The sequence below is a fragment of the Cystobacter fuscus genome, from assembly GCF_002305875.1.
Taxonomy (GTDB): Bacteria; Myxococcota; Myxococcia; order Myxococcales; family Myxococcaceae; genus Cystobacter; species Cystobacter fuscus_A.
The window spans coordinates 12,301,615-12,349,744 of record NZ_CP022098.1 but is presented as its reverse complement, the minus strand read 5'-3'; the positions used below and the strand labels follow the sequence as shown (position 1 = coordinate 12,349,744).

44 protein-coding genes (1 of these 44 cut by a window edge) are annotated in these 48,130 nt (G+C 70.0%); 24 read left to right on the top strand and 20 right to left on the bottom strand.

Translation table 11 applies throughout. From position 1 onward, the window contains the following. Positions 1 to 273: 273 nt before the first annotated feature. From rpmH to CYFUS_RS50175, 9 genes are all read left to right on the top strand, one after another. A complete protein-coding gene (gene rpmH, locus CYFUS_RS50210) occupies positions 274 to 426 on the top strand; it encodes a 50S ribosomal protein L34 (protein WP_002621386.1) in 153 nt (50 codons plus the stop codon). Between the two features lie 13 nt (positions 427 to 439). Beyond that, the gene (rnpA, locus tag CYFUS_RS50205; RefSeq protein WP_095991712.1) at positions 440 to 844 is read left to right on the top strand and encodes a ribonuclease P protein component; all 405 of its coding nucleotides are present in this window, start codon (positions 440 to 442) and stop codon (positions 842 to 844) included. Then, entirely contained in the window at positions 841 to 1,059 is a 219-nt protein-coding gene (gene yidD / locus CYFUS_RS50200) for a membrane protein insertion efficiency factor YidD (RefSeq protein ID WP_095991711.1), read from the top strand. The genes rnpA and yidD overlap by 4 nt, the downstream gene beginning before the upstream one ends. A gap of 13 nt (positions 1,060 to 1,072) precedes the next feature. Then, positions 1,073 to 2,884, top strand: a complete 1,812-nt coding sequence (yidC, locus tag CYFUS_RS50195) for a membrane protein insertase YidC (protein ID WP_095991710.1) — start codon at positions 1,073 to 1,075, stop codon at positions 2,882 to 2,884. Then, complete coding sequence (locus CYFUS_RS50190; protein WP_232537275.1) at positions 2,881 to 3,474, top strand: hypothetical protein; 594 nt, start codon at positions 2,881 to 2,883, stop codon at positions 3,472 to 3,474. The genes yidC and CYFUS_RS50190 overlap by 4 nt, the downstream gene beginning before the upstream one ends. Beyond that, complete coding sequence (locus tag CYFUS_RS53710; RefSeq protein ID WP_232537274.1) at positions 3,471 to 3,650, top strand: hypothetical protein; 180 nt, start codon at positions 3,471 to 3,473, stop codon at positions 3,648 to 3,650. Before CYFUS_RS50190 ends, CYFUS_RS53710 begins: the two co-directional genes overlap by 4 nt. A 37-nt stretch (positions 3,651 to 3,687) precedes the next feature. After that, positions 3,688 to 3,918, top strand: coding sequence for a hypothetical protein (locus tag CYFUS_RS50185; protein WP_002621381.1), 231 nt, complete (start codon positions 3,688 to 3,690; stop codon positions 3,916 to 3,918). 36 nt (positions 3,919 to 3,954) lie between these two features. Then, complete coding sequence (locus CYFUS_RS50180) at positions 3,955 to 5,298, top strand: tRNA modification GTPase (protein WP_095991709.1); 1,344 nt, start codon at positions 3,955 to 3,957, stop codon at positions 5,296 to 5,298. 95 nt (positions 5,299 to 5,393) lie between these two features. Beyond that, complete coding sequence (locus tag CYFUS_RS50175) at positions 5,394 to 5,984, top strand: Uma2 family endonuclease (RefSeq protein ID WP_198317007.1); 591 nt, start codon at positions 5,394 to 5,396, stop codon at positions 5,982 to 5,984. Between the two features lie 63 nt (positions 5,985 to 6,047). Here the strand turns inward: CYFUS_RS50175 and sppA are convergent, their stop codons facing one another. Beyond that, the gene (sppA, locus tag CYFUS_RS50170; protein ID WP_095991707.1) at positions 6,048 to 7,838 is read right to left on the bottom strand and encodes a signal peptide peptidase SppA; all 1,791 of its coding nucleotides are present in this window, start codon (positions 7,836 to 7,838) and stop codon (positions 6,048 to 6,050) included. A gap of 220 nt (positions 7,839 to 8,058) precedes the next feature. Here sppA and CYFUS_RS50165 point away from each other — a divergent pair, with 220 nt between their 5' ends. Beyond that, complete coding sequence (locus CYFUS_RS50165) at positions 8,059 to 8,970, top strand: alpha/beta fold hydrolase (RefSeq protein WP_095991706.1); 912 nt, start codon at positions 8,059 to 8,061, stop codon at positions 8,968 to 8,970. A gap of 30 nt (positions 8,971 to 9,000) precedes the next feature. Here the strand turns inward: CYFUS_RS50165 and CYFUS_RS50160 are convergent, their stop codons facing one another. The 5 genes from CYFUS_RS50160 to CYFUS_RS50140 all read right to left on the bottom strand — a co-directional run bounded on the left by CYFUS_RS50160 (position 9,001) and on the right by CYFUS_RS50140 (position 15,091). Next, positions 9,001 to 9,627, bottom strand: a complete 627-nt coding sequence (locus tag CYFUS_RS50160) for a pentapeptide repeat-containing protein (protein WP_095991705.1) — start codon at positions 9,625 to 9,627, stop codon at positions 9,001 to 9,003. Between the two features lie 12 nt (positions 9,628 to 9,639). Next, entirely contained in the window at positions 9,640 to 11,253 is a 1,614-nt protein-coding gene (locus CYFUS_RS53705; RefSeq protein ID WP_332468333.1) for a hypothetical protein, read from the bottom strand. Between the two features lie 144 nt (positions 11,254 to 11,397). After that, positions 11,398 to 12,303 (bottom strand): DUF2381 family protein, encoded by a 906-nt coding sequence (locus tag CYFUS_RS50150; protein ID WP_232537905.1) that lies wholly within the window; start codon positions 12,301 to 12,303, stop codon positions 11,398 to 11,400. Between the two features lie 130 nt (positions 12,304 to 12,433). Next, the gene (locus tag CYFUS_RS50145) at positions 12,434 to 14,521 is read right to left on the bottom strand and encodes a serine/threonine protein kinase (RefSeq protein ID WP_095991703.1); all 2,088 of its coding nucleotides are present in this window, start codon (positions 14,519 to 14,521) and stop codon (positions 12,434 to 12,436) included. A gap of 84 nt (positions 14,522 to 14,605) precedes the next feature. Beyond that, positions 14,606 to 15,091, bottom strand: coding sequence for a hypothetical protein (locus CYFUS_RS50140; protein WP_095992700.1), 486 nt, complete (start codon positions 15,089 to 15,091; stop codon positions 14,606 to 14,608). An 861-nt stretch (positions 15,092 to 15,952) separates the two neighbouring features. Here CYFUS_RS50140 and CYFUS_RS50135 point away from each other — a divergent pair. Then, positions 15,953 to 18,739 (top strand): M16 family metallopeptidase, encoded by a 2,787-nt coding sequence (locus CYFUS_RS50135; RefSeq protein ID WP_095991702.1) that lies wholly within the window; start codon positions 15,953 to 15,955, stop codon positions 18,737 to 18,739. Between the two features lie 187 nt (positions 18,740 to 18,926). On the opposite strand, the gene CYFUS_RS50130 is transcribed toward CYFUS_RS50135, so the two are convergent. Then, positions 18,927 to 19,367, bottom strand: a complete 441-nt coding sequence (locus CYFUS_RS50130) for a hypothetical protein (protein WP_095991701.1) — start codon at positions 19,365 to 19,367, stop codon at positions 18,927 to 18,929. Between the two features lie 247 nt (positions 19,368 to 19,614). Continuing rightward, a complete protein-coding gene (locus tag CYFUS_RS50125; protein ID WP_095991700.1) occupies positions 19,615 to 20,004 on the bottom strand; it encodes a hypothetical protein in 390 nt (129 codons plus the stop codon). A gap of 222 nt (positions 20,005 to 20,226) precedes the next feature. Between CYFUS_RS50125 and mnmG the strand changes: the two genes are divergently transcribed. Further along, positions 20,227 to 22,080, top strand: a complete 1,854-nt coding sequence (mnmG, locus tag CYFUS_RS50120) for a tRNA uridine-5-carboxymethylaminomethyl(34) synthesis enzyme MnmG (RefSeq protein WP_095991699.1) — start codon at positions 20,227 to 20,229, stop codon at positions 22,078 to 22,080. Positions 22,081 to 22,190: 110 nt separating this feature from the next. Continuing rightward, entirely contained in the window at positions 22,191 to 22,856 is a 666-nt protein-coding gene (gene rsmG, locus CYFUS_RS54280) for a 16S rRNA (guanine(527)-N(7))-methyltransferase RsmG (RefSeq protein WP_095991698.1), read from the top strand. Positions 22,857 to 22,947: 91 nt separating this feature from the next. Here rsmG and CYFUS_RS50110 read toward each other — a convergent pair whose 3' ends face one another. Continuing rightward, the gene (locus CYFUS_RS50110) at positions 22,948 to 23,421 is read right to left on the bottom strand and encodes an SMI1/KNR4 family protein (protein ID WP_095992699.1); all 474 of its coding nucleotides are present in this window, start codon (positions 23,419 to 23,421) and stop codon (positions 22,948 to 22,950) included. Between the two features lie 2 nt (positions 23,422 to 23,423). Beyond that, entirely contained in the window at positions 23,424 to 24,089 is a 666-nt protein-coding gene (locus tag CYFUS_RS50105; RefSeq protein WP_095991697.1) for a hypothetical protein, read from the bottom strand. A 1,432-nt stretch (positions 24,090 to 25,521) separates the two neighbouring features. Here CYFUS_RS50105 and CYFUS_RS50100 point away from each other — a divergent pair. From CYFUS_RS50100 to CYFUS_RS50085, 4 genes are all read left to right on the top strand, one after another. Further along, complete coding sequence (locus CYFUS_RS50100; RefSeq protein WP_095991696.1) at positions 25,522 to 26,313, top strand: ParA family protein; 792 nt, start codon at positions 25,522 to 25,524, stop codon at positions 26,311 to 26,313. A 227-nt stretch (positions 26,314 to 26,540) separates the two neighbouring features. After that, positions 26,541 to 27,464, top strand: a complete 924-nt coding sequence (locus CYFUS_RS50095; protein WP_095991695.1) for a ParB/RepB/Spo0J family partition protein — start codon at positions 26,541 to 26,543, stop codon at positions 27,462 to 27,464. Between the two features lie 3 nt (positions 27,465 to 27,467). Beyond that, a complete protein-coding gene (gene bacM / locus CYFUS_RS50090; protein WP_095991694.1) occupies positions 27,468 to 27,929 on the top strand; it encodes a bactofilin BacM in 462 nt (153 codons plus the stop codon). A 14-nt stretch (positions 27,930 to 27,943) separates the two neighbouring features. Further along, the gene (locus tag CYFUS_RS50085) at positions 27,944 to 28,498 is read left to right on the top strand and encodes a hypothetical protein (RefSeq protein WP_095992698.1); all 555 of its coding nucleotides are present in this window, start codon (positions 27,944 to 27,946) and stop codon (positions 28,496 to 28,498) included. Between the two features lie 307 nt (positions 28,499 to 28,805). Here CYFUS_RS50085 and egtD read toward each other — a convergent pair whose 3' ends face one another. The 5 genes from egtD to CYFUS_RS50055 form a co-directional block, all read right to left on the bottom strand. Further along, positions 28,806 to 29,822: an L-histidine N(alpha)-methyltransferase gene (gene egtD, locus CYFUS_RS50080; RefSeq protein ID WP_095991693.1), complete on the bottom strand. Its 1,017-nt coding sequence runs from the start codon at positions 29,820 to 29,822 to the stop codon at positions 28,806 to 28,808. A 5-nt stretch (positions 29,823 to 29,827) separates the two neighbouring features. Then, entirely contained in the window at positions 29,828 to 31,156 is a 1,329-nt protein-coding gene (gene egtB / locus CYFUS_RS50075; RefSeq protein WP_198316421.1) for an ergothioneine biosynthesis protein EgtB, read from the bottom strand. Between the two features lie 305 nt (positions 31,157 to 31,461). After that, positions 31,462 to 32,613 carry a site-2 protease family protein gene (locus tag CYFUS_RS50065; protein ID WP_095991691.1) on the bottom strand — a complete coding sequence of 384 codons (1,152 nt, stop codon included), beginning with the start codon at positions 32,611 to 32,613 and terminating at the stop codon, positions 31,462 to 31,464. Between the two features lie 123 nt (positions 32,614 to 32,736). Beyond that, positions 32,737 to 33,168 carry a CBS domain-containing protein gene (locus tag CYFUS_RS50060; protein ID WP_095991690.1) on the bottom strand — a complete coding sequence of 144 codons (432 nt, stop codon included), beginning with the start codon at positions 33,166 to 33,168 and terminating at the stop codon, positions 32,737 to 32,739. Positions 33,169 to 33,300: 132 nt separating this feature from the next. Beyond that, a complete protein-coding gene (locus tag CYFUS_RS50055) occupies positions 33,301 to 33,711 on the bottom strand; it encodes a hypothetical protein (RefSeq protein WP_157759130.1) in 411 nt (136 codons plus the stop codon). Between the two features lie 174 nt (positions 33,712 to 33,885). On the opposite strand from CYFUS_RS50055, the gene CYFUS_RS50050 reads away from it, so the two are divergent. Further along, positions 33,886 to 35,040, top strand: coding sequence for an MFS transporter (locus CYFUS_RS50050; protein ID WP_232537273.1), 1,155 nt, complete (start codon positions 33,886 to 33,888; stop codon positions 35,038 to 35,040). Positions 35,041 to 35,062: 22 nt separating this feature from the next. Here the strand turns inward: CYFUS_RS50050 and CYFUS_RS50045 are convergent, their stop codons facing one another. Both CYFUS_RS50045 and CYFUS_RS50040 read right to left on the bottom strand, forming a co-directional pair. Continuing rightward, positions 35,063 to 35,632, bottom strand: coding sequence for a hypothetical protein (locus CYFUS_RS50045; RefSeq protein WP_095991687.1), 570 nt, complete (start codon positions 35,630 to 35,632; stop codon positions 35,063 to 35,065). A 3-nt stretch (positions 35,633 to 35,635) separates the two neighbouring features. Further along, entirely contained in the window at positions 35,636 to 36,115 is a 480-nt protein-coding gene (locus tag CYFUS_RS50040) for a hypothetical protein (RefSeq protein WP_095991686.1), read from the bottom strand. A gap of 282 nt (positions 36,116 to 36,397) precedes the next feature. On the opposite strand from CYFUS_RS50040, the gene CYFUS_RS50035 reads away from it, so the two are divergent. The 3 genes from CYFUS_RS50035 to CYFUS_RS50025 all read left to right on the top strand — a co-directional run bounded on the left by CYFUS_RS50035 (position 36,398) and on the right by CYFUS_RS50025 (position 39,835). After that, on the top strand, positions 36,398 to 36,793 hold the full coding sequence (locus tag CYFUS_RS50035) for a hypothetical protein (RefSeq protein ID WP_232537272.1): 396 nt from the start codon (positions 36,398 to 36,400) through the stop codon (positions 36,791 to 36,793). A gap of 477 nt (positions 36,794 to 37,270) precedes the next feature. Then, entirely contained in the window at positions 37,271 to 38,887 is a 1,617-nt protein-coding gene (locus CYFUS_RS50030) for an NADP-dependent glyceraldehyde-3-phosphate dehydrogenase (RefSeq protein ID WP_095991685.1), read from the top strand. 144 nt (positions 38,888 to 39,031) lie between these two features. Next, positions 39,032 to 39,835 (top strand): hypothetical protein, encoded by an 804-nt coding sequence (locus CYFUS_RS50025; protein WP_095991684.1) that lies wholly within the window; start codon positions 39,032 to 39,034, stop codon positions 39,833 to 39,835. Positions 39,836 to 39,853: 18 nt separating this feature from the next. On the opposite strand, the gene CYFUS_RS50020 is transcribed toward CYFUS_RS50025, so the two are convergent. The 3 genes from CYFUS_RS50020 to CYFUS_RS50010 are packed head-to-tail and all read right to left on the bottom strand — an operon-like array spanning position 39,854 to position 44,414. Further along, positions 39,854 to 41,755, bottom strand: coding sequence for a GAF domain-containing sensor histidine kinase (locus CYFUS_RS50020; RefSeq protein ID WP_095991683.1), 1,902 nt, complete (start codon positions 41,753 to 41,755; stop codon positions 39,854 to 39,856). Between the two features lie 35 nt (positions 41,756 to 41,790). Continuing rightward, the gene (locus tag CYFUS_RS50015; RefSeq protein WP_095991682.1) at positions 41,791 to 43,995 is read right to left on the bottom strand and encodes an ATPase domain-containing protein; all 2,205 of its coding nucleotides are present in this window, start codon (positions 43,993 to 43,995) and stop codon (positions 41,791 to 41,793) included. Further along, on the bottom strand, positions 43,992 to 44,414 hold the full coding sequence (locus CYFUS_RS50010) for a hypothetical protein (RefSeq protein ID WP_095991681.1): 423 nt from the start codon (positions 44,412 to 44,414) through the stop codon (positions 43,992 to 43,994). Before CYFUS_RS50010 ends, CYFUS_RS50015 begins: the two co-directional genes overlap by 4 nt. A 155-nt stretch (positions 44,415 to 44,569) precedes the next feature. On the opposite strand from CYFUS_RS50010, the gene CYFUS_RS50005 reads away from it, so the two are divergent. From CYFUS_RS50005 to CYFUS_RS49990, 3 genes are all read left to right on the top strand, one after another. Beyond that, positions 44,570 to 45,985: a hypothetical protein gene (locus tag CYFUS_RS50005; protein ID WP_095991680.1), complete on the top strand. Its 1,416-nt coding sequence runs from the start codon at positions 44,570 to 44,572 to the stop codon at positions 45,983 to 45,985. A 174-nt stretch (positions 45,986 to 46,159) separates the two neighbouring features. After that, on the top strand, positions 46,160 to 46,825 hold the full coding sequence (locus CYFUS_RS50000) for an Ig-like domain-containing protein (RefSeq protein WP_157759129.1): 666 nt from the start codon (positions 46,160 to 46,162) through the stop codon (positions 46,823 to 46,825). A 228-nt stretch (positions 46,826 to 47,053) separates the two neighbouring features. After that, positions 47,054 to 48,130, top strand: the 5' end (the start) of a protein-coding gene (locus CYFUS_RS49990; protein WP_198316420.1) for an ankyrin repeat domain-containing protein. 3,090 nt of this gene lie beyond the right edge of the window; the window shows 1,077 of its 4,167 coding nt (coding positions 1-1,077); its start codon is at positions 47,054 to 47,056; its stop codon lies off the right edge, out of view.

Sequence of the window (48,130 nt, the reverse complement as noted above, 5' to 3'; positions counted from 1 at the left end):
AAACCCAAGGGTTTCGCGCCTTTAAGTCCCCCCTTCTGATCGCAACCCGCCTTCCCTTCGCCGGGTGGCGAACGTCCCGAGCCCTGGACTTGTCCCCCTTCACTCCCGGTGGGGGTTCGGCGGGGGGTGGTGGGCGACCCCGGTGGGGAGGGCGAGCGGTGATCCGACGTTGACTTGGGTGGGAGATCGGGTTACGAGCGCCGCCTTCCTCCGTCTCATTGGATCAGGCGTGCGCCTCCGGGGTGTGCGCCACAGCATCCCAGGAGTCCAGCCGTGTCCAAGCGCACCTACCAGCCGTCGAAGATCAAGCGCAACCGTACCCACGGGTTCCGCAAGCGTAACTCCACCCGCGCGGGCCAGGACGTGCTCAGCCGCCGCCGCGCCAAGGGCCGCAAGCGCCTGGTCGTGTCCGCTTACAAGAAGTAGTCGGGACGCTCGCGTGAAGGCCGGGGGCCAGGCGCCATCTCGCGACGAGCGCTTTCCCAAGGCCCTCCGCCTGCTCAAGCGGCGCGAGTTCCTCGAGGTCCAGGAGAAGGGGCAGAAAGTGCCCGTGGAGTGTCTCCTGGGGCTCGTGAGGCCCAATGGTCGGCCCCATTGCCGCGTGGGCCTCACCATCTCCAGCAAGGTGGGCAATGCGGTGGAGCGTGCCCGCTTGCGGCGGCTGCTGCGCGAGTGCTTCCGCAAGCGCCACGGGCAATGGCCGCCGGGTGTGGACGTTGTGCTGGTGGTGCGCCAGTCCGCCAAGGATGCCCCCTTCCCCGTCGTGTCGCGCGCGTTCGACGGCATCACCCGCAAGCTGCAGCGGCTCTTCCCGTCCGTGCCCCGGGAGTCTCCTCCTCGATGAGCCCGCTCGCTTTCCTCCTCGCGCTGCCCATCCGCTTCTACCGTCGGTGGATTTCCCGCTGGCTGCCCCCGGCCTGCCGCTTCCACCCTTCCTGCTCCGTGTATGCCCTGGAGGCGCTGCAGAAGCATGGCGCCCTCCGCGGCCTCCGCCTCATCACCTGGCGCCTCTTGCGCTGCCAGCCCTTCCATCCGGGCGGCTTCGACCCGGTGCCCTGACCGCTCCCTGCCTATGAACGACCTGGATCCGCTCTCGCCCAACTCCGCCGACTCCCAGCGGCGACTGCTGGTGGCGCTCGCGCTCGCGATGGTGCTTACCTACGCCTTCACCACCTTCTTCGCGCCCAAGCCGCCCGAGGCGGGCGCCGCGGACGCGGGCACGCAGGTGGCCGAGGTCTCCGACGGAGGCACCCCGGCCGTGACGCCCCCGGCTCCCGGTACCCCGCCCTCCCCGGGTTCCACCCTCGAGGGCACGGGCGCCGTGGCCGAGACCCCCGCCCCGCCCGTGCGCGCGTTGGATTTGCGGCGCACCGAGACGCACTACACGTTCTCCACCGAGGGCGCGGGCCTGACCGCGGCGGTGCTCCAGGGCGCGAAGATGCGCGAGCAGCAGCACCTGGGCGTCACCGAGGGCTACAAGCTGCTCTTCGGCGGAGAGGTGCCGCCGCCGCCGCAGATGAATCTGGCGCAGCCGGTGCCCGCCCAGCCCCTGCCGCTCGCCGTCTCCATCGACGGCCCCACGCCCCTGCCGGCCAATGCCCGCTACGCGGTCGACGAGTCGGTGGCGGCCGAGCGCGGCGCCACCTTCACCGCGCGCCAGGGGCCGTGGGAAGTCGTCAAGAGCGTGCAGTGGCCCCAGCCGGGCTTCGAGATCCTCTACACCGTGCAGGTGAAGAACACCTCGGCCCAGCCACTCACCGGGGAGTTCAAGGTGCACTACGGCCGCGCCATCGATCCGGCCAACGAGCACGCCCCGTCCTTCTTCGGCGGCATGGGCAACCTCAGCCACGCCTCGTGCCACGTGGGCGAGGAGAAGCACAAGCTCGCGGCCGAGGACAAGCAGCCCGACCCCGAGACGCTGCGCGGCCCCGTGCACTACTTCGGCATCGATCAGCAGTACTTCCTCTCCGCGCTCTACCCGCTGGAGGGGGCGCTGCAGGGCCGCTGCGAGCTGGTGGCCACCGCCCAGGCGCGCTCGGTCGTGGCCGCCTTCCCGCTCACCGCCGCCCCCGGCCAGACGGTGACGTTCCGCTTCGGCGGCTACCTGGGGCCCAAGGATCCGGACCTGCTCGCCGTGGTGCCCGGTCCCGAGCTGCGCACGGCCGCCAGCCTCCCCGCGAGCGCCTACGCCCCGCCGCTCGGCGAGACGATCGACTACGGCATCTGGGCCGTCATCGCCAAGCTGCTCGTGAGCATCATGAAGTTCTTCCACAACCTCACGGGCAACTGGGGCGTGGCCATCATCCTGCTCACCGTGCTCGTCAAGACGCTGCTCCTGCCGCTCACCCACCGGTCCATGGTGAGCATGGAGGCCATGAAGAAGCTCCAGCCGCGGGTCGAGGAGCTGCGCAAGAAGTACGCGGATGACCGCGAGCGGCAGAACATGGAGATGATGAAGCTCTACCAGGAGGCCAAGGTGAACCCGCTCGGCGGCTGCCTCCCCATGCTCATCCAGATGCCGGTGTGGATCGCCCTCTTCACCGCCCTGCGCAACAGCTACGACATCTACCAGGAGCCCTTCTTCGGCCCGGTGTGGCGCGACCTCACCTACAAGGACCCCACCTACCTGCTGCCCATCGCCCTGGGCGTGAGCATGATCATCACCCAGAAGCTCCAGCCGCAGATGGGTGACCCGGCCCAGGCCCGGTTGATGACCTGGTTCCTCCCCATCATCTTCACCGCCACGCTCTTCAACTACCCGGCGGGGCTCGCGCTCTACATCTTCACCAACAACCTCCTGTCGATCGCCCAGCAGTACGGGCTGCGCAAGTGGCTCGAGCGAGGACAGGCCGCCACCGCCCCCGCCGGAGGCAAGAGCAAGTGAGCGACAGCCAGCCCTCCACCGCCTCGTCCTCCGCGCCGGGCGCCGACCTGCGCCCGCGCGTGGAGCGCCTGCTCTCCGACATCCTCGGCCTCATGGGCTTTCCCGCCCGGCTCGACTTCAAGGAGGCCAGCGATGGCAGCCTCGCCGTCGCCCTGCACTTCCAGGCCGGGGCGCCTCCGGGCGTGGAGACGGGCAAGCGCAGCCAGGTGATGGACTCGCTCCAGTTCCTCCTCAACAAGATGCTCCACCGCCCGGGCACCGAGCGCCGCTTCGTGCTCCTGGGTGCCGGCGTCCACCCGGAGCCCCGCGGCGAGCGCGCCCGACGCGAGCCCGCTCCCGCCGCTCCGGCCCCCGCCGCTCCTCCCGCGCCTCGTGCCCCCGCGCCCGCCCCGGCGCGCCCCGCCAAGGCCGCCCCGCCCGCCCCGCCAGGGCCGCCCCGCCCGCTCCCGCCAAGGCCGCCCCGGCGCGCCCCGTGGAAGCCGATGAGCGCGCCCTGGAGGTGGCCGAGGATGCCGCCCTGCGCGTGGCTGCCCGGGCGCTCGCCGAGAAATCGGCCACCCTGGGCCGCGTCTACGCCCTCGTTACAATGAAGCAGGAGGACCGCGCGCGCGTCCTCAAGGCCGTGAGTGACGTGCCGGGGCTCAAGGTCGCCTGTGAGGGTGAGGGCCGCAACCGGCGCGTCGTGTTCACGCCGGACAAGGCCGCGCCGCTGCCCAAGCGGAGCATCCTGCCGGCGGATGATGACGAGGATGACCTCGAGGGGTGACACCCCCTCGCGGCGCAACCGACTGAAAGGGGAGCAGATGGGCAAGGCCAAGTCGCTCAAGGACAAGCTGTACGGCGCGGCCGTGCTGAAGATGAGCTTCCGGCTCCGGGGCGACGAGGAGTCCCCCGCCTTCAAGTTCGTGTACCCCGGCGTGCTGAGGGACTTGGAACTGGAGGACGACGCCGTGGAGCGCTACATCGTCGACAACCGCGAGGCCGTGGAGCGCGCCGCTCGCGGGGCCTCACCCGCGCCCGGGCCGCGCACCTGACGTGGTGACGGCGGGGCGCCCGCGCGCTACCGACGCATGACTCCTCCCGCCACCCTCGCCGCGCTCGCCACCGCCCCCACCGCCGGGGCCGTGGGCATCCTCCGGCTCTCCGGCCCCGCCTCCCTCGAGGTGGGCCGGCTGCTCGCCCCCGGCATCCCCGCCACCCCCACGCCCCGCCACGCCTACCTCGCCTCCTTCGTGGACGCGCACGGCGCCGTGCTCGACGAGGGGCTCTTCCTCTACTTCCGCGCGCCCCACTCCTTCACCGGCGAGGACGTCGTCGAGTTGCAGGCCCATGGCGGCCCGCGCCTGTTGCGGCTGCTGCTCGCGCGTGCCCTCGCCCACCCCGCGGTGCGTCCCGCCGGGCCCGGCGAGTTCACCCGACGCGCCTTCCTCCATGGCCGCATCGACCTGACCCGGGCCGAGGCCGTGGCGGACCTGGTGGCCGCGGACTCGGAGGCGGCCGTGCGCGCCGCCGCGGCGGGACTCGCCGGAGCGCTGGCCACCCGGGTGCGCGCGCTGGAGGAGCCCCTGCGCGCGCTGCACGCGGACCTCGAGGGCGTGCTCGACTTCCCCGAGGAGGCCGAGGGCGCGGACGCGGACGTGGAGCCCCGGCTCGCCGCCTCGCGCGCCGAGGCCGAGGCGCTGCTCGCCGAGGCGGGGCGGGGACGGCTCGTGCGCCGCGGGGCGCGCGTGGCGCTCTACGGGCCCGTCAACGCGGGCAAGTCCACGCTCTTCAACCGGCTCGTCGGCGAGGCGCGCGCTCTCGTGGACGAGGAGCCGGGCACCACGCGCGACGTGCTCGAGGCGCGGCTCGAGTGGGAGGGCCTGGGCGTCACGCTGCTGGACACCGCGGGCCTGCGCGAGGCGCCGGGGCGCGTGGAGGCGCTGGGCATCGCCCGCACCCGCGAGGTGCTCGCCACGGTGGACCTGGCCGTGCTGGTGCTGCCCCCCGGCGAGTACGCGCGCGCGGCGCGGCGCTGGGAGGAGGACGCGGGGGCCACGCCCGTCCTGCGCGTGGCGGGCAAGTGCGACGTGCGCGCGGGCGGGGCCCGGAGCGGGGAGAGCGGAGACGGCGCGCTGGCCGTCAGCGGCCTCACCGGCGAGGGCGTGGAGACCCTGCGCGCGGGGATGCTCTCGCGCCTGTGGGGCGGGGGCGCGCCCGGTGCCGTCGCGCTCGTCTCCGAGCGTCACGCGGACGCGCTGCGCCGCGCGGCCGAGGCCCTGGGGCGCGCCGGGCAGGCGCTGCGCGTCTCCACGCTCGAGGCCGTGTCCGGCGAGGTGGGGCTCGCCCTGGAAGCGCTCGGCGAGGTGTCCGGCACGCACGTCTCCGAGGCCCTGCTCGACGCCATCTTCCAGCGCTTCTGCATCGGCAAGTAACGCCCGCTCCCCCGCCGGGGAGGCATGTCAGACCCGTCCTTATAGTGCTGCTCCCGGAGCGGCCTTCACGGCCATGGGAGGACAGGGTGATTTCGATGTGCAACAGCCAGGCGGTGGCGTACTCGGCCCTCGAGGCCATGCCCACGGGGTGGGTGGGGGAGATCCTCGACGAGGAATTGGTGGCGTCGCCTCGGCCTTCCGACATCCAGGCGCGTGCCGCCTTCATGTTGGGCGTGGAACTCGGGGAGCGGCTGGCGCCGCGGCGCTCAGGCGCGGGGCGCTGGTGCTTGCTGCGCGCGCCGGAGCTGCGCCTGGGGCGGGACGTGCTGGTGCCGGACCTGGCCGGCTGGCGCGCGGAGCGGCTCGCCGAGGCCGCCAACCCCGGGGAGCCCTTCATGCGTCTGGCGCCGGACTGGGTGTGCGAGGTGCTCGGCCCCGGCTCGGTGGTGTTGGACAGGACGCGCAAGCTGCCCGTCTACGCGCGCGCGGGCGTGTCGCAGGTGTGGCTGGTGGATCCGCTGGCCCGCACGCTGGAGTGCTTCCAGCGCGTCAAGCGCGGCTGGCTCCTCGTCAGCACCCACGAGGGCGAGGCCATCGTCCGCGCGGAGCCCTTCCCCGGGCTCGCGCTGGAGCTGTCCGCGCTCTGGTGGCCGCCCGCCGAGCCCGTGCTGGAGCTGGTGCGCTGAAGGGTGGAGTTTGAGCCGCCGGGGCACGGGGGGGGAGTGCTCCGGCGGCTCGTCCCACGGGCCCTACCAGGTGGTGTCCGGCACCGGCGCGGCGAGCACGTGCTGGCGCTCCTCGACGAGGCCGAGCCTCACCGCGAGCCGGTAGAGCGCCTGGGTCCGGGCGAGCACGGGCTTGAGGGGTGTCGCCACGCCCGTGCCCGCCTCCACGTCATCGCTGTTGTCCCCGCGGCGCTCGCCGAGCAGGTCCGCCAGTATCTCCGCGGTGTCCTTTTCCCTCGGGAAGAGCTCCACCTGCACCTCGCCCTCCAGCTTCGCCGCCTCCTTGGCGAGCCGCAGCGCGACGGGGAAGCCGCCCAGCTCGTCCACCAGGCCCTTCTCCTTGGCGTCCTCGCCGGACCAGACGCGGCCGCGGGCCACCTCGCGCAGCTTCTCCACCGGCAGCTTGCGGCCCGCGGCCGCCTTCGCCGTGAAGTCCTCGTACACCCGATCGAGCGACGCCTCGTTCTTGGCGTGCTGCTCCGGGGTGAACTCGAGCGAGCTGCTGTACATGGTGGCGTTCTTCCCCACGCCGAGCGCCTCCCAGCTCACGCCCAGCTTCGCCCACAGCTCCGCCGTCACCATCTTCCCGCCGTACACGCCGATGCTGCCGGTGAGCGTGCCCGGCTGGGCGACGATTCTGTCCGCGTCCATGGCGATGAAGTAGCCGCCGCTGGCCGCGTACGTGCCCATGGACACGATGACGGGCTTGCCCTGCTCGCGCGCGCGTTGCACCTCGCGGCGCACCGTGTCGCTCGCCACGTAGCTGCCCCCGGGGCTGTCCACCCGGAAGAGGATGGCCTTCACCCGCGCGTCCGCCACCGCCTTGCGCAGCGCCGCCGCCACCGTTTCTCCGCCCAGCGTGTCCTCGCCCGACATGGGGTTGGACTCGCTGCGCCCGCGGGAAATGGTGCCCGCCCCGTAGACGAGCGCCACCACCGGCCCCCGCGTGTGGGGCCGCCCCGCGCGCTCGAGGTACTTCTCCAGGTACAGCCGCTTCACGCCCTCTCCCGCCGTGTCCTTCACCTTCTCGAGCACCTCGTCGCGGTAGAGCAGCCCGTCCACGAGCTTCAACTCCAGCGCCCGCGCGCCGAGCAGCGGCGCCTCGTCCATGGCGGCGCGCACCGCCTCGGGCGTGAGGCCGCGGCCCTCGGACACGCCCCGCAGCATCTGCTCGAAGATGCTCGTGAGGTAGCGCGTGGACTCCTCGCGGTGCGGCTCGGTGTACGTCTGCTCGGTGAAGGTGTTGACGGCGGCCTTGTACTCGTGGCGCTTGCCCATCTGCGGCTTGACGCCGAGCTTCACCAGCGCGTCGCGCGCGAAGGGCGTCTCCTGCCCCACCCCCGTCACCGACACGTCCCCCGAGGGCTGCACGTAGATGGCGTCGAACGCCGAGGCCAGGTAGTAGGTGCCCGTGGCGCTCGTGTCCTCGCCGAAGGTGTCCGCGTACGCCCACGCCTTCTTGCCCCGCGAGCGGAATGCCTTCACCGCGTCACGCAACTCCTGCACCACGGCTGTACTGCCCGCGGGACCCTCCAGCCGCACCAGCAGGCCCTTGACGCGTCCGTCCTCCCCCGCGCGCTCCAGGGCGTCCACCACGTCGCGCACCGTGGGCGGGTGCTCGCCGAAGGCGCTCGTCAGCGAGTCCTCCGGCACGTGCTCGCGCAGGGGCTCGGTGATGTCGAGCTCCAGCACCACGTTGTCCGGCACGCCCGGCCTGCTCGACGCCGCGAGCCAGGCGAGCCCGACGATGGCCGCGACGAAGAGCAGGGCGACGCCGCCCACCACGGCGAGTGAACCGATGAAGAAGCGTTTCATGCGCGAGGACTCCTGACTCGGACGAAGGGGTCTGGCTTACCACGCTCGCGAGCCGTGCGCCCGGCGCGCCTGCTGGGGAAGGGTTGTTCACCCGTGGACGCTCGAAGCGAGCGCCTGCCTCCTTCCAGTCACCGGAAACGCACCGAGGGGTCTTCATCGTTTGCCCTGATGACTATTCCTTCTGGCGCTCAAGACCTCGCAGTCCCGGACCGAAGCCACCATGGATTCCCCCACACCTTTCCTCGCGCTCCCGTCATCCTCGCGCTCCACCCCGACGGGCGTGGACAGCCCCTTCCCCGAGTCCATCACCCGCCGGGTGCATACCGTGCGCGGGGGGGGAGGCGTGGCGTTGCGCGTGCATGACGCGGGAGACATCCATGGCCCGCCGCTGCTGTTCATCCATGGGTTTTCCCAGTGTCACCGCGCGTGGCGGCGGCAATTGCACAGCGCCCTGGGGCTGGGCTTCCGGCTGGTGGCGTTGGATTTGAGGGGGCATGGGGACTCGGACAAGCCGCGCGGGGCGTATGGGGAGGGGCGGCTGTGGGCCGACGACATCCAGGCGGTCATCACCGGGCTCGGGCTGGACAACCCGCTGCTGGTGGCGTGGAGCTACGGCGGCATGGTTGTCTGTGATTACCTGCGCCACCACGGAGAGCAGCACATCGCGGGGGTGAACTTCGTGTCCGCCATGGTGAAGAGTGGCACGGAGGAGGCGTTCGGGCTGCTCGCGCCCCAGATGCTCTCGCTCATCCCCGGGCTGTTCACGCCCGAGGAGCCGCTGAGCCACGCCGCGCTGGAGACCTTCGTGTCGCTGTTGCACCACGAGGAGGTGTCGCGGGAGACGCGGCGCCTGGTGCTCGCGTACACCGAGGGGGTGCCGGCCCACGTGCGCGAGGCGCTCGGCTCGCGCTCGGTGGACAACGACGACGTGCTGCGGCGGCTGTCGGTGCCGGTGCTCGTGTCGCATGGGCAGGAGGATCGCGTGGTGCTGCCCGCCTCGGGTTGGCACATCGCCTCGGTGGTGCCGCATGCCCAGGTGTCCATCTTCGGGGGCACGGGCCACTCGCCCTTCTGGGAGGATGCCCGGCGCTTCAACCGCGAACTCGCCGCGTTCGCCGCGCGCTGCTGGTAGCGCGGGGGCGGCGAGGCTTTTCTCGTGGTGTCAGGAGAGGATGCAGTCGAACTGCTGGATGACGGCCTGGAGTGCTTCCGGGGTGATGTCGAAGTACTTCGCTTGGAAGGGAGCGTGGAACGTGAGGGCGCGGGTGTCGGCGGGGTAGTTGGCGAGGCCGTCGATGACGATGCGGCCGAAGCGTCCGGGCCAGGTGGCGCTCTTGAGCGCGCGGCTGTTGCGGACGGGATCCAGGAGGGTGAAGCAGGGCCATTTGGGAAAGCGCACGGTGGCCGGGTCGCAGCCCATGATGCGGCAGCCGTCCAGGCGGGCCTCGGAGAAGTCACAGTCCTCGATGGAGCCGTGCTCCCAGCCGGGCGCATAGCCGGGCCAATGGCCGAAGTCACAGTCCGACAGGTTGCCCTTGAACTTGCAGCCCTTGAGCGAGGCCAACACCCACGTTTGCTTCTTCTTCAACTCCTGTTTCACCTCGAAGGTGCAGTCGATGAACCGGGCCTGATTGATGACCAGGTTCCTGGCGGGCACCTTCAGGACGACCGTGCAGTTCTTCAGCGTCAGGTGGGTGCTGAGATAGTAGAGTGAGTTCTTGTCCGTTAATTCCAGGCGCTCGTTTTCAATCACCCGGTCGCTGAAGACGACGTTTTCGAGCCATCCCATGGTCGACTCCTCTCAAAAGGTGAGCATCCGGAAGAATTCGCCCGCCATACGTCTGCCATGCCGTGCCATGTTCGAATCTGTCCCGGAGAGAATCTCGTACTGGCGGCCTGTTGACATGTCAATTACATCCACACCCTTGTTGAGATCGAATTTGTAGAGCGACTGAAATTGGGTTTTTACCCGTTCTTGCACGTAACGCCCCCGGGCCTCACGCTCCAGGAGCCGAGCCAGCCAATACTTGCCCTTGCTCAGGGCATCCTGGATGGCAATTTGCTCATTGGGAGTGAGCCTTCCGGGCCCCCATTCCCTCGCGGCCTGGGTAACCGCCTCCTGGAGCTGGTCCCCCACCTTGTCTGTCGTGGGAATATCCGCCAGGGATTTACCGCGTGGCAGATGCCAGCGTTGTCCATTGGCGAGCTCCACCTGCACGTTGCCGCCCCGGTGGCGAATGAGGGTGGTGGAGCCACCTCCCCCCGAACCCTTCCCCCCACCCTGCTTGAGCATCACCACCGCCAGGGGGCCTCGGGCCGACATCGCCACCTGCTGCACTGTCGCCACCGTCTGCGCCAGGGCTTCCTCGCCCGACAGCGCCATGCCGGGCTCCAGCACCGCGCTCCCTCCCTGCGCCTTCCACCGCGCTCCCGCCAGCCCATGGCCCGGCAGGGACTTCACCCGCGCCGCCATCTCTCCCAGCGTGCGCCCGCCGAGCGTCGTCACCGCCAGAATCATCGTCCGCGCCGCGTCCTCCCCCAGCACCGTGCCGAAGCCCTCACCCGCCGCGCGCAACTCCTCGAAGGTGGTGGCCTCGCGCGCCGCCATGGCCATGCGGCTGTAGCCGTCCATCAGCCCCCACAGGGTTTCCACCCCCAGCCACGCCAGCAGAATCACCGTGAGCCCCGCGGCCAGGGCCTTGGTGGTGGGCTCGGGCACCACCCACGCCGCGCAGTAGAGCGCCACCGTCCAGACAATCAGGGACACCATGGCCCTCACGTCCAGCAACTCGCGCCCGAGCGCCGCGCGCGTCTCGTCCAGCACCGGGCCGAACGCCAGCGCCAGCGCCAGGGTGCGCCGGTCCTCCGCGCGCAGATGGGGCCCATCCTCCAACAACCCCAGACAGTCGCCTCCGCCCCGGCGCTCGCACCACCTCAGGTACTTCACCCTCAAGGCCTCCTCCGCCTCGGGCGACAGGGGCACCAGGCCCGTCTGGCTCAAGGGCACGAAGGTGTAGCTCTGGCCGCCGTAGTGCTCCAGCAGCCACTGGCCCTGCATGTCCAGGTGCTCGACGTCCGGCTCCGGTGGCGGCGGCGCGTTCAACAGCGTGCGGGCGGCCTCGTGCGCGGGGGCCCCCGTCAGCCGCATGTCGCGTGAGAGCCGCCGCAGGGCCCGCTGGAACTCGGCCGGGGGGAGGGGCACCGGACGCGCAGGGACGGCGCCCGGCTCCAGGACGTCCAGGGTGTATTCGATGGCCGGCGCGGGGCCGGGCTCCGCCGCGGGCACCCCACTCCCTCGCGGCGGGGCGGTGACACACGCGGACTCGAGGAAGAGGACGGGCAGCAGCCAGCCTCCCCACGCGCGGTGCGGCTTCATTCCCCGCGGACGTGGGTTCACGAGACGACGGGTAGACACGGCGCGTTTCCGCTGCATCGCACGGACTGAAGACGGTCAGACAAGGAGAGTCAAGCAACCGACCGTTGCTCGCCGTGTTCGCCGCGCGCTGCTGGTAGCTCGGTGCGGCGAGGGAGCGTCAGGCAAGGCCCACCAGGGCTCGCATCAAAGCCCTGGCGCCACGGCCAACGTCGGGAAGGTCACGTTCCCGATGACGAAGGTTCGTTGGCCGTCAGCCTCCCAGAGCTTCAAGGTGAAGGTGCCCTCGGTTCGTTTTTTCGGGGCCATTACCTCGATCCAGATGCTCCGCCGCTCCCCCGAGGGGATTGGCTCGGCTGGCCAGAAGGTCGCGTCCAGCCGCTCGCCCTTGGCGCCGACGAGCACCGCGCCTCGCGGCGTCCACGACTTCGCCGTGTCCGGGTTCTCCAGCCACAACTCCATGGCAACTCGGCCAGGAGCGCGAAGCGTTTTCACCTTACTTTGCTGGAGGGTGTTGCTCTCGCGCGCGGTGATGGACTCGGTGATGTTGTGAGACGGGATGCCCTCTCCTCCCATCATGCCGGAAGCGAACAGGCCAATGAGCCCATCCGGCCTGTCTCGTTCCGCGCGCATCCGTTGGACTTCCGCGCGCAGTCCCGTGTTTTCCTCGCGCGTCTTCCTCAACTCGGCTTGGACGGAATCCAGCGAACGCGCGTGGCGGAAGATCTCCACCCGGCGCTCGCCCATCGCGGGATGAATGATCAGCCGGAAGGAGGTGCAAGCAGGAGCCGAGCCATCCGCGAAGCACACCGTCAACGTGCTGGGCTTCGCACCGCGCGCTTTCTCCGAGGGTTCAAGCGTGATGAGCCGCTTTCCAGGTGCCACCTCGAAGTGCTCGCGATTCTCCAGCGTCATCCCGTCCGCACGCACATCCGAGTCGAAGCGGAAGGTCGTGGGCTGCCCTGGACTGAGCTGCACTTCGGAAACTTCGTGGGCCCCTTGCGCTGTCAGCTCGATGCAGCGGTCTTCCAGCTCTCCAGGTGGAGGGCAGGTTTGAGCAGTGGCGGAGTTCCCCGCGAGAAGAACCAGCATCAGGAACGCAGCAGGTGACGAAGCAGACACGGGGAGAAGACTCCAAAGCAGAGACGGTGTCCGCCTCTATCACGTCTCCGGGCTCCGTGATGACTGAGCCCGGTGATGGTACTGGCCATTCGGCTGGCCTCTACTCGAAGCTGTTGACGGCTTTCACGGCCACCGAGGAGAAGATCCGTACGCTCTCCGGTCCGCCATCCGGCTTCCGGCCTGCGCCTCTCCTGCCTTGCTCGTCGTGCATTTCCATGCAGACCTTGAATGTCCCTCCGCCCGGCACCTTGGCCTCGGTGAGTCTTGCGTATACGCGCCCATCTCCGAAAATCAGCCGCCCAGACAAGAGGGTCGCATCCGGCAACTTGCCCCAGCCCCCGAGCAACTCGATGGTTGTGTCCCCCTCTCTCACGGGGATGTATTGAGCGGGGGAAACCTGGAAGACCGCGTCATGTAGGTCCCCGATGTCGATGCCGAGCGTCTCCATCGTCTCGACCGCACCCGCCGGACACGGAGCAGACTCCGGAGTCTGCCTCACTTGTTGAGGGGGCGGACATCCCGCCAACGCATTGCAAACCAGGCCCGTACCGATGACCTTGGCCGCGCGTCCGAGAACCTTTGTCTTCTTCTGTGGGGGCTTCTCGCCGCTGTCATCCTTGCGAAGCATCATGGTCATCCCAGGCGCGGAGATGGAGCCCACCGTGGGCTCTGCGCCTTCTCCGCTTGGAGGATCCAGCGGCTTCGCGGATTGCGCCACTTCACGGCCGGACTCGGCTTGTCGGGTGGGAACGGCCTCGGATGACGCACCGAGTGGACCCACCCCAGGCGGAGCGCGCGGCGACGTGGCGAACAGGACCGCGCCGAGCACCACGACGGCGAGCCCCGCCGCGGCCGCGAAGCAAGCGCGACGGCGCGACATCCGAGTGGGCGGAGCCGCGGTTGCTCGCGGTGCTTCGGCAGGGGCCGGGACTCGTGGTGCTTCGCTCTCCTGGCCGTGTCCGGCGCTCTCCGGTGAAGAGGCAAGCCCTTCCTCGAGATGGGGAAAGGCACGCGTCCTCGCGGCGGCGAGCCCTTCAGGGACCTTCACGGGGAGAGCGTCATCGGGCTCCGGCTCCGCCGCGACAGTGGGAACATCGTCCTGATTCGGAGCGGGCTCGGCTCCCTTCTTCGGCTTCCGTCCGCGTCGAGGCTGGGCCCTCGCCCACTTGCGCAGCATGCGTGTCTCTTCGTCCTCGTGCGCATCCACCAGGGACGGCTCTTCCTCGGTCGTCTGGGTGTCGGGCGAGTCTGGATCGAACAGCGGGAGGTCCCAGAGTGCGTCCTCCCCGGCAGCGGCCAGGGCGCCCCCCAGGACGGCACACAGTTCCACGGCGCTCGCGTAACGCTCCTCCGGCTTCTTCTCCAACATCTTCATGCAGATGTCGGAGAGGGCGCGCGGGACTCGCGAGTTGAGAACGTGCGGAGCCATGGGCCTCTGACGGATGATCCGCTCCGCGAGTCCGCCGCCCTCCCAATTGTTCCTGTCGCCAAACGGAAGCACGTTGGTCAGGAGCCAATAGAAGCTGACGCCGAGCGCCCACAGTTCATCGCTCGCACTGAACTCGTAGTGGACGAGTTCGCGGTTCGAGCGGCTGAAGAGATACGCCTCCGGCGAGCGGAACTCATACGTCCCTGGCGGTAGACCGAACGGGGTGATCACGGGAGCACCGGCATAGGTGCCGACTCCGAAGTCGATCAGCACGGGCCGCTCGTTCCTGCTCTTGATGAGGATGTTCTCGGGCTTCAGGTCTCGATGAAAGACGCCCTGGACGTGGACTTCCCCGAGGGTGAGTGCGGTCTCCAACAGGATGCGAGCGGACTCGCGCGCCGAGGGGTTCTCCTCCTTGGCGAACTCCTCCAGCGTCATGCCGGGGACGAAGTCCATGACGAGGTAGGGAGTCCCGAATTTTGGATCAAGCCACCGGTCGCACGCGCGAAAGCGGGCGACGCAGGGATTTTCCAGTTGAAGAAGGATGCTGATCTCTCTTCGCGCGCGTGCGTCGAGCGCGGTCGCGCGAAGCATCTTCACGGCGAAGAAGAGGCCGCCGCGCTCCGCCTTGAAGACCGTGCCAAATCCACCGGAGCCGAGCTTCTCCAGGATGCGATAGTCGCCGACCATCTCCCCGGGTTCTGGGTGCCTGAAGACGAGTGCCACGAGAACCACCTCCGAGGTGCTGGAGCGTAGCATGACCTCCGAACTCGTGTTCCTCGGAGCGGGTCGCCGATGAAGGGCCGGGGTTTGTGGTCCGGTTCGGCGCCGTCGTCGATCACGTCATCGAGGAGGGGGCGGTGGCACGCGGGCCACCTTCTTCGCGTGCGCGATGGCCTCCAGATGTTCCTCGCGCAGGGGGCGCTCCCGGCGGAGTCGGCGCACCCTTCGCTCCGTGTCCTCCAACATGGCCCACGCCTCACGAGCCTGCCGGGGAAAGAGGTGAAGGGATTGTACGTAGAGGCAGGTGACGTGGACGCGCATCCCCAGATCGCGGAAGCCGAGATTCTGGATACGACGAAGCCACCGACCGAACTCCTTCCACGGCATGCCGAATCCGAATGCCTCGGTGAGGAGGGTCTTCGCGATGATGCGCTGCACCGCGAGGCGCTGGGCTGGAGTCTTTGCCTTTTGCAGCCAGCGTTTCTCCAGTTTCAGGAGTTCGCGCCTGCATTGTTCGTAGGGCGCATCTGACTTCATGAATTCCATGAAGAGGAGATCGATCTCCTCACCGAACGTCGTGGCGCGCTCCTGGCGTGGGGTCTCCATGATCAGGCTCCAGGACAGGGCTTGTCGTTGGCTTGCCACGGCCAGAACCCGTGACGCATACATGCCTCGTAACAGGCTTTACACTGCGTTTCCTTCAGGAGATTGTTGGGGCGCGTGGCCTCGGTCGGAGGTGTTGCACCACACCGATCGTATTGGCCTGGGTTCTGCTTGAGACAACAGGTGACGGTGCTGTCGGTCGGGTTGCACTCGGCCTGAGTGAGCGCGATGCTGCCACCGTCCCCAGCGGCGCTCGTTGATAAACACCCAAATGCCAGAACGAGCCATACCGGGCGGCACGGTTGACCGCGACCGACAACACGGGCTTGTTGCATGGCGACCCCCGAGGAGCCTGGACCAACGGCCAACCTCGTCATACCCACTGGAATCATTCGCAAAAGGAGCCCCGCCTCTGATGTGTCAGCCGGAGTACTCGCCGCTTTGGCGTTGGTTGGCTCGTGCTCAGTCACGTCGCGGTGAGCGTCGCGGACAAAACGCTCCCCGAACCGCGCGTGAACAAAGTCCCTGCAACTGGCACCGGACGCGGAGGGACGGCGCCCGGCTCCAGGACGTCCAGGGTGGACTCGATGGTCGGCGCGCGGTCGGGCGAAGCTGCGGGCACGACGCGCCCTCGCGGGGAGGTGACGCACGCGGACTCGAGGCAGAGGACGAGCAGCGGCCAGCCTCCCCACGCGCGGTGCGGCTTCATCCCCCGGACTGGAAACGTTCAAGCGGGGTGAGTCAAGCCAGAGCCCCCGCCGCATTCCCCCTCCCCTTTTCTTCTCGGGAACACCCTCGGGCCCCGTCTGGTTGGTAGCTTCCAGACGCCATCTGGCCCACCCCTCGCGCTTCGAGGCTTCCCGCATGTCCCTCCCCTCCCGCCTGCGCCTGCTCGGCCTGGGCTTGTTGCTCGTCTCCGCTCCCGCGCTCGCCAAGGCGCCCGCCACACCGGCGACTGCCACCCTCCCCGCTCCCTTCACCAGTGTCGAGGGCATCTCCGAATACCGGCTCGACAATGGCTTGCGCGTCCTGCTCTTCCCGGACCCCACCAAGTCCACCGTCACCCTCAACATCACCTACTTCGTCGGCTCGCGGCACGAGGGCTATGGCGAGACGGGCATGGCCCACCTGCTCGAGCATCTCCTGTTCAAGGGCACCCCCACCACTCCCAACGTGCCCCAGGCCCTCACCCAGCGCGGCGCCCGCCCCAATGGCACCACCTGGCTCGATCGCACCAACTACTTCGAGACCTTCCCCGCCTCGGACGACAACCTGCGCTGGGCGCTCTCCTTCGAGGCCGACCGCATGGTCAACAGCTTCATCGCCAAGAAGGACCTCGACACCGAGATGACCGTGGTGCGCAACGAGCTGGAGCGCGGCGAGAACGAACCCAGTCGCGTGCTCGGCCAGCGCGTCATGAGCGCCGCCTACCTCTGGCACAACTACGGCAAGTCCACCATCGGCGCTCGCGCCGACCTGGAGCACGTGCCCATCGACAGGCTCCAGGCCTTCTACAAGAAGTACTACCGGCCGGATAACGCCATGCTGGTGCTCGCCGGCCGCTTCGAGCCCGCCCAGGCGCTCGCCGAGGTGAAGAAGACCTTCGGCCGCCTCAAGGCCCCCAAGCAGCCCCTGCCCGTCACCTACACCGAGGAGCCCGTGCAGGACGGCGAGCGCCGCGTCACCCTGCGCCGCGTGGGCGACGTGAGCGCCCTCACCACCGTCTACCACGTGCCCGAAGGGGCCCACCCCGACTTCGCCGCCATCGACGTGCTCTCCCTCTCGCTCGGCATGACGCCCTCGGGCCGTCTGTACAAGGCGCTCGTGGAGACGAAGAAGGCCGCGAGCGCCGGCGGCTACAGCCTGCAGTTGCACGACCCGGGCGTGCTCACCTTCCGCGCCACCGTGCGCGACGGCCAGTCGCTCGACGCCGCGCGCGAGGCGCTGCTCACCACCGTCGAGGACGCCGCGCGCACGCCCTTCACCGACGAGGAGGTGGGCCGCGCCAAGACGGCCCTGCTCAAGCAGGTGGAGCTGACGCTCAACGACTCGGAAGGGGCCGCCATCGAGCTGTCCGAGTGGGCCGCCATCGGCGACTGGCGCTTGTTCTTCCTGCACCGCGATCGCATCGAGGCCGTCACCCCCGCGGACGTCACGCGCGTGGCGGCCGAGTACCTCAAGTCCTCCAACCGCACGCTCGGCGAGTTCCTCCCCACCGCCCGGCCGGACCGCGCCGAGCTGCCCCCGCGCGTGGACGTGGCCGGCATGCTCCAGGGCTACCAGGGCCGCGCCGCCGTCGCCCAGGGCGAGGCGTTCGATCCGTCGCCGGACAACATCGAGAAGCGCGTCACGCGCTCCCAGGTGGGGGGCCTCGAGCTGGCGCTGCTGCCCAAGAAGACGCGCGGGGAGATGGTGAGCGTGGCCATGTCGCTGCGCTGGGGCACGGAGAAGGCGCTCACCGGCCGCTCGGGCGCGGCGGAATACGCCGGCGTGCTGCTCATGCGCGGCACCACGAAGCACACCCGCCAGGAAATGCGCGACGCGCTCGACAAGCTCAAGGCCCGGGTGTCCGTGTCGGGCTCGCTCACCAGCGCCGGTGTCTCGGTGGAGGCGCCCCGTGCGAGCCTTCCCGAGGTGATGAAGCTCGTGGCGGAGATGCTGCGCGAGCCGGCCTTCGACGCCCAGGAGTTCGCCCTCGCGCAGCAGGAGCGGCTCGCCTCCCTGGAGAACCAGCGCAGCGAGCCCGCCTACCAGGGCCGCCTCGCCTTCGCTCGCGCGCTCTCGCCCTACCCCTCGGGCCACCCCTACTACGTGAGCACCTACGAGGAGTCGCTCGCCGAGGCCAAGGGCACCACGCTCGAGCAGGCGCGCGCCTTCCACCGCGACTTCTACGGCGCCTCGAATGGCGAGCTCTCCGCGGTGGGTGACTTCGACGCCGAGGCCCTCAAGACGCAGGTGGCCGAGCTCTTCGGCGGCTGGAAGAGCCCCGCGCCCTACGAGCGCGTGCCGTCGCGGCCCTACAAGGCGGGTGCCCAGGCGCTCGTGGTGGAGACGCCGGACAAGGCCAACGCCCTCTTCTTCGCGGGCGAGGGGCTCGCGCTGCGCGATGACTCGCCGGACTACCCGGCGCTGGTGCTCGGCAACTTCCTGCTCGGCGGCGGCTTCCTCAACTCGCGCCTGGCCACGCGCGTGCGCCAGAAGGACGGCCTGTCCTATTCGGTGAGCAGCTCGCTCAACGCGGGGGCGTTGGACCCCGTGGGCATGTTCTCCACGTTCGCCATCTACGCGCCGCAGAACGCCGAGCGGCTGGAGACGGCCATGCGCGAGGAGGTGGAGAAGGTGCTGCAGAAGGGCTTCAGCGCGCAGGAGCTGGAGCAGGCGCGCGCGGGGCTCCTGGAGTACCGGCGCACGGGCCGCGCGGATGACTCGGGCCTGGCGCGCACGCTCGCCTCGTACCTGTACTACGACCGCACGCTCGCCTACGACGCCGCGTTCGAGAAGCGCATGAGCGCGCTCAAGCCCGAGGACGTGCGCGCGGCGCTCGCGCGGGTGCTCGACTGGAAGCAGGTGACGGTGGTGAAGGCGGGCGACTTCGAGGGCGCGAAGAAGAAGGCCGCCCCGGCGCCCGTCACGGCTCCGGCCGCGCCGTGAATCGCCGGGCCCTGGGGCTCGGGGCTCCAGGGCCCACGCGCCGGAGGGGACTCTTCCTCGAGGACGTGCGCGCCTTCTTCCGCGCGCTGCGCCGAGAGGGCCGCGTGTCCTCCCTCCGCTCTCTGTGGAACGGGGGGGAGGCGCCGGGTCCACCCGGGCCCGGAGACGCCGGGCCCCGGGGGGGAGGCTACTGACGGGTGAACGTGGTGGAGAGGCTCTGGAAGGTGCAGTCGGCGGTTTCGCCCTGCGCCTCGACCTTGGCGGTGATCTTGCCGTTGGCCACGGGGCCCAGGACGTTGATCTGCGTGTTGCCGTCGTTGCTGACGGCGGTGAGGGTCGCGCCCGAGGTGGGGTTGAAGTTGCCGCTCAGGTCGCCGGTGCTGAAGCAGGAGGCCTTGTTGGTGCTGGCCGTGCCCGTGACGAAGGTCACGCCGTTCAGCTCGGTGGCCTCCTTGATCACCAGGCTCACCGACCAGCCGGAGACCTCGCCCTTCCACGTGCCGAGGTAGGCGTTGGTGCCGCCGCCACCACCACCGCCGCCGCCGCCACCGCCGCCACCACCGTCGTCACCACCGCATGCGTTGCAGCCGGCGACGACGAGGGCGACACACAGAATCCAGTTCTTCATGATGAGTCCTCTCCAGTGAGAAGCAGGTTACGCGCCCGGCCGCGAGGTGCTGCACCCGGGCCCGCGGCCAAGGTGTTCCGGTGGGATAGCCGATGGAACCTGGGTCGGTGGAGAAAAATCTCCACTGAACAGTTGGCGAGACCTCGGGGGACGGACGGGGAGTGAGGAGGGGGCCGCTGGAGGGGGGGGCCGAGGCGGCTCCCGGCGCGAGGGGTCGGGAAGCCAGGAGCCGCCTGCGGGACTCGGGTTACTGGCGCGTGAGCGTGATGGCGGTGCGAGCCGTGTCGCACTCCGAGGCGGTGCTGGTCGCCTCGAAGTAGCCGACGAGCGTGTTGCCGGACAGCTCCCCGGAGATGTCCACGACGGTCGTATTGGCGGCGGAGCCCGAGGAGTTGGACAGGATCTGCGCGGTCTTGCCGCTGACGAGCGTGGCCGCCGCGGTGCCGTTGGTGAAGCAGGCCGGCTTGTTGCTGCTCACGGTGCCCGTGAAGTAGCTCGTCCCGCTCTGCTCGGTGGCCTCGTCGAGCACCACGGTCACGGACCAGCCGGCGGCCTCGCCCTTCCACGTGCCGCCGAGGCCGCTGCCGCCGCAGCCGGTGAGCGCGAGGGCCAGACACACAATCCACTTGTTGTTCATGGGGTTCATCTCCAGGAGGAGCGGTCGCGCGAGCGCGCGCCGCGAGGTGTTGTCCCCGGACTCCCGGTCCGAGGGCCCGGGCGGGATAGCCGATGGCGCCTGGAGAGGTGGAGGAAAATCATCCGGGCCCGTGGCTTCGTGCCGAGGGGGCGGGAGCGGGGGGCGGGCCAGCGAGGGGAGGGGGCCTCTTGCCTTCGGAGGGCGGGCGCGTGAGATAGCGGCATGAAGCAGGCATACGACGTCATCGTGGTGGGGCTGGGGCACGCGGGCAGCGAGGCGGCGCTCGCGTGCGCGCGCATGGGCCTGTCCACGCTCGCCCTCACGCTCAAGCGCGAGCGCGCCGCGGTGATGAGCTGCAACCCGGCGGTGGGTGGCACGGCCAAGGGCCACCTGGTGCGCGAGCTGGACGCGCTCGGCGGGGAGATGGGCCGGGTGGCGGACCTCACCGGCACGCACTTCAAGACGCTCAATGCCTCCAAGGGCCCGGCGGTGCAGGCCACGCGCGTGCTGTGCGACCGCGACGCCTACGCCCGGGCCATGCAGGCGGTGCTCTTCGGCCAGCCGGGCCTCACGGTGCACGAGGCCGAGGTGTCCCAGGTGGTGGCCGAGGGCGGACGCGTGGCGGGCGTGGTGCTCGGGGACGGCACGCAGGTGGCGGCGCGCGCGGTGCTGCTCACCACCGGCACCTTCCTCCAGGCGCTCATGCACGTGGGCGAGAAGAAGGAGGTGGGCGGACGGCTCGGGGACGAGGCGGCGCGTGGCCTGTCCGACTCGCTGCGCGCGCTGGGCTTCACGCTCGGCCGCTTCAAGACGGGCACCCCGGCGCGGCTGGTGCGCGACAGCATCGACTGGGCCGCGCTCGAGCCCCAGCCCGGCGACTTCCCCCCGCGTCCGCTCTCCCTGCGCACGAAGTGGGCGCGGGAGCTGGGCGGGGAGGGCGCGGGGTTTCCGTGCCAGCCCGCCGTCACGTGCGCGCTCACGTACACCACGCCCGAGACGCACCAGATTCTGCGCGACAACCTGCACCGCTCGCCGCTGTACCAGGGAGAGATCGTCGGCCGGGGGCCGCGCTACTGCCCGTCGCTGGAGGACAAGGTGGTGCGCTTCTCCGCGCGCGAGCGGCACCTGGTGTTCCTCGAGCCCGAGGGGCCCGACTCGCCGCTGGTGTACCCGGCGGGGCTGAGCACGAGCCTGCCCGCGGACGTGCAGCTCGACTTCCTGCGCACGCTGCCGGGGCTCGGGCGGGTGGAGGTGGCGCGCTATGGCTACGCGGTGGAGTACGACTACGCGCCGCCCACGCAGTTGCACGGGACGCTGGAGACGAAGCGGGTGGAGGGCCTGTACTTCGCGGGGCAGCTCAACGGCACGAGCGGCTATGAGGAGGCGGCCTTCCAGGGGTTGTACGCGGGGATTCAAGCGGGGCTGAAGGTGAAGGGCGAGCCGGCGCTGGAGCTGGGGCGGCACGAGGCGCACGGGGCGGTGCTGGTGGACGAGCTGGTGACGCGCGGGGTGGACGAGCCCTTCCGGATGTTCACGAGCCGCTCGGAGCACCGGCTGCGGCTGCGCGAGGGGAACGCGGACCTGAGGCTCGTGCGGTACGGGGCGCGGGTGGGGCTGGTCGGGCGCGAGCTGGCCGAGCGGGTGGAGGCGCGGGAGCGCGCGGTGCGTGGGGAGGTGGAGCGGCTCAAGCGCACGGGGCTGGCGGCGCGACTCAAGCGGCCGGAGGTGACGTACGCGAGCCTGGCGGAGGGAGCGGGGGAGGGGTGGCCCGAGCTGGCGGCGGACGTGGTGGAGGAGGTGGAGGTGGAGGTGAAGTACGAGGGCTACATCGTGATGGCGGAGCGGGCGGCGGCGCGGGAGGCGGAGGCGTGGGACGGGTGGAGGATTCCGGCGGACTTCGCGTATGGGGGGGTGAGGGGCTTGTCGGCCGAGGCGGTGGAGAAGCTGGAGAAGCACCGGCCGGGCACGGTGGGGCAGGCGAGGCGGGTGCCGGGGCTGACGCCGGCGGCGATTTCGCTGTTGCTGGTGGCGCTCAAGCGCGAGGGGCTTGGCGAGGGCGCCCGAAGAGGTGTCTGAAGGGGCGTCTGATCGCACAGGGGGGTGTGGACAACGTGTGGGGAACTCCGAGGAGGGCCCCGAGTGCAGTCATTTCGAGGGGTTGAGGCCCCGGAGAGGGAGGGTGGGCTGTGGACAATTCTCGCTTCGCCGATCAACTGCGGCGGGGGTGTGAGGCGTTGGGTGTGGGCGTGGGGGAGGACGTGCCCGAGCGGCTGTACCGGCTGATGGGCGAGCTGCTCAAGTGGAACGCGAAGGTGAACCTGACGGCGATCACCGCGCCGGAGGAGGTGTTGGAGAAACACTTCCTGGACTCGCTGGCGGTGTTGCCGGAGGTGGAGGGGGCCACGAGCGTGCTGGACGTGGGAGCGGGGGCGGGCTTCCCGGGGCTGCCGTTGAAGATGGCGCGGGCGGGCTTGTCGGTGACGATGGTGGATGCGGTGGGCAAGAAGGTGGGCTACCTCAAGGCGGTGGTGGCGGTGCCGGGGTTGGGGCTTGGGGGGACGAAGGCGGTGCACACGCGCGCGGAGGGCCGACCCGAGGCGGAGGGGTTGCCTCGAGCGGAGCGGGTGCTGGCGCGGGCATTCATGGATCTGCCGGACTGGTTGGACCTGGCGCCGGCGTACCTGGCACCTGGGGGGCACGTGGTGGCGATGCTGGGCAAGGCGCTCGGGGAGGAGGCGCTGCGGGAGGAGGCGGGGAAGCGGGGACTGGAGTTGGTGTCGGCGCGGGCCTACCGGCTGCCGTTCTCGCAGGCCGAGCGGCAGGTGGCGGCGTTCAAGAAGCGGGCGGAGTAGGGGAGGGCGCGCGGGGGCGCGAGACAGACGGAAGCGACGACGAGGGCCGGGGTCCGAGGGAAGGGCTCCGGCCCTCGTCATGTCCGGGGAGTCATTCGCCCAGCCAGTAGAGGTTGCGCCGGGTGCGCAGGACCTGCTCGAGGAACTCCGAGAAGGAGCGGGCGACCTGGGAGCAGTACTTCGGATCGGGCCAGGCCTCGTGGTAGCCGTCGATGAGGGGGTAGCGCCCGTCCTCCTGACGGGCCACGTCCACCAGCACGTAGTTGCCGTCCTGCACATCGCACAGGGCGTACACCGAGGCGGGACCCCACTGATCGTCATCCTCGCCGTAGATGGCCACCCGGGCCCGGACGATGTCCGCGAGAGGAAGTATCTGATAGGGCGAGTCGGGGAGCCGTTCGATCAATTCGGCGCCATCGCAGTGCAGGTAGAAGGCGCGCAGGTCCGGATCCAACTTCCAGCCCACTCGATGCTCGAACGCCGCGATCGCCTCGGGCGTGGCGGGCGCGTACGGAAAGTGGTCGCGGGAGATTTCCGCCAGCAGGCGGCTCATGGGCGTGGTCATCGTCAATGGTCGGTGTAGGGCACGTCGGGCCCGGTTGTATTCCAGGGAGCTTGCCCCGCGTAGCAGGTGGGGTACGCCCGGTTGTAGAGGTCGTGAACGTCCGGCTGGGCGGGAAAGACGTTGTTGGGATCCACGGGGTCTCCGCTGTGCCAGAGATCCCGGATGTGGTGCCCCGGCCAGGCCTTATTGCCACTGCTGGGCCAGGCCCCGAACTTCTCGCTCCAGCTCTGACGAAAGGACTTCCGGATCCGCTCCCACTCCCTACGGCGGCTCGTGGTCTCCTGGGTCGACAACGAGGGGTAGTCGCAGCAGCAGTGATAGATGCCGTAGCGGCTCCCGCCCTCGACGGGAACGGGCAGGAGGATGAGGTGGCCCTCCCAGTCGAACTTGAGGTCGGCCAGCCACATGCAGCCCTTGAGCGCACGACCTTCGAGGGCGCACTGCACCTGGCAGTCGTTCATGAACTCCTGGCGGCACTGCCAGGGTCCGTAGAAGAGGGTCGTCCGCATCCGCCCGCCCGGTACGCTCAACCAGGGCAGCTCCTTCTTCACGGCGGGCCTGGCACCCGGTGCGGGCGTGCGCTTCGGTTCGAACGAACTGCTCGCGCCGTTGGTGGAACCACACCCGGCGAGGAGCAGCAGGGACACCACGGTCCAACCTGGCCTCATGAGGAACTCCCGGGACGAGGACTACCCATGCGTGGGCAGCCGGACCGGGGAACTATCGGATGGGTCTGACGAGCGCCGACGCTGGTGTTCCACGTGGAACGCTGCCTCGCTCCGTGCCGCGGACTGGATGCACCGATGCAGTGTCCATTCCTGCCTGAGCCCCAGCGGGAGCCGCACTCCGCCCCGACCTCCCGCCGCACCTTCTGGGAACCTCCCGGACCCGGCACTGCTCCCGGGCGTGTTCCACGTGGAACGTGGACCTGTCCCCGCTCCCCGGCGGAGTCCCTCGCGGTTCGGCCGCCCCAACTCCGAAAGGGGAGGGGACGCTACCGCCTCCATCCTCCAGCGGGCCCAGAAGAGGGGGACATCCTTCTCCTGGTTCGGACATCACGTTCCACGTGGAACGTCCCCAACACCTTTCCGGCGGCCGGGGTCTGGACGGGAAGGCGGGAGGGACGCGGGGGCGGGAAGGGGGTTGATGCACGGGGCTCGTGTTCCACGTGGAACGGCGGGAGCACCGGACCGGTGGACTCCGCGCTTGCGGAGACAGGTGAGGGAGGTGCTTCACCACGTTCCACGTGGAACGTCTCCCCCCTCCTTCCGGCGGCGGAACCGTGGCCGGACGGGATGGCGGAGGGGCGGAAAGAAGGAGGGGTTCGGACACGAGTCCCATGTTCCACGTGGAACGTCCCGCACCTTTCCGGGGTTGGAACCAGGAACCGGAAGGGGCGGAGTTCAGGGGGCGGGATGGGCGTTGATGCGTGGGCCCCTGTTCCACGTGGAACGGCCGGAGCGCCGGACCGATGGACTCCGCGCTGGCGGAGATGGGTGGGGGAGCCGCTCCACCGTGTTCCACGTGGAACCTTCCGTGAGGTGCTTCTTCCGTGTTCCACGTGGAACAGCCGGAGCCTTCTTCGTGAGGTGGAACGTCCGAACCCTTCTTCCCGGAGCGCCGGGCTGGAGGCCCTCGGGTGGGGCAGGGGTTCTTTCCGCGGGTGCGCGGGCCGCGCTCGATCCCGTGCCCCCGTTCCACGTGGAACTTCACGCCGCCACGTCCCCGGCACATCCCCGGTCCCTCCCTCCGTTCCGCGTCTCCAGTCCGGTCCGGGCGCGGTGTTTCCCGGAGCCCGGCCGATGCGGAGTTCCACCGGACGTCTCGGGTCCACGGGGCCCACGGGAACGGAACCCCTCGCCCGCCGTGTTCCACGTGGAACGGGCATCCGAGAAGGCGCCCGGGTGTTCCACGTGAAACCTCTCCCCGGGTCCGGCTCTGGACCTCCGGGGACCGCCTCCTCCGCCCTCCGCGGGGTCCGGCCGGGCCCGGAAGCATGTCAGGCGGGCGGGTTAGAGGTTGATCTGGCCGTGGACTGGATCAGCTCCCGGTTTGATGGATCAATGGCGTCGCTACAGGCTTTCCCCAAGGACGGGCCACGTGGGTCGAATCATCTGCATCTCCAACCAGAAGGGCGGCGTCGGCAAGACGACCACCGCCATCAATCTCGCCGCCAGCCTCGCCTCGGCCGAGCGCAAGACGCTCCTGGTCGACATGGATCCCCAGGGCAATGCCGGCAGCGGGCTCGGACTCAAGCGCGAGCAGCTCCAGGGCACCGTCTATGACGCCCTGCTCGGCGGCCGCCCCATGAGCGAGCTGCTCCACTCCACCGAGCTGCGCTACCTCCAGGTGGTCCCCGCCACCCCGGACCTCACCGGCGCCGAGGTCGAGCTCGTGGGCCAGGAGCGGCGCGAGTTCCGCCTGCGCGACGCGCTCCGCCCGCTCGCCGACCAGTACGACTACATCCTCATCGACTGCCCGCCGTCGCTCGGCCTGCTCACGCTCAACTCGCTCATCGCCGCCGACTCGGTCCTCATCCCCCTGCAGTGCGAGTACTACGCGCTCGAGGGCCTGTCCCAGCTCAACCACACCATCGATCTGGTGCGCCAGGCCTTCAACCCGGAGCTGAAGATGGAGGGGATCCTCCTCACCATGTTCGACTCGCGCGCCAACATCGCCAACCAGGTGGTGGACGACGTGCGCGGCTTCTTCAAGGAGCAGGTCTTCTCCTCCGTGGTGCCGCGCAACGTGCGCCTCGCCGAGTGCCCCTCCTTCGGCAAGCCCATCATCCTCTATGACATCAAGTCCAAGGGCTGCGAGAGCTACCTCGCGCTCGGCCGGGAGATCATGCAGCGCGAGCCCGCGCCGCCTCCCGTCCAGCCCCGGGCTTGAGCGCCCCCGGCCCCCACCCCGCGTCCCCGAGTCATGTCGGGCGGCGCGGGGGAAGCGGGCCGCTGAAGTGGTGGATCGGTTCGCCGTGCGAGAGCCCCCTGGGGGCCCGCCTGTCGCGCACCGCCCGCGGGGTCGTCCAGGTTCCCCGCGGTGACACTCCAAGGACCTGGCCGTCCGGGCCTTCCCGGACTGGCAATGGCCGGGAAGGCCCGGTGGGAGTTCTCGCAGTGCTGAATGGTGACAAGCAGAAGCGGGCGTTGGGCCGCGGCCTCTCCGCCCTCATCCCCCAGGCGGCTCCACCCGTGCCCGCGGGCGCGAGCGTGGTGGCCGCTCCTCCCGAGCCTCCGCCCCCGCCGAAGAATGGCCTCATCAAGCTGCCCATCGAGGCCATCCAGCGCGACACGCTCCAGCCGCGCCGCCAGTTCGACGAGGAGAAGCTGCGCGAGCTCACCGAGTCCATCAAGGCCCAGGGCGTGTTGCAGCCGGTGCTCGTGCGCAAGGACGGCGCGGGTGGCTACAAGCTCATCGCCGGCGAGCGCCGCTGGCGCGCCTCCCAGGCCGCGGGCCTGCACGAAATCCCCGCCATCGTGCGCGAGGTCACCGAGGTGGAGGCCTTCGAGCTCGCGCTCGTGGAGAACCTCCAGCGCTCGGACCTCAACCCCATGGAAGAGGCCGAGGGCTACCACCGGCTCGTCGAGGAGTTCGGCCTCACCCAGGACCAGGTGGCCCAGCGCGTGGGCAAGGAGCGGCCCACCGTGGCCAATGCCTTGCGCCTGCTCGGTCTGCCCGACGACGTGAAGGGACTGGTGGCCGCGGGGCAGCTCAGCGCGGGCCATGCCCGGGCGCTGCTCGGCGTGCCGCGCCTGCCGGAGATGAAGGAGCTCGCCGCGCAGGTGGCCGCCAAGAAGCTCAGCGTGCGCGACACCGAGAAGCTCGTGCAGCAGGCCAAGGGGGGCAAGGCCAAGGAGTCCGCCCCCGCCGCGCCCAAGAAGCAGAGCCCCCAGGTGAAGAGCCTCGTGGAGGAGATGCAGCGGCGGCTCGGCACCAAGGTTCGCCTGGTCGAAAAAGGCAGCGGAAAAGGCACCCTGGAAGTCGATTACTTCTCATACGATGACCTGGATCGCATCCTGAAGGTCCTCAGGAAGGAGTAGCGCGTGGCGCTCCTCGGCAAGAAGGAAGAGAAGACCAACGTTCCGCTCCTCGGGGGCGGCAGCATCAAGGAGGATTTCGTGGCGACGCGTCCGGGTGAGGTTCACACCCTGCTGGGCAAGGGCAGCGAGTTCGAGGGCAAGCTCACCTTCGAGGGGCAGGTCCGCATCGACGGCAAGTTCAACGGGCAGATCATCACCAAGGACGTGCTCGTGGTGGGTGAGGGCGCCCGGGTCCAGGCGGAGATCACCGCCGGCACCGTCATCATCAATGGCACCGTGGAAGGCAACGTGCGCGCCACGCAGCTCATCGAGCTGCATGCGCCCGCGCGCGTGAAGGGCAACATCGAGACGCCCGCGCTCACCATGGACCGGGGCGTCATCTTCGAGGGCTCCAGCAAGATGGAGAACCTCGGCGCCAAGGGCTCCACGCCCCCGCCCCCGCCCGGCGGTGAGGGCCGGAAGTAGAGGTGCGCGCCTCCGTGCGCCCGCGCCTCGCCGCCGCCCTGCTGGCGCTCGCCGCCGGGGGCACGGGGTGCGAGGGCTGCCGCGAGCGCCGGGCGGAGGTGCCGGTGGATGCCTCGGATGCGTCCGCCGAGGCTCCCCGGACGGCCTCGCGCCGGGTGGGGGTGAAGGTTCCCCTGCCCACCGGGTGGAGCGCCCAGCCCGAGGAGGATGGCAGCCTGCGCTTCGGTCCCCCCCACCACCCCGTGTTGCGCGTGGATCTGCGCACCGGCGAGGGCGACGCGCTGCCCTCCGGTGACGCGCTCACCGCGCTGCTCGCGCGCGCCTTCGAGGGCTTCGCGCGCTCGGACGAGCAGCTCGAGGAGGGCGAGGACTTCGTGCTCGTGCGGGTGAAGCTCGCGCCGAGGTTCGCGGACGGAGGCGTGGGCGAGGCCCACCCGGCCTTCTTCGGCGCGCGGCGCGTGGAGCGCGACCTGTTCCTGTGCGCCAGCCTGCCCGGCGTCTCCGAGGACGAGGTGCGCGAGGCGGCCTCCTCCTGCCAGGCCATCCACCTGCAACCCCCGCCGCGCTAGCCCCCGCACAGACATCGGGCGCCACTCCCGGGAGCGACCTCATGCTCTCCGGGCGGCGCCCGATGAATCCCCATGCACCTCGATACCGACCCTTCCCCCCCGGAGGGTGGGCTCCTGGCGCTCCTGTCTGGGGCCCGCCGCCACGCGACGCCAAAGGCTGGACCGTTCGTGCAAAGGTATGACGCATTCGGAGGTAGGCGTGGGCCCTCCCCCCCCGTGACGCATGGCGCGGATGTTCGTCGCCGGACGGTCCCAGCCGCCCCGAGGCCGCCGAGTGTTGGCCGGTGCGCGCTTGGGCGCCGGGTGCTCAGTGTTTGCGTGCGAGCGACAAGGCGAAGTCTCCCGCCGCGTCCGTCCAGTACCCCACGCGCTCGAGGCCCGCCGCCGCCAGCTCCTCCTCCACCCGCGCGGGGTGGAACTTGCAGCTCACCTCCGTGCGCAGCACCTCGCCCTCGGCGAAGTTCACGAAGCGCTCGAGCGCCGGCAGCCGCACCGCCTGGGCCCGGGTGGAGATGAGCCTCATCTCCACCCACTGGTTCTCCTCGTCGAAGGGCGCCAGGTGCTCGAAGGCCTCGGGGTCGAAGTCCGCCTGGAGCTCGTGGTTGAGCACCCGCAGGACGTTGCGGTTGAAGGCCGCCGTCACCCCCGCCCGATCGTTGTACGCCGCGAACAGCCGCGAGCGGCTCTTGAGCAGATCCGTCCCCACCAGCAGGCCGTCCCCCGGCTCCATCCCCTCGGCGAGCCGGGCGTAGAAGCGTGCGCGCTCGGCGGGCTTGAGGTTGCCGATGGTGCCGCCGAGGAAGGCCACCAGCGTGCGGCCCTCGCGCGGCCAGCGCCCCAGGTGTCGCTCGAAGTCCCCCACCACCGCGTGCACGTGCAGCCCGGGGTAGTCGCGCGCCACCGCCTCGGCCGACTGGCGCAGGAAGGACTCGCTCACGTCGAAGGGGACGAAGCGCTCGAGGCCGCCCTCCTCCCGGAGCGCGTCGAGCAGCAGCCGCGTCTTCTCGCTGCTGCCACTGCCCAGCTCCACGAGCGTGTGGGCCGCGCACGCGCGCGCGATGTCCCGCGCGTGCTCCCGGAGGATTTCCCGCTCGCGCCGCGTGGGGTAGTACTCGGGCAGGCGGGTGATGTCGTCGAAGAGCTGGCTGCCGCGCTCGTCGTAGAGCCACTTGGGGGACAGCTCCTTCTGCCGCCCCTCCACGCACAGCCCCTCGAGCACCTCCGTGCGCAGCATGCGCCGCGCGTCTCCCGGCCGCACGTGCACCTGCATCGTCACCGCCGGCTGCCCCGCCTCCCACCGCTGCCTGCCCTTGCCTGCCGCCATGTGTCTCACCTCGCGTCGCGTGCGCACCGGAAGCCGGTGAAGATGTGCCGGCGCAGGGGGTAGTCCCAGTTGCGGAAGCTGTTGCGCGCGGCCACTGGCGCCGTGGCCCACGAGCCCCCCTTGAGCACCCGGTACTCCGTCCCGAAGAACTCCTCCGAATATTCACGGTAGGGGAACGCTTGGAACCCCAAGTACCCGCCGAAAGTGCTGGACGTCCACTCCCACACATCGCCGAGCAGCCCGTGGACGCCCTCGGGGGTGGCGCCGGCGGGGAAGGAGCCCACGGGGCTGGGGCCCCAGGTGTCCCCGCCGAGCGTGGCCTGGTCGGCGCGCGGGGGCGAGTCCCCCCAGGGGAAGGCGCGCGAGGCGGGGGCGAGTCCCGACGCGGCGCGCTCCCACTCGGCCTCGGTGGGCAGGCGCTTGCCGGCCCAGCGCGCGTAGGCGTCCGCCTCGTACCAGCTCACGTGCTGCACGGGCTCGTCCGGGGGCAGGGGCTCCTCCCACCCGAAGCGCCGCCGCCAGTGTCCCCCCGCTTGGGGCAGCCAGAAGAGCGGGTGGCGCGCGCCCTCCTGCCGCACCCAGGCGGAGCCCTCGGGCGTCCACCAGCGCGCGTCCTCGTAGCCTCCCGCGGCGACGAAGACGGCGTAGTCCCCGTTCGTCACCGGGTGCGAGTCCAGGAAGAAGTCCTCCACGTGCGCGGTGTGCGCCGGGCGCTCGTTGTCGTAGGCCCAGGGCGCGTCGCTGCCCAGGCGCACCGGGCCGCCGGGGAGGAACACCTCGTGCTGAGCGGCCCGGCCGGGACGGGGGCGCGCGAGCGCGGTGGGCCGCCAGTCGCGCGCCGTCATGAGTTGCAGCGTGGCGGCGATCGTCTCCAGGTGCTGCTGCTCGTGCTGGGCCACCATGCCGAAGACGAAGCCGCCACGCAGCAGTGGCGCGCCCGAGTCCTCGGGTAACTCGCGCAGCCACGCGAGCGAGGCCTCGCGCACCCGTGCCGCGTAGGCGAGCGCCTGGGCGGGGGAGAGCAGGGGCAGGTGGACGCGGGTGGCGCGCGGGTGGCGCAAGGCGTCATAGAGGGAGTCCACGTCCGGGTCGGTGAGGGCGGGGGCGCCGAGCGCGCGCAAGAGCCACTGCTCCTCGTAGTTGGCCACGTGGGCCACGTCCCAGACGATGGGGGACATGAGGGGCGAGTGCTGCGCGACGAGCTCCGCCTCGCCCAGGCGCTCGAGCATGCGCAGGAGGCGCGCGCGCGCCTCGGTGAGCTCCGCCATGGCCCGGCCCTTCCACTCGGAGGGCGGAGCCGGCTCATGGGCCGGGACTTCGACGGATGGGGACATGGTGCGCCCAAGCTAGGGAGCGGCGGGGTGGGTCGGGGAGTGTCTCCCGGTGGGACTCGTCCGGGGGTGTGGTGCGCCACACAGTGCGCGGCGCGCGGATGCGCGGCCGCGAACGCAGGACGAGATTCCCCTGTGCGGGGTGGTCCGGGTGAGCAGGGGCAAGATGGCCAAGCGGCCGGACTCGCCTCCAGATGCCGCCATGCTCGACTTCTCCACGGCCGACGTCTGGATCGTCGATGCGTTCCGGTGAGCCGCTCCGCTCCGGTCGCGCGGAGCGGAGTCCGGCCCACCTCCCCACCTGGAACTCAGGTGGGCGACTCGTGCCCGCGGCCCCCGAGGTTCCACGGCCCCTGGCGGCGCGACTCCTTGAGTTCCTTGAGCTCCAGCCCGCGCAGGATGTCGTCCTGGGAGATGATGCCCACGAGCGCCCCGTCCTGGGTGACGGGAAGCTGGGGCATCTGCCGCTTTCCCATCTCCTCGATGGCCTCCCAAGCGGTGGAGTCCGGGGTGAGCACGGGCACCGGCTCGCTCAGCTCGCGCACGGCCATGCTCGCCAGCTTCTCCACGGGCACCTGCCGCAGCGCCTCCACCGTGACGAGCCCCACCACGCGCCCCTGCTCCACCACGGGCGCGGCCCGCAGCCGCTCGCCATAGAGCAGCTCCGTCAGCTCGCGCAGGCTCGCCGCCGCCTCCACCGTGGCGGTGCGCGGCCCCATCAGCTCGCGCACGGGCACGTCGGCCAGTTTCGACTGGAGCAGCACCTGGCGCGACTCGGCCGCCGCGCCCATGAAGACGAAGAAGGCGATGAAGAGCAGCACGAGGTTGCCGGTGACGATGCCGTACAGGCCGAAGAGCAGCGCGAAGCCCTGGCCCACCCAGCCCGCCACGCGCGTGGCCCGCACCCGCCCGAGCCACCCGGTGAGCAGCGCGCGCAGGATCCTCCCTCCGTCCATGGGGAAGGCGGGCAGCAGGTTGAACAAGCCCAGGAAGATGTTGAGCGAGCCCAGGTAGAAGACGGCGAAGCTCAGGTTGAAGGAGCGCGTGTCCGCGAGCAGGTGGTGGGCGAACAACGCCAGCGCGCCGAGCAGCAGGCTCGTCACGGGCCCGGCGAGCGCCATGAGCGCCTCGTTCCGCGAGCCGTCGGGCATGCGGGTGATGTTGGACACGCCGCCAATCATCATCAGCCGGATGTCGCTCACCTCGCCGCCCTTGCGCAGCGCGTAGACGGAGTGGGCGAGCTCGTGCAGCAGCACCGACAGGAAGAGCGCCACGGCGACGCCCAGCCCCCACAGGAGCGGCGGCCCCGACAGCCGCTCGGGGGGCACGTCCGCCGCGCGCGCCGCCAGTTGGAACGACTGCCCGAAGCTCCACGCGAGCAACGGGAGGATGAGCAGGAAGGAGAAGTGCACCCGGATGGGGATGCCCTTCAGGGTGAAGACCTGGATGTTTCCACGCACGTTGCACCTCCGTCCCGCTGAAGGTGGCCCCCGGGAAACGGGAAAACATCCAGGCGGACGGAGATGGGACCGCCTCCCGGCCGGAGGGCGGGGAGGCGGCCGGGCACTCGCCCCGGAGGGCGCTCAGACGCTCGGGGTCGGCTCGGAGATGCCCTCCAGGGCCTCGCCCACGCGCCGCTCGCTGATCGTCTGGGACAGGTCGCCCAGCGACACGATGCCCACCAGACGCTCCTCCTCGTTCACCACGATGATGCGGCGCACCTGCATGTCCCGCATCCGGGCGAGCACGCCCATGGCGTCGTCGTCCTCGAAGCAGAACTGCACGTTGCCCGTCATCGCGTCCTCCACCGACGTGCTGGCCGAGTCCATGCCGAGGGCAATGGCGCGCACGACGATGTCGCGGTCGGTGATCATGCCCACCACGCGCTCTCCCGCACACACGGGCAGGGCACCCACGTTGAGACTGCGCATCTTCTCGGCCGCGTCACGCAGCGTGTCCTGGGGACCGATGACTTCCACGTCGCGGGTCATCACTTCACGGATTGTCTGGGCCATGGCCGCTCCTCGTGGGTGCCTCGGCCAGGGGCCGGGCACCGTCCGCGTTCCATGGCAACCGTGGGGGGCCCTGTCCCCAGGGGCAACTCCACCCGGGCGCCCCTCCTGGAGAGCCTCCAGGCGGAGGGGCCCTCAGGCCGGAGCCCACCCGGATTCCGGCCGGGGAGCATCCCGCCAGACGTGCCGTCCGGTGGTGGGATCCTTGTGGAAGCGCATGAAGTCGCCCAGGCCCGTGTCGAGCGCCCGCGCGTCGAGCGCCTCGGCCACCCGGCCGAGCACGTCCAGCGCGTCCTCGCCGGTGCCGTGGACGATGAGCCGCACGCGGGGCGTGGGCTCCCAGGGGCCCAGGTCGAAGGTGAGCGAGAAGTCCTCGCCGTGGTAGCTGCCCTCGGCGGGGTGGGGGAAGACGGCCGTGGGCAGCACCTCGAGCAGCCGGCGGATGACGCTCTCGCGGGGCCCGAGCGGCGGGGGGGACCAGCCCTCGGGGAAGTCTCGCACCGAGTCGAAGCCCGCAGCGCCCATCAAATAGACAATCCAGCTCATGTCACACCCCGTGGCCGTCTTCTGATGGAGACACCCTACACGCGGTGTCTGACATTGCTTGGGATGGGAGAGTGCTTGGCGTCCCCACGGAGGGGGTGGGTTTCCCGCTGACGGGTGCTGACGACGGGGGGGTGGTTGCAATCGCGCGCGGGGCGTGTCACGCCAGGGCGCGAGATGATTCTCCAGGGTACGGAAACGGGTTATCCGCGCCACGTCCACCGCATGGCGGCCGGCGCGTTGTTCTTCCTCCAGGGTGTGTGTTTCGCGAGCTGGGCCTCGCGCATCCCGAGCATCCAGCAGCGCCTGGGCCTGAGCGAGGCGGCGCTGGGGCTGGTGCTGTTGGCGCTGCCGGCCGGGTCCATGGCGGCGCTGCCGGCGGCGGGCTGGTGGGTGTCGCGCAAGGGCAGCGCGCTGGTGGCGCTCACCGCGCTCGTCGTCTACGCGGCGGGGCTCGTGGGGCTGGGCTTCGTGGGCTCGCTGCCGGTGCTGCTCGGCGTGCTGTTCGTGTTTGGCTTCACCGGCAACGTGGTGAACATCTCGGTGAACACGCAGGCGGTGGGGGTGGAGGCGCTCTATGGGCGCTCGGTGATGGCGTCCTTCCACGGGCTGTGGAGCCTGGCGGGCTTCGTCGCCGCGGGCATTGGCGCGGGGATGATTGGCGCGGGGGTGGCGCCGCTGCCGCACTTCCTGGGCATGGGGCTGTTCATGCTGGCGGTGCTCGCCGCGTGCTCGCGCTTCCTGCTCGCGGACGCACCGGACGAGGGCGCCGGGCAGCGGGTGTTCGTGATGCCGGACCGGGAGCTGCTGGGCCTGGGCGTCATGGCCTTCTGCTGCATGATCTGCGAGGGCGCCATGTTCGACTGGAGCGGGGTGTACTTCGCGCGCGTGGTGGGGGCGGAGCCGGACTGGGTGGGGGCGGGCTACGCGGCGTTCATGGCGATGATGGCGTCGGGGCGCTTCCTCGCGGACGAGCTCACGCGGCGCTTCGGGCTGCGGCGGGTGTTCCAGACGAGCGGCGTGCTCATCGCGTTGGGGCTCGCGCTGGCGGTGCTGCTGCCGCGGCTGCCCACGGCGCTCGCGGGCTTCATGCTGGTGGGGCTGGGCGTGTCGAGCGTGGTGCCGCTGGTGTACGGGGCGGCGGGCCGCTCGCGCACCATGTCCCCGGGGGCCGCGCTGGCGGCGGTGTCCTCCATCGGCTTTCTGGGCTTCCTGGTGGGCCCGCCGCTCATCGGGCTGGTGGCGGGCGTGGCCACCCTGCGCGGCTCGTTCACCCTCATCGCGATGCTGGGCCTGGGCGTGGCGGTGCTGGGCAGCCGCCGGCCGGCCTGACACGTGGGTTTCCTCCACCGGCTCAAGGCAGGCTTCCAGGCTCGTTGGTGAAGAGTGCGTGGAACAGCGTCGTCTCTGGAGGCTGCTTCCACTGCACGAACAGGGAGACGGGTGTCTCGGCGATCTCGCGCGGGAGCGCGCTGAATCCGAACGCCGCCTCGATCCTCCTGGCGATGACCTCGGCGGGCGCGCGTATCTCGGGCCGGCGAGGATCGAACTCCACCTTCCTGAGAGACCGCGTTGTCTCGCCGTGGTCGAATTGCACGCCATAGACGGTGTAGACGGGGGCGAGGATGCTGACGCAACCGACGACCACCCAGCGAAGGGCTGGCAGGGGAGCGCCCTCGGGATAGGCCACGCAACGGAAACACGCATCGGGGGTGGCCGTGGCATCGCCGATGGAGAACCCAGGCAATTCCTTTTCGAGGCCCTCGAGGAATGCCCACCACCGATTGATCTTCTGAAGCTCCTGCTCCCATCTCGCATGGAGCCGCTCCGCCTCGGGGCTGATCTCCTGTCGCGAGTGCGGGTCATCATTTGAAGACCAGTAGCTCTTCGCGATTGAAACCAACTGCTCACGAGAGAGGGACATGGCTCACCTGGGGAGCGAAGTGCGAGGGGTGAGGATGACGGGCGTGACCCCTGGATAGCAGGCCGGAGTGACGCGCGACCCGGATATGACCTCGCCGAGAGTCAGACCGTAAAGCGTCTTGAACTGCTGGCACGCGATACCGATGGGCGTTGTCGGCGTGGCCGCCATGAGCGTTGTCCAGGCCGCCTCGTTGGCGCAGCGTGCCGCGCGACTCTGTGCCTCACTGACAGGAATGAATCCCTGCTTTTCATTCTCAATGGGCACTTCAACGCCGAATTTGCAGTAGACCAGTTCCTCGGTCGTGTCCCTCAAAATGCCAACATGAAGACATGCCGCGCGCCAACCTCCTGCTCCCTTGCCGCGCTGCGGGACAACGTCCTTGAACTTGAAGTGGCTCGGCCTGACCCCCCCTTCGACCCAGTTCACCGTACCGCCCGTGACACACCCCGAGGACAGTACGAGCAGCGGCAGGAACCAGAACATCCGCGCCAGTCGCCTTGAATGGCCCACGGCACTACCTCGGCTCGGAAAGGAATGCTTGATGAAGCACCCACCACGGTAGCGCAGATGTCGAGCGTATCTCCATCCATGCCTACCTGCCGGGATTCCCTCCATCAACCAGGGAACATCAGCTCGGGGTAGGGCAGGCCGGCTGGCGGCTTCCAACCCGTTCTGGTAGGTCAGATTGCGCCACGTTGAACATTCTACTTCGCCGGTCTACCTTTCTTCTCGCCCTCGTGGCATCCCAGCGGGCTGGGTGACAACATGGCAGATATCCCAAACTTCGATTTCGAAGAGATGCTCGGCGTCCTGAATTCCGTCATCGAGAGCTATGCGGAGGGTTCGAAGGAGCGGGAAGCGACAAAACTGGCGCAGCTCGCGTTGCTCTTTGTCCGCCTCCGCGACAAGGAGGAGGCGTTCGCCAGGTTTCGCAAAAGCTGCGTGGACACCTCCTTCACGGTCGAAGTGTCCCATGAGTTCGCGACGCGAGAAGAAGCGGACGCATGGCTCGCCAGTGGAAAGGCCGAGCACAAGGAACGCATCAAGATCGCCGGCAAGGGCTTCATGGTCGTTCAGCTGCCCGGAAGGCAGACGCTGATTGATCGACCTCTTCCAGAAGAGTTGCGGACGGCGGAATGGATGGGAGACGACGCCGAGTAGCCGCTTCATCGGCGGGCCTCCACCGGAGTGTTGGGCCTCGGGGGAGGAGGCCGGTGGCCGATCCGCACCGTCGCGGTTCTCCCCGCGACCCACTGGGTCCCCGGTGGAATGTGCTCCAGCGCGGTGCGCACCGGCGCCCGCTGCGCCAGCCGCACCTGGCTGATCGTGGGGCGATGTTGGGCAACAGCTTGGGCCCCGACGCCCGGTCTCGAGCCTCGATGCCCGTGGCGATGCTCTCCACGTGCCTCCTCGACTCTTGGGAATGGAGACGGGGCAGGGCGGCCGGTGGCCCATGGCATGCCGTGGGCGTGGGAGGGCTCGCACCGCTCGTCGTCCTGCTTGGGGGTCCAAGGGGACGGGCTGAAAATCTCCAGCGGTACCAGAGCCGGAGGGGGGAATGGCCGCGCGCGAGGGCTCAACTTGAGGAGCGCGGAAGGGGGCAGGGCCGTAGATTGTGGCCCCAGAAAGGATTCCCCCATGACGACCCTCGATGAGCTCTTTCCCTCCGAAGAACAGATTCCCGCCGGCGTGCGGCTGCCCGCGTATGTGGAGCAGCGCGAGTACCTCGTTGGAGGCGAGCTGCGCGTGTGGGGGGGAGATCTCAACCCGGTGCGCAGCCCGGTCTTCGTGAAGACGGCCCGGGGCGTGGAGCAGAAGGTGATTGGCGCCACGCCGCTGCTCACCTCCCAGGAGTCGCTCGAGGCGCTGCGGGCGGCGGTGAAGGCGTATGACCATGGCCGGGGCGCGTGGCCGTCCATGCGCGTGGCCGAGCGCATCGAGCACGTCGAGCGCTTCCTCGTGGCCATGCGCGCGCAGCGCACCGCGGTGGTGAACCTCTTGATGTGGGAGATCGGCAAGACGCAGGGCGACTCGGAGAAGGAGTTCGACCGGACGATCGATCTCATCGTCGAGACGATCCGCGCGCTCAAGGAGTTGGACCGGACCTCGTCGCGCTTCGTGCAGGAGCAGGGCATCATGGCGCAGATCCGCCGGGCGCCCATCGGCGTGGCGCTGTGCATGGGGCCGTACAACTACCCGCTGAACGAGACCTTCAGCACGCTGTTTCCCGCGCTGCTGATGGGCAACGCGGTCATCTTCAAGCCGGCGAAGTTCGGCGTGCTGCTCATCCGTCCGCTGCTCGAGGCGTTCCGCGACTGCTTCCCGCCGGGCGTCATCAACATCATCTACGGCCGGGGCCGCGAGACGGTGGGCGCGCTGATGGAGAGCGGCGAGGTGGACTTGTTCGCGTTCATCGGTACCAACAAGGGCGCCAGCGAGCTCAAGCGCATGCACCCGCGTCCGCACCGCCTCAAGTCGGTGCTGGGGCTGGACGCGAAGAACCCGGCGATCATCCTGGACGACGCGGACCTCGACAACACGGTGAAGGAGTGCATCACGGGCACGCTGTCCTTCAACGGGCAGCGGTGCACGGCGCTCAAGGTGCTGCTGGTGCACCGCAAGGTGGTCAAACCCTTCCTCGAGCGCTTCAGCGCGGCGGTGGACAAGCTCAAGCCGGGCATGCCGTGGACGCCGGGGGTGGCGCTCACGCCGCTGCCCGAGCCGGGGAAGACGGACTACCTGAAGGGTCTGGTGGACGACGCGGTGGGCAAGGGGGCGAAGGTGGTGAACGAGCTGGGAGGACAGGTGAACCAGTCGTTCTTCTTCCCCGCGGTGGTGTACCCGGTGACGCGCGACATGCGGCTGGCGTCGGAGGAGCAGTTCGGCCCGGTGATACCGGTGATGGTGTTCGACGAGGACGAGGAGGCGGTGCGCTACGTGGTCGAGTCGCAGTTCGGGCAGCAGTTGAGCCTGTTCGGACAGGACTCGGCGCGCATCGGGCGGTTCATCGACGCGTTCGCCAACCAGGTGGGCCGCATCAACCTCAACTGCCAGTGCCAGCGTGGGCCGGACACGTTCCCCTTCAATGGGCGCAAGGACTCGGCCGAGGGCACGCTGTCGGTGGCGGACGCGCTGCGCGTGTTCTCCATCCGCACGCTCGTGGCGGCGAAGACGACGAAGGAGAACACCAGCCTGGTGCAGTCCATCCTCACGCGCCGCGAGTCGGACTTCCTCACCACCGACTTCCTCTTCTAGGCGCTTGGGCCGCGAAGCCCACCGCCTCCCGTGCTCGGCATGTCAGCCCTTGCTGTTTCCTCGCGAGGTCTGACCCCGAGACGGGAGGCGCGCGCGGGTCCTGGCGCTTGAAGCGCACTTGACCTCCATGGTAGGGCCGAGGCCATGACCACGGTCCCGTCCCCGGTGCTCGAGTTCCCCGCGATGCTCCACGGTTCTATCGGTGCCGTTCGCCGCCAGGTGAGCGCCGAGGGCCGCAGGTGGGCCCGGGAGTACCTCGAGTCGGGTGGCTTCAGCCGGCCCCGGCGGATGCTCCAGGTGCCGCCTGGCGAGCTTCTGGAGATGATCTCGGGGGCCGTGTTCGACGCCATCCCCCACCCCCGCTGGCGGATTCACATGTTCATCGACGTCTTCACCCACTTGGATGAGGGCGTCCCGAAAGAGGAGCGCCAGCGCATGGAGGCGGCCTTCGAGTCTTTCTGTCTGAGCACCCCGTGGGGGGCGCTCTACCATGCCGTGTCTCCTCCCCCGCCGCGGAGCGCGCAGCGCATGGCCAGACGGTTCGCGGCGCTGTTGCGCTTCTGGGACGTGCTCCAGGGCCCACGCTACGCGTACAGGGAGCCCGACACCCACCACACGCTCGATGAACTCATCGCGTACATCTACGGCGTGACGCTGGAGGCGTGGTGCCCCGGATGCTCCACCTCGGTGCGCGAGCACCTGACGCTGACAGTGGAGCGCATGGCTCGTGCGACTCGGGAGGAGTGTACGCAGGCCGTGCTCCGGGTGATTCCCAGCGTGGTGCGGATGAACACCGATCTCCAACACCGCGAGGTGCTCAATGACCCGGACTTCCTGTGCGAGCGCCTCGATGCGCTCCGTCCAGAGGAGTTCGAGTCTCTCAGCGCCTGCCGCTTCGCGGTGAACAGGTGGCTGTACGCGTGGGACCGGGCGCTGGGGCGGCAGTGAGCGCCGCTACCCACGCCCTCAGTCGGCCACGGGCAGGGTGAAGAAGAAGGTGCTGCCCGCGCCGAGCCGTGACTCGGCCCAGACGGTGCCGCCGTGCGCCTCCACCAGCGTCTTCACGATGTTCAGTCCGAGCCCCGTGCCCCGCTCGGACGCGCTCGCCGAGCGCCAGAAGCGCTCGAAGAGGTGCGGCAGGTCCGCGGGCGACACTCCCGGCCCGTTGTCCTTCACCGAGAAGCGCACCCTCCCGTCCACCGGCTTGACCCTCAAGGTGATGGTGCCCCCCGGGGGCGTGAACTTGAGGGCATTGCCCACCAGGTTGATGAGTACCTGAAGCACCCGCTCCCGGTCGGCCTTCACGGGTCTCGCCTCGGGACTCACCGCCACCCGCAGCTTCAGGGCCCTGCTCCGGGCGAGCGGCTCCAGCACCTGGAGCGCCTGCTCGATGAGCTCCCTCACCGGCAGCGGCTCGAGGGTGAGCGGCAGGGGCCCCCCGTGCAGCCGCGAGCGATCCAACAAGCCCCCGATGAGCTCGCGCATGTGCTCGGCCGAGTGGAGGATGGACTTCATGAGGCTCTCCTGGCGCGGGTGGGGCGTGCGCTCCTGGATGGCCGTGAGGAGGAGCTCCGCGTTGAGCCTCACCACGAGCAGGGGCGTCTTGATGTCGTGGGAGACGACGGCGAGCAGCTCGTCGCGCCAGCGCACCGCCTCCTGGGCTCGCGCGTAGAGATGCGCGGTGTCCACCGCCGCCGCGATGCGCTGGGCGAGCGCCTCGAAGAGCGCCACGTCGGCGGCCTCATGGCACCCGGGCTGGGCGGCGATGAGGCTCAACACCCCGAGCGTCCGGCCGCGCGCCTGGATGCGCAGGCGCAGGTTGGAGGGAAACCCGGACCACTCGGCCCGCTCCACCGCCGTGGGCGGCTCCGTCAGGTTCTCGAGGGTGGGTTGCATGGCCACCCAGGGGTGCTCCGTGACGGTCCGGGAGGCGAAGGGCGTGCCCTCCCGGGCCGGGTCCGGTGGCTCGGTGGCCACCAGGGCGATGCGCTCGGTGCCGCACGCGTCCCTGTCCTCACAGGCGAACAGGTCGATGACGCAGCAGTCGGCCCACGTGGGCACCAGCAGGCGCGCCAGCCCGGGAAGTGACGCGCGGTAGTCGAGCGACTGGGAGAGCAACGCGCCCGCCTCGGCGAGGAAGGCCTGGCGCCGATGGGCCTTCTCCCGCTCCTGGCGCGCTCGCTGCTCGCGCTCGAGCAGCTCGCGCTGGGCGCGCTCGCTCGCCTCCGCGCGCTCGCGCAGGCACACCTCGCGCCGCAGCGCATGGGCACGGTCCAGGGCCGTGGCGAGCTGGTTGGCCACCGCGTCGATGAACGCGAGCCCCTCCTCGGCCAGCACCCCCGCCACCTCCATGTGGAGCGAGCCGAAGGCGTGGCCCTTGGCCGCCAGTGGCAGGCTCACGAGCGTCGGCGTCACGCGGGGCTGGTGCGCGTCCCGCTCCTCCGGACCGCTTGGTGTCCCCATCGCTCCGCTCTGGGGCCGCACCCCGCTCACGCCCACCAGATAGCCATGGCGGGCGAGCGCCTGCTCCAGGGCTCCGGCCCACTGCGCGTCCGTCACGTCGTTGGCCCGCCAGGCCGTGAGGCCGGGGCGGTCCGGGCACGTCTGGCCGTCGGCATCCACGCCCTCGAGCAGCAAGGCGGTTCGCACGGGCAGCACCTGGGTGGCCAGCGCCATCAACCGGGGGAACGTGTGCTCCACGTTCTCGAAGCCGCTGAGCAGCTTGCTGATCTCATAGAGATAGCCCAGGTGCCGCCGGGCGTGCTCCAGCTCGCGGAAGACCGAGGGCGTGCCGGGCCGGGCGTCCCTCCAGGGGGGCTGGGGGGAGTCGTCGGGTGGAACCTCGGGGGCGGGGCTCGATTCCTCCATGGGGTGACTCCTGCCAGGACTCCTGGCGCGGGACCCTACTTGTGGCGTCTCCACTTGAGGCCCAGGCGGTGTTGGCTCCTCGTCCCTGAAGATGGGGTCGGCGCCTCGAACTGGCCACCCAATTTCAGACCGCCCTGCTCGAAGAGGATGCGGTGGCTGGAGCGGACATGGTCACTGCCTCGGGTCTTCACCACCGTGAGCACCGGCACCAGCCCCGCCCCCTCCTGGAGGTAGCGCAGCATGAAGATGTTGTCGGCCAGGGGCGACAGGCCGCGCTCGCTGAGGGTGTCGGTGATGAAGAGCGAGCGGGCCTCGACGGTGAAGAGGCTCGTCACCCCGAGCGTGCGCAGGCGCAGCACGAGCCCGTAGAGCAGCCGCCGCAGCTCCTCGGAGATGAACCCGAGCACCTCGATGTCGCTCGCGCTGTCGAGCACCAGCCGGGTGGGCCGCAGCTCCTGGATCTTCTGCTCCACCATGCTCAGGAAGCGCGAGGCGTGCAGGTGCTCGCGCGGCAGGTAGAGGATCTCCACCTTCCCGGTGGAGACGGCCTCGCCCAGCGGCAGTCCCAGGGACTCGGCGTCCTGGATGAGCTGATGGGTGCCCTCCTCGAGGGTGATGTAGAGCGCGCGCTCCTGGTGGCGGGCCGCCTCGAGCACGAACTGGACGCCGAGGGTGCTCTTGCCGGTGCCAGGGCTGCCCGACAGCAGGGTGACGCTGCCGTCCAGCAGCCCTCCGCCGAGCAGCGCGTCGAGCTGCGGCACTCCCGTGGGCACCCGCTCCTTGCGCCGCGAGGTGGGGGCGGGGGACTCCAGGCGGGGCACTTCGTCCAGGCGCGGGAAGACCTGGATGCCCCCGGCGCCGATGGTGATGGAGTGCCGGCCGGAGGCGTGCGCGGTGTTGCGCAGCTTGTGCACCTCGACATAGCGATGGCGCTCGAGCCCCTGGGCCTCCGCCCACAGGAGGATGAGCCCGTCCATCACCGTCTCCTCCACTCCGAAGCGGCTGTGCTGCTGAGTGCCGGCGGGCAGGTCGTTGGCGAAGAGGCCCACCGCGTTCTGGTTCTGGATGATGTTGGCCAGCCAGAACACCTTGTCCCGGGTGATTCTCCGGTCCTCGATCTTGTGGAGGAAGACGGACATGGAGTCGAGCACCACGCGCTGGGCTCCGAACGTCTCCACGCGCCGCTGCAGCTCCATCAGGTCCCGGTCCACGAGGATGTCGGGCTGGGGGATGAAGACGATCTGCACCATGCCCCGGTCGATCTCCCGGTCCAGCTCCCAGCCGAGCCCCCGGGCGGTGTCGCGCAGGCGCGCCTCGGTCTCCTCGAAGGAGAAGAAGAGGCCCTTGTGGCCGAGCTCCCGGGCGCCCCGGTAGACGAACTCCAGCCCCAGCACCGTCTTGCCGGTACCCGCCACGCCCGACACGATGATGCTCGAGCCCAGCGGGATGCCCTCGCCCAGCAGCGCATCGAGCTTGGAGATGCCGGTCTTCATCCGGCGGATGCCCTCCGCGCCCGACGCGTCCCGGCGCACGCGCTGCAGGGTGATGCTCGGGGCGTACACCTCGATGCCCGCCGAGGTGATGACGAAGGGGTGCTCGTCATGGCTGTGCGAGGTGCCGCGCATCTTGATGACTTGCAGCATCCGCTGCCGCTCGCCGGAGAGGTGGTGCTGCTTGACGGTGATGATGCCGTCGATGGCGGAGTAGGCCGGGTGCTCGAACTGCTCGGAGCTGTACTCCCCGAGCAGGAAGGTGGTGCACTCCCAGGCCATCAGCCGCACGGTGAGCTCGTAGGTGAACTTGCGCAGCTCCTCGGCGGACTGGGCCAGGTCATCGAAGACCTTGAAGCTGTCGATGACCACCATGGTGGGCTTGAACAGCTTGAGCTGCTCGATGAGCAGGTTGCTCGTCAGCTCGAGCCCCTTGGTGCGCAGGCTCAGGCCCAGGTCGACGAAGCGGATGTGCTCCTCGAGCAGCGTCGGATCGAAGAAGGCGAAGGGCCGCAGGTAGAGCAGCGTCTTGGCGGTGGGCTCGGAGAGGGTGTTGAAGTAGAGGACGCGGCCCCCCTGGGCGGCGTGGTGGAAGCACATCTGCTGGGTGAGGGTCGTCTTGCCCGAGCCCGGGGGGCCGGCGATGACGGAGATGACGCCCTTGGGCACGCCGCCGTGGAAGATGGCATCCAGGTTGGGAATGCCCGTCTGCAGCCGGGGAAGCGAGAAGGGTTCAGCGGGGCCGCTCATGGCTTTCCTCCCTGCGACGCTGGCACCCGCACCTTGCGCAACTCCGCGTGGAGGCCCGGGGTGAGGATCTCCCCCGTGAGCGTGCCGAACACCCGCAGCAGCTCGTACACCAGGAACACGAGCGAGTCCTCGAGCAGCGCGCCATCGAGGTCACGGATGGCATGACGCAGCTCACCGAAGTGCACGCCGCTCGTTTCGACCTTGAGCAGCGAGAGGTGGGGAAACTTCTCGCCGCCCTGGTGGAGCACCCGATCCACGATGGCCATCAGGGTCATCTCTCCCAAGCTCATGTGCGCGCGATGCCAGAGCGCGTCCAGGGCGCGCTCGAAGAGGTCCAGTAACGCGGGTGGCGCCAGGGTCCCCGTCCAGTCCGCGCGCCATGCGGTGATGGCCTCTTCGTGGATGTTCCGATCGGGCATGGGGGAACGGGGGATGGCGCGAATGCACCTTTGCCTTACATGGGGGCGTGGGGCGATGTCCACCTCTGGGAAGACCTCGTGTCACATACCCTGGTGGGTCGGGAGCGAGGGCCCCGGGGGGCGGGAGGGTGCCGGGCCATGATAGACACCGGCGCATGCTCATCTCTTCCTGGCGAGGCCTGGCACACGCGAGTGTGTCGATGGGCCTGTCCATCTTGTGCTGCGCGGCCGCTCCCTCCGAACCTTCTTCCGAGACCCCGGCACGCAGGGTGAGTCCCTCGGGAGGACGCTTCAGCATCGAGTTCCCCTCCGAGCCCACGTGCGACACGAACCCCGAGCTGTCGGACTGCCGCTATGAGGACCCCACGGACGGATGGCTCTTGCGCGTGTCGTACGGGAAGGCGGACGTCGAGGGCACGCCCGCCGCGTACCTCCAGCTCCAGCTGGACCGGAACGCGGAGGAGGGGGGCTTCGAGATCAAGCGCCAGGAGCCCCTGCTCGTGGGCGCCTTCCCCGCGCTCGACTACCGGTTCGAGTCCATCGATGGCTCGACGTACCGATCGGCGGGGCGGCTGGTGCTCGTCGGCGCGCAGCTCGTGGACATCGAGGTGGGTGGCGAGACGCTTCCCCCCGAGGCGGTGCTCCAGCAGTTCGTGAACTCCTTGCGCGTGGAGGGGCCGTCCGCGCCGCCCGTGGCGCCTCCGTCCGTCGTGGCGACCCCGCCCGCCGTGGCAGCCAACCCCGCCGCCGAGAGCCTCACCCCACCCCCGCCCACCGTGGCCTCCACTCCGCCCGCCGTGGCCTCTACTCCTCCCGCGGTGGTGAGCCCCACCCCATCCCCCGTCGCGCTCGCCACGTTGACGCTGCTCCAATCGTCGCTGCTCAAGCCGGGAGCGTTCCAGTACCAGAGCATCCAGGAGAAGCTGCCCGAAGGCGTGCTGCCCTGGAGCTTCACGGTGGGCACCATCCAGCGCAGCACCGCGCGCAAGCGCGACAAGAAACGCAACGCGTTCGTCATCACCGACACGAGCAGCACTCCCGCGGGCAAGGTCGAGAACCGCTACTGGGTGGACACGAAGACCCTGCTGCCCTACCGGTGGGAGGGCCGGTCTCCCGGCAAGGCCTCGATGCTCCTGGAACTCGTCGACGGAGCGCTGCGCGGCGAGCGCAAGGGCGCCACCCCGGCGAAGTTCGATCAGCCCGTGGGCGACAAGCCGCTGCTGTTTCCGGGCGCTCCCCTGGAGCTCGCCCTCACCACGCTGCCCCTGGGGCAGGGATTCACGGGAAGCCTCGAGGTGCTCGAGCCGGAGGGGCTGGACACGGGCAAGCCCGTCACCACCTGGGAGATCTCGGTCCCCTTCGCGGGCGTGGTCTCGGGCCTGGGCAACCTGAAGAAGCAGATCCCCTGCTTCAAGGTCGAGCTGCTCGAGCGCACCGAGGACAAGAAGCCGCGGAAGATCCTCCTGTGGATCGAGAACGCCAAGGTGCGCCGCGTGCTGCAGATGGAGCTGCTGGTCCCCAAGGAGCAGGGGGAGGACAGGACCCTTCAAATGATCCAGCTCCGGCGTTGAGCCGTGGGGCTGCGTGAATCGGGCCCGTGGGGGAGGGCTCGAGTGTCAGACGCGCTCTGTATGTTTCGTCTTGCCGCCGCTGACCTCTCCTTCCAGAGACGCGAGATGAAACCCGGATCGATTCGTCGCTTGTTGTGGTGTGCCTCTGGTGTGTCCTGCCTGGGAGTCGTTGGAATGGGACTCTCTGGAGCGAGGGACATGCTCCAGGCGGTGTCCGCTCCGGGCTCCGAGCACTCCGCCGCCGAGGTGAGCATCATCTGGCCGGAGGACGGAGCGGTGCTTGGAGGAAACGTCCACGTCTTCGTCCCCGCCCGTGACGAGCGCCGCATCGCCCGGGTGGACGTGCTGCTCGATGACACGCGGCTCATCGGCTCGTTGCCTGGGGGCGTCTACTCGCTCACCTGGAACACCCGGGGCATCGCCTGGGGCGAGCACACGCTGACGGCCCGGGCGTATGACACCTCGGGACGCACGAGCACCTCGGCGCCGGTGACGGTGACCGTGGGCGAGCCGCTCGCGGTGACCGTGTCCTCGTTCGGGGTGGGGTCCACGTCGTCGGGGAAGCTGTCGCTCTCGGCCATCGTCGAGCACGCGCGAGGAGGCGCCTGGGTGCAGTTCCTCACCGAGGAGCGCTATCTGTGCGACGCGCACGAGCCCCCCTACACCTGCAAGGTGTCCACGGAGTCGCTCCCGGACGGGCCCCTGGAGGTGCGCGCCGAGGTCTATGACGACGTGGGCAACCACGCCCTCTCCGAGTGGGTGCGCATTCCCCTGGACGACGCGCGCGCCGCGTCCACCGTCAGCCTCACCCTGCCCGCCAGGCGCGTCCCGGTGCGCTGAGCGCGAGGACTTCCCCCGGGGGGCCCGCTGGCTCGTCGAGGAGGAGGAGCGGCCCTGGCCCGCGGTCGCCGAGGACGAGGCGACCCGGCGCGCGGTGTGGGACACCACCGGGCGGCTCCTGGGCTGAAGCGCGAAAGTCCTGGCCGCCGCTGCGCATTCGAGCAGTGGTGCACTTCTCCCTTCCGCGCGGACGGGTGGAGCGCCGTGCCTCGCGCTATGTTGAGCTCCATGTATCCTGGCTCGCGCGTCTGGCGGCTCGTGCTTCCCCTGTCCCTGTCCCTCGTCGGGTGCCGTAGCCCGGTCGAGCGGGAGATCGACAATGGAGATGAGGCGAAGCTCGCCCAGGCGCTCGCGTCCCCGGAGGTCCGGGAGAAGCTGGCCACCCGGGGGGATCGATGGTTGCTGCGCGCCGTGCAGGCGGGGCATGCCGAGTCCGTGGAGGCCCTGCTGAGCGCCGGAGTCGCGCGGGCGGAGGCGGACCTCGATGGGCGCGCGCTGCTGTCCCAGGCGATGACCATCGAGGATCCCCGGGCCGCCGCCGCGGTCATCCGCGTGCTGGTGCGGCACGGCGCGCGGCCCACGAGCCTGGATGCCCAGGGCCGCACCGCCCTGCACGAGGCCCTGGAGCTGCGCCGCCCGCGCATCGTGAGCGAGCTGCTGACGCTGGCTCCCGATCTCGAGGACTTCGAAGCGCTGCCGGAGCGGCTGCTCGTGCGGGCCGCGCAGTTGGGAGATGCCGAGAGCGTCCAGGTGCTCGTTCGCGCGGGGGTGCCGCTGGAGGATCCGGCCCTGCTGTCCTCGCCGCTGCCTCCGGAGATCCTCCGGTCATTGCGCGCGGCCCACCTGCACTTCCTCCTGGAGCGCGCCGCCGAGCAGGGGGAGGGGGCGGTGCTCAAGGGGCTGATCACCGGCACTGCTCCCGAGGTGTGGGATGTGCTGCGCATCAGCCCCGCCCACCTGGCGGTGCTCACCCATGATCGCAAGCGGCTCGCGGCGGTGCTCAAGGAGGATCCGGGGCTGAGGGACGCCGTGGATGGGCGGGGCCTGGGGCTCTTGCACTACGCCGCCCTCACCGCCGAGCCCCGGATGGCCACCGCGCTCGTCAAGGCGGGGGTGGATCTGGAGGCCCGCACGCCGATGAGCCGCACTCCGCTCATGCTGGCCGCCCAGAAGGGCCGCGTGGAGATGGTGCGGGAGTTGATCAGCCAGGGCGCGGAGGTGAACACCGAGGGCGCGGCGGGCCATTGCGCCCTCTCGTTGGCGGCGCGCGGAGGGCATGCCGCCACGGTCGACGCGCTCGTGTCC

Coding starts and splice junctions, on each gene's coding strand:
- yidD (WP_095991711.1), top strand. CDS start 841: ATGAGCCCGCTCGCTTTCCTCCTCGCGCTGCCCATCCGCTTCTACCGT.
- yidC (WP_095991710.1), top strand. CDS start 1,073: ATGAACGACCTGGATCCGCTCTCGCCCAACTCCGCCGACTCCCAGCGG.
- CYFUS_RS53710 (WP_232537274.1), top strand. CDS start 3,471: ATGAAGCAGGAGGACCGCGCGCGCGTCCTCAAGGCCGTGAGTGACGTG.
- CYFUS_RS50185 (WP_002621381.1), top strand. CDS start 3,688: ATGGGCAAGGCCAAGTCGCTCAAGGACAAGCTGTACGGCGCGGCCGTG.
- CYFUS_RS50180 (WP_095991709.1), top strand. CDS start 3,955: ATGACTCCTCCCGCCACCCTCGCCGCGCTCGCCACCGCCCCCACCGCC.
- CYFUS_RS50175 (WP_198317007.1), top strand. CDS start 5,394: ATGTGCAACAGCCAGGCGGTGGCGTACTCGGCCCTCGAGGCCATGCCC.
- sppA (WP_095991707.1), bottom strand. CDS start 7,838: ATGAAACGCTTCTTCATCGGTTCACTCGCCGTGGTGGGCGGCGTCGCC.
- CYFUS_RS50165 (WP_095991706.1), top strand. CDS start 8,059: ATGGATTCCCCCACACCTTTCCTCGCGCTCCCGTCATCCTCGCGCTCC.
- CYFUS_RS50160 (WP_095991705.1), bottom strand. CDS start 9,627: ATGGGATGGCTCGAAAACGTCGTCTTCAGCGACCGGGTGATTGAAAAC.
- CYFUS_RS50150 (WP_232537905.1), bottom strand. CDS start 12,303: ATGCTGGTTCTTCTCGCGGGGAACTCCGCCACTGCTCAAACCTGCCCT.
- CYFUS_RS50145 (WP_095991703.1), bottom strand. CDS start 14,521: ATGCTACGCTCCAGCACCTCGGAGGTGGTTCTCGTGGCACTCGTCTTC.
- CYFUS_RS50140 (WP_095992700.1), bottom strand. CDS start 15,091: ATGGAGACCCCACGCCAGGAGCGCGCCACGACGTTCGGTGAGGAGATC.
- CYFUS_RS50135 (WP_095991702.1), top strand. CDS start 15,953: ATGTCCCTCCCCTCCCGCCTGCGCCTGCTCGGCCTGGGCTTGTTGCTC.
- CYFUS_RS50130 (WP_095991701.1), bottom strand. CDS start 19,367: ATGAAGAACTGGATTCTGTGTGTCGCCCTCGTCGTCGCCGGCTGCAAC.
- CYFUS_RS50125 (WP_095991700.1), bottom strand. CDS start 20,004: ATGAACAACAAGTGGATTGTGTGTCTGGCCCTCGCGCTCACCGGCTGC.
- mnmG (WP_095991699.1), top strand. CDS start 20,227: ATGAAGCAGGCATACGACGTCATCGTGGTGGGGCTGGGGCACGCGGGC.
- CYFUS_RS50110 (WP_095992699.1), bottom strand. CDS start 23,421: ATGACCACGCCCATGAGCCGCCTGCTGGCGGAAATCTCCCGCGACCAC.
- CYFUS_RS50105 (WP_095991697.1), bottom strand. CDS start 24,089: ATGAGGCCAGGTTGGACCGTGGTGTCCCTGCTGCTCCTCGCCGGGTGT.
- egtD (WP_095991693.1), bottom strand. CDS start 29,822: ATGGCGGCAGGCAAGGGCAGGCAGCGGTGGGAGGCGGGGCAGCCGGCG.
- egtB (WP_198316421.1), bottom strand. CDS start 31,156: ATGTCCCCATCCGTCGAAGTCCCGGCCCATGAGCCGGCTCCGCCCTCC.
- CYFUS_RS50060 (WP_095991690.1), bottom strand. CDS start 33,168: ATGGCCCAGACAATCCGTGAAGTGATGACCCGCGACGTGGAAGTCATC.
- CYFUS_RS50055 (WP_157759130.1), bottom strand. CDS start 33,711: ATGAGCTGGATTGTCTATTTGATGGGCGCTGCGGGCTTCGACTCGGTG.
- CYFUS_RS50050 (WP_232537273.1), top strand. CDS start 33,886: ATGATTCTCCAGGGTACGGAAACGGGTTATCCGCGCCACGTCCACCGC.
- CYFUS_RS50045 (WP_095991687.1), bottom strand. CDS start 35,632: ATGTCCCTCTCTCGTGAGCAGTTGGTTTCAATCGCGAAGAGCTACTGG.
- CYFUS_RS50040 (WP_095991686.1), bottom strand. CDS start 36,115: ATGTTCTGGTTCCTGCCGCTGCTCGTACTGTCCTCGGGGTGTGTCACG.
- CYFUS_RS50035 (WP_232537272.1), top strand. CDS start 36,398: ATGGCAGATATCCCAAACTTCGATTTCGAAGAGATGCTCGGCGTCCTG.
- CYFUS_RS50030 (WP_095991685.1), top strand. CDS start 37,271: ATGACGACCCTCGATGAGCTCTTTCCCTCCGAAGAACAGATTCCCGCC.
- CYFUS_RS50025 (WP_095991684.1), top strand. CDS start 39,032: ATGACCACGGTCCCGTCCCCGGTGCTCGAGTTCCCCGCGATGCTCCAC.
- CYFUS_RS50020 (WP_095991683.1), bottom strand. CDS start 41,755: ATGGAGGAATCGAGCCCCGCCCCCGAGGTTCCACCCGACGACTCCCCC.
- CYFUS_RS50015 (WP_095991682.1), bottom strand. CDS start 43,995: ATGAGCGGCCCCGCTGAACCCTTCTCGCTTCCCCGGCTGCAGACGGGC.
- CYFUS_RS50010 (WP_095991681.1), bottom strand. CDS start 44,414: ATGCCCGATCGGAACATCCACGAAGAGGCCATCACCGCATGGCGCGCG.
- CYFUS_RS50005 (WP_095991680.1), top strand. CDS start 44,570: ATGCTCATCTCTTCCTGGCGAGGCCTGGCACACGCGAGTGTGTCGATG.
- CYFUS_RS50000 (WP_157759129.1), top strand. CDS start 46,160: ATGGGACTCTCTGGAGCGAGGGACATGCTCCAGGCGGTGTCCGCTCCG.